The 55278-nt window shown below is 36.7% G+C and carries 77 protein-coding genes and 1 other annotated feature (1 of these 78 only partly in view); of the genes, 67 read left to right on the top strand and 10 right to left on the bottom strand.

Annotated elements, in window-relative coordinates:
* Window positions 1-44, bottom strand: the 5' portion of a protein-coding gene (locus EQ827_RS02965) for a linear amide C-N hydrolase (protein WP_181189501.1). The gene continues 967 nt to the left of window position 1, outside the view; the window shows 44 of its 1011 coding nt (coding positions 1-44); it begins with the start codon at window positions 42-44; its stop codon lies off the left edge, out of view.
* A gap of 136 nt (window positions 45-180) precedes the next feature.
* On the opposite strand from EQ827_RS02965, the gene msrA reads away from it, so the two are divergent.
* Window positions 181-717, top strand: coding sequence for a peptide-methionine (S)-S-oxide reductase MsrA (gene msrA, locus EQ827_RS02960; protein ID WP_181189500.1), 537 nt, complete (start codon window positions 181-183; stop codon window positions 715-717).
* Here the strand turns inward: msrA and EQ827_RS02955 are convergent.
* The gene (locus tag EQ827_RS02955; protein ID WP_181189499.1) at window positions 693-1391 is read right to left on the bottom strand and encodes a prepilin peptidase; all 699 of its coding nucleotides are present in this window, start codon (window positions 1389-1391) and stop codon (window positions 693-695) included. The genes msrA and EQ827_RS02955 overlap by 25 nt on opposite strands.
* Before the next feature lie 227 nt (window positions 1392-1618).
* On the opposite strand from EQ827_RS02955, the gene rpsL reads away from it, so the two are divergent.
* The 33 genes from rpsL (at window position 1619) to rplQ (ending at window position 19638) form a co-directional block, all read left to right on the top strand.
* Window positions 1619-2032 (top strand): 30S ribosomal protein S12, encoded by a 414-nt coding sequence (gene rpsL / locus EQ827_RS02950; RefSeq protein ID WP_181189498.1) that lies wholly within the window; start codon window positions 1619-1621, stop codon window positions 2030-2032.
* Between the two features lie 37 nt (window positions 2033-2069).
* Window positions 2070-2540, top strand: a complete 471-nt coding sequence (gene rpsG, locus EQ827_RS02945; RefSeq protein ID WP_181189497.1) for a 30S ribosomal protein S7 — start codon at window positions 2070-2072, stop codon at window positions 2538-2540.
* A 33-nt stretch (window positions 2541-2573) separates the two neighbouring features.
* The gene (gene fusA, locus EQ827_RS02940; protein WP_181189496.1) at window positions 2574-4667 is read left to right on the top strand and encodes an elongation factor G; all 2094 of its coding nucleotides are present in this window, start codon (window positions 2574-2576) and stop codon (window positions 4665-4667) included.
* 90 nt (window positions 4668-4757) lie between these two features.
* Window positions 4758-5462 (top strand): B3/B4 domain-containing protein, encoded by a 705-nt coding sequence (locus EQ827_RS02935; RefSeq protein WP_181189495.1) that lies wholly within the window; start codon window positions 4758-4760, stop codon window positions 5460-5462.
* A 335-nt stretch (window positions 5463-5797) separates the two neighbouring features.
* A complete protein-coding gene (rpsJ, locus tag EQ827_RS02930; RefSeq protein WP_181189494.1) occupies window positions 5798-6106 on the top strand; it encodes a 30S ribosomal protein S10 in 309 nt (102 codons plus the stop codon).
* A 36-nt stretch (window positions 6107-6142) separates the two neighbouring features.
* Window positions 6143-6838 (top strand): 50S ribosomal protein L3, encoded by a 696-nt coding sequence (gene rplC, locus EQ827_RS02925; protein WP_181189493.1) that lies wholly within the window; start codon window positions 6143-6145, stop codon window positions 6836-6838.
* A gap of 19 nt (window positions 6839-6857) precedes the next feature.
* Entirely contained in the window at window positions 6858-7481 is a 624-nt protein-coding gene (rplD, locus tag EQ827_RS02920; RefSeq protein WP_181189492.1) for a 50S ribosomal protein L4, read from the top strand.
* On the top strand, window positions 7481-7768 hold the full coding sequence (gene rplW / locus EQ827_RS02915) for a 50S ribosomal protein L23 (protein ID WP_181189491.1): 288 nt from the start codon (window positions 7481-7483) through the stop codon (window positions 7766-7768). Before rplD ends, rplW begins: the two co-directional genes overlap by 1 nt.
* Window positions 7769-7785: 17 nt before the next feature.
* Window positions 7786-8625: a 50S ribosomal protein L2 gene (gene rplB, locus EQ827_RS02910; protein WP_181189490.1), complete on the top strand. Its 840-nt coding sequence runs from the start codon at window positions 7786-7788 to the stop codon at window positions 8623-8625.
* A 37-nt stretch (window positions 8626-8662) separates the two neighbouring features.
* Window positions 8663-8941, top strand: coding sequence for a 30S ribosomal protein S19 (gene rpsS, locus EQ827_RS02905; RefSeq protein WP_181189489.1), 279 nt, complete (start codon window positions 8663-8665; stop codon window positions 8939-8941).
* Between the two features lie 17 nt (window positions 8942-8958).
* A complete protein-coding gene (gene rplV, locus EQ827_RS02900; RefSeq protein WP_181189488.1) occupies window positions 8959-9309 on the top strand; it encodes a 50S ribosomal protein L22 in 351 nt (116 codons plus the stop codon).
* 19 nt (window positions 9310-9328) lie between these two features.
* Window positions 9329-10018, top strand: a complete 690-nt coding sequence (gene rpsC / locus EQ827_RS02895; protein ID WP_181189487.1) for a 30S ribosomal protein S3 — start codon at window positions 9329-9331, stop codon at window positions 10016-10018.
* Window positions 10019-10021: 3 nt separating this feature from the next.
* Window positions 10022-10456: a 50S ribosomal protein L16 gene (gene rplP / locus EQ827_RS02890; RefSeq protein WP_181189486.1), complete on the top strand. Its 435-nt coding sequence runs from the start codon at window positions 10022-10024 to the stop codon at window positions 10454-10456.
* The gene (gene rpmC, locus EQ827_RS02885; RefSeq protein ID WP_181189485.1) at window positions 10446-10643 is read left to right on the top strand and encodes a 50S ribosomal protein L29; all 198 of its coding nucleotides are present in this window, start codon (window positions 10446-10448) and stop codon (window positions 10641-10643) included. Before rplP ends, rpmC begins: the two co-directional genes overlap by 11 nt.
* Before the next feature lie 18 nt (window positions 10644-10661).
* Window positions 10662-10937 (top strand): 30S ribosomal protein S17, encoded by a 276-nt coding sequence (gene rpsQ, locus EQ827_RS02880; RefSeq protein WP_181189484.1) that lies wholly within the window; start codon window positions 10662-10664, stop codon window positions 10935-10937.
* Between the two features lie 41 nt (window positions 10938-10978).
* Window positions 10979-11347 (top strand): 50S ribosomal protein L14, encoded by a 369-nt coding sequence (rplN, locus tag EQ827_RS02875; RefSeq protein ID WP_181189483.1) that lies wholly within the window; start codon window positions 10979-10981, stop codon window positions 11345-11347.
* Between the two features lie 32 nt (window positions 11348-11379).
* Window positions 11380-11646, top strand: a complete 267-nt coding sequence (gene rplX / locus EQ827_RS02870) for a 50S ribosomal protein L24 (RefSeq protein WP_181189482.1) — start codon at window positions 11380-11382, stop codon at window positions 11644-11646.
* A gap of 25 nt (window positions 11647-11671) precedes the next feature.
* Window positions 11672-12214, top strand: coding sequence for a 50S ribosomal protein L5 (rplE, locus tag EQ827_RS02865; RefSeq protein WP_181189480.1), 543 nt, complete (start codon window positions 11672-11674; stop codon window positions 12212-12214).
* 17 nt (window positions 12215-12231) lie between these two features.
* On the top strand, window positions 12232-12417 hold the full coding sequence (locus EQ827_RS02860; protein WP_181189478.1) for a type Z 30S ribosomal protein S14: 186 nt from the start codon (window positions 12232-12234) through the stop codon (window positions 12415-12417).
* Window positions 12418-12442: 25 nt separating this feature from the next.
* Window positions 12443-12841, top strand: coding sequence for a 30S ribosomal protein S8 (gene rpsH / locus EQ827_RS02855; RefSeq protein ID WP_181189477.1), 399 nt, complete (start codon window positions 12443-12445; stop codon window positions 12839-12841).
* A 31-nt stretch (window positions 12842-12872) separates the two neighbouring features.
* On the top strand, window positions 12873-13409 hold the full coding sequence (gene rplF, locus EQ827_RS02850) for a 50S ribosomal protein L6 (RefSeq protein ID WP_181189476.1): 537 nt from the start codon (window positions 12873-12875) through the stop codon (window positions 13407-13409).
* A 24-nt stretch (window positions 13410-13433) separates the two neighbouring features.
* Window positions 13434-13799 (top strand): 50S ribosomal protein L18, encoded by a 366-nt coding sequence (rplR, locus tag EQ827_RS02845; protein ID WP_309109327.1) that lies wholly within the window; start codon window positions 13434-13436, stop codon window positions 13797-13799.
* 17 nt (window positions 13800-13816) lie between these two features.
* Window positions 13817-14317 (top strand): 30S ribosomal protein S5, encoded by a 501-nt coding sequence (gene rpsE, locus EQ827_RS02840; RefSeq protein ID WP_181189474.1) that lies wholly within the window; start codon window positions 13817-13819, stop codon window positions 14315-14317.
* 11 nt (window positions 14318-14328) lie between these two features.
* Window positions 14329-14514: a 50S ribosomal protein L30 gene (rpmD, locus tag EQ827_RS02835; protein WP_118899464.1), complete on the top strand. Its 186-nt coding sequence runs from the start codon at window positions 14329-14331 to the stop codon at window positions 14512-14514.
* 24 nt (window positions 14515-14538) lie between these two features.
* Entirely contained in the window at window positions 14539-14979 is a 441-nt protein-coding gene (rplO, locus tag EQ827_RS02830) for a 50S ribosomal protein L15 (RefSeq protein ID WP_181189473.1), read from the top strand.
* Window positions 14979-16274: a preprotein translocase subunit SecY gene (gene secY / locus EQ827_RS02825; RefSeq protein ID WP_181189472.1), complete on the top strand. Its 1296-nt coding sequence runs from the start codon at window positions 14979-14981 to the stop codon at window positions 16272-16274. Before rplO ends, secY begins: the two co-directional genes overlap by 1 nt.
* A 16-nt stretch (window positions 16275-16290) precedes the next feature.
* Window positions 16291-16947 carry an adenylate kinase gene (locus tag EQ827_RS02820; RefSeq protein ID WP_181189471.1) on the top strand — a complete coding sequence of 219 codons (657 nt, stop codon included), beginning with the start codon at window positions 16291-16293 and terminating at the stop codon, window positions 16945-16947.
* 108 nt (window positions 16948-17055) lie between these two features.
* Window positions 17056-17274 (top strand): translation initiation factor IF-1, encoded by a 219-nt coding sequence (gene infA / locus EQ827_RS02815; protein WP_181189470.1) that lies wholly within the window; start codon window positions 17056-17058, stop codon window positions 17272-17274.
* Window positions 17275-17324: 50 nt separating this feature from the next.
* On the top strand, window positions 17325-17441 hold the full coding sequence (gene rpmJ, locus EQ827_RS02810; protein ID WP_045922249.1) for a 50S ribosomal protein L36: 117 nt from the start codon (window positions 17325-17327) through the stop codon (window positions 17439-17441).
* Window positions 17442-17462: 21 nt separating this feature from the next.
* Window positions 17463-17828 carry a 30S ribosomal protein S13 gene (gene rpsM / locus EQ827_RS02805; RefSeq protein ID WP_181189469.1) on the top strand — a complete coding sequence of 122 codons (366 nt, stop codon included), beginning with the start codon at window positions 17463-17465 and terminating at the stop codon, window positions 17826-17828.
* Between the two features lie 16 nt (window positions 17829-17844).
* The gene (rpsK, locus tag EQ827_RS02800) at window positions 17845-18234 is read left to right on the top strand and encodes a 30S ribosomal protein S11 (RefSeq protein WP_181189468.1); all 390 of its coding nucleotides are present in this window, start codon (window positions 17845-17847) and stop codon (window positions 18232-18234) included.
* Window positions 18235-18301: 67 nt separating this feature from the next.
* Complete coding sequence (locus EQ827_RS02795) at window positions 18302-19237, top strand: DNA-directed RNA polymerase subunit alpha (protein ID WP_181189467.1); 936 nt, start codon at window positions 18302-18304, stop codon at window positions 19235-19237.
* 20 nt (window positions 19238-19257) lie between these two features.
* Entirely contained in the window at window positions 19258-19638 is a 381-nt protein-coding gene (rplQ, locus tag EQ827_RS02790) for a 50S ribosomal protein L17 (RefSeq protein ID WP_181189466.1), read from the top strand.
* 105 nt (window positions 19639-19743) lie between these two features.
* On the opposite strand, the gene EQ827_RS02785 is transcribed toward rplQ, so the two are convergent.
* Window positions 19744-20400, bottom strand: coding sequence for an endonuclease III domain-containing protein (locus EQ827_RS02785; RefSeq protein ID WP_181189465.1), 657 nt, complete (start codon window positions 20398-20400; stop codon window positions 19744-19746).
* A 67-nt stretch (window positions 20401-20467) separates the two neighbouring features.
* On the opposite strand from EQ827_RS02785, the gene EQ827_RS02780 reads away from it, so the two are divergent.
* The 9 genes from EQ827_RS02780 (at window position 20468) to EQ827_RS02740 (ending at window position 29212) form a co-directional block, all read left to right on the top strand.
* Complete coding sequence (locus EQ827_RS02780; RefSeq protein WP_181189464.1) at window positions 20468-21304, top strand: energy-coupling factor transporter ATPase; 837 nt, start codon at window positions 20468-20470, stop codon at window positions 21302-21304.
* Complete coding sequence (locus EQ827_RS02775; RefSeq protein WP_181189463.1) at window positions 21280-22140, top strand: energy-coupling factor transporter ATPase; 861 nt, start codon at window positions 21280-21282, stop codon at window positions 22138-22140. The genes EQ827_RS02780 and EQ827_RS02775 overlap by 25 nt, the downstream gene beginning before the upstream one ends.
* Window positions 22133-22927: an energy-coupling factor transporter transmembrane component T family protein gene (locus tag EQ827_RS02770; protein WP_181189462.1), complete on the top strand. Its 795-nt coding sequence runs from the start codon at window positions 22133-22135 to the stop codon at window positions 22925-22927. Before EQ827_RS02775 ends, EQ827_RS02770 begins: the two co-directional genes overlap by 8 nt.
* 5 nt (window positions 22928-22932) lie before the next feature.
* Window positions 22933-23685, top strand: a complete 753-nt coding sequence (gene truA / locus EQ827_RS02765; RefSeq protein ID WP_181189461.1) for a tRNA pseudouridine(38-40) synthase TruA — start codon at window positions 22933-22935, stop codon at window positions 23683-23685.
* Between the two features lie 114 nt (window positions 23686-23799).
* Complete coding sequence (gene rplM, locus EQ827_RS02760) at window positions 23800-24243, top strand: 50S ribosomal protein L13 (RefSeq protein WP_181189460.1); 444 nt, start codon at window positions 23800-23802, stop codon at window positions 24241-24243.
* 13 nt (window positions 24244-24256) lie between these two features.
* Entirely contained in the window at window positions 24257-24649 is a 393-nt protein-coding gene (gene rpsI, locus EQ827_RS02755) for a 30S ribosomal protein S9 (protein WP_181189459.1), read from the top strand.
* Window positions 24650-24810: 161 nt separating this feature from the next.
* The gene (locus EQ827_RS02750) at window positions 24811-27333 is read left to right on the top strand and encodes an ABC transporter permease (RefSeq protein ID WP_181189458.1); all 2523 of its coding nucleotides are present in this window, start codon (window positions 24811-24813) and stop codon (window positions 27331-27333) included.
* Window positions 27334-27568: 235 nt separating this feature from the next.
* Complete coding sequence (locus EQ827_RS02745; RefSeq protein WP_181189457.1) at window positions 27569-28387, top strand: aldo/keto reductase; 819 nt, start codon at window positions 27569-27571, stop codon at window positions 28385-28387.
* A 183-nt stretch (window positions 28388-28570) separates the two neighbouring features.
* Window positions 28571-29212: an HAD family hydrolase gene (locus EQ827_RS02740; protein WP_181189456.1), complete on the top strand. Its 642-nt coding sequence runs from the start codon at window positions 28571-28573 to the stop codon at window positions 29210-29212.
* Window positions 29213-29284: 72 nt separating this feature from the next.
* Here EQ827_RS02740 and EQ827_RS02735 read toward each other — a convergent pair whose 3' ends face one another.
* A complete protein-coding gene (locus EQ827_RS02735; protein WP_181189455.1) occupies window positions 29285-30421 on the bottom strand; it encodes a DUF5067 domain-containing protein in 1137 nt (378 codons plus the stop codon).
* A 177-nt stretch (window positions 30422-30598) separates the two neighbouring features.
* Here EQ827_RS02735 and EQ827_RS02730 point away from each other — a divergent pair, with 177 nt between their 5' ends.
* Entirely contained in the window at window positions 30599-30808 is a 210-nt protein-coding gene (locus EQ827_RS02730; protein ID WP_181189454.1) for a hypothetical protein, read from the top strand.
* Between the two features lie 278 nt (window positions 30809-31086).
* Window positions 31087-31998, top strand: coding sequence for a cation diffusion facilitator family transporter (locus tag EQ827_RS02725; protein ID WP_181189453.1), 912 nt, complete (start codon window positions 31087-31089; stop codon window positions 31996-31998).
* Here EQ827_RS02725 and lepB read toward each other — a convergent pair.
* Window positions 31985-32575, bottom strand: coding sequence for a signal peptidase I (gene lepB, locus EQ827_RS02720; RefSeq protein ID WP_181189452.1), 591 nt, complete (start codon window positions 32573-32575; stop codon window positions 31985-31987). The genes EQ827_RS02725 and lepB overlap by 14 nt on opposite strands.
* 103 nt (window positions 32576-32678) lie before the next feature.
* Here lepB and EQ827_RS02715 point away from each other — a divergent pair, with 103 nt between their 5' ends.
* On the top strand, window positions 32679-33620 hold the full coding sequence (locus EQ827_RS02715; RefSeq protein ID WP_181189451.1) for an AEC family transporter: 942 nt from the start codon (window positions 32679-32681) through the stop codon (window positions 33618-33620).
* A 16-nt stretch (window positions 33621-33636) separates the two neighbouring features.
* A complete protein-coding gene (locus tag EQ827_RS02710; RefSeq protein WP_181189450.1) occupies window positions 33637-34317 on the top strand; it encodes a 2,3-bisphosphoglycerate-dependent phosphoglycerate mutase in 681 nt (226 codons plus the stop codon).
* Window positions 34318-34397: 80 nt separating this feature from the next.
* Here the strand turns inward: EQ827_RS02710 and EQ827_RS02705 are convergent, their stop codons facing one another.
* The gene (locus EQ827_RS02705) at window positions 34398-36473 is read right to left on the bottom strand and encodes a KUP/HAK/KT family potassium transporter (RefSeq protein ID WP_181189449.1); all 2076 of its coding nucleotides are present in this window, start codon (window positions 36471-36473) and stop codon (window positions 34398-34400) included.
* Between the two features lie 178 nt (window positions 36474-36651).
* Here EQ827_RS02705 and EQ827_RS02700 point away from each other — a divergent pair, with 178 nt between their 5' ends.
* Entirely contained in the window at window positions 36652-37707 is a 1056-nt protein-coding gene (locus EQ827_RS02700) for a serine hydrolase domain-containing protein (RefSeq protein WP_181189448.1), read from the top strand.
* A gap of 114 nt (window positions 37708-37821) precedes the next feature.
* Here the strand turns inward: EQ827_RS02700 and EQ827_RS02695 are convergent, their stop codons facing one another.
* The 3 genes from EQ827_RS02695 to EQ827_RS02685 all read right to left on the bottom strand — a co-directional run bounded on the left by EQ827_RS02695 (window position 37822) and on the right by EQ827_RS02685 (window position 40225).
* Window positions 37822-39165: a C1 family peptidase gene (locus EQ827_RS02695; protein ID WP_181189447.1), complete on the bottom strand. Its 1344-nt coding sequence runs from the start codon at window positions 39163-39165 to the stop codon at window positions 37822-37824.
* Window positions 39166-39238: 73 nt separating this feature from the next.
* Entirely contained in the window at window positions 39239-39925 is a 687-nt protein-coding gene (gene rpiA, locus EQ827_RS02690; protein ID WP_181189446.1) for a ribose-5-phosphate isomerase RpiA, read from the bottom strand.
* 3 nt (window positions 39926-39928) lie between these two features.
* Window positions 39929-40225: a GNAT family N-acetyltransferase gene (locus EQ827_RS02685; RefSeq protein ID WP_181189445.1), complete on the bottom strand. Its 297-nt coding sequence runs from the start codon at window positions 40223-40225 to the stop codon at window positions 39929-39931.
* Between the two features lie 81 nt (window positions 40226-40306).
* On the opposite strand from EQ827_RS02685, the gene EQ827_RS02680 reads away from it, so the two are divergent.
* The 16 genes from EQ827_RS02680 to rplL all read left to right on the top strand — a co-directional run bounded on the left by EQ827_RS02680 (window position 40307) and on the right by rplL (window position 52335).
* Window positions 40307-40792 (top strand): dUTP diphosphatase, encoded by a 486-nt coding sequence (locus EQ827_RS02680; RefSeq protein ID WP_181189444.1) that lies wholly within the window; start codon window positions 40307-40309, stop codon window positions 40790-40792.
* Window positions 40793-40801: 9 nt separating this feature from the next.
* Window positions 40802-42178 (top strand): DNA repair protein RadA, encoded by a 1377-nt coding sequence (gene radA / locus EQ827_RS02675; RefSeq protein WP_181189443.1) that lies wholly within the window; start codon window positions 40802-40804, stop codon window positions 42176-42178.
* A 71-nt stretch (window positions 42179-42249) separates the two neighbouring features.
* A complete protein-coding gene (gene gltX, locus EQ827_RS02670; protein ID WP_181189442.1) occupies window positions 42250-43740 on the top strand; it encodes a glutamate--tRNA ligase in 1491 nt (496 codons plus the stop codon).
* Between the two features lie 69 nt (window positions 43741-43809).
* Window positions 43810-45219, top strand: a complete 1410-nt coding sequence (cysS, locus tag EQ827_RS02665) for a cysteine--tRNA ligase (RefSeq protein WP_181189441.1) — start codon at window positions 43810-43812, stop codon at window positions 45217-45219.
* Window positions 45216-45629 carry a Mini-ribonuclease 3 gene (locus EQ827_RS02660; protein ID WP_181189440.1) on the top strand — a complete coding sequence of 138 codons (414 nt, stop codon included), beginning with the start codon at window positions 45216-45218 and terminating at the stop codon, window positions 45627-45629. Before cysS ends, EQ827_RS02660 begins: the two co-directional genes overlap by 4 nt.
* Window positions 45610-46374 carry a 23S rRNA (guanosine(2251)-2'-O)-methyltransferase RlmB gene (rlmB, locus tag EQ827_RS02655; protein WP_181189439.1) on the top strand — a complete coding sequence of 255 codons (765 nt, stop codon included), beginning with the start codon at window positions 45610-45612 and terminating at the stop codon, window positions 46372-46374. The genes EQ827_RS02660 and rlmB overlap by 20 nt, the downstream gene beginning before the upstream one ends.
* Before the next feature lie 5 nt (window positions 46375-46379).
* Window positions 46380-46901, top strand: coding sequence for an NYN domain-containing protein (locus tag EQ827_RS02650; RefSeq protein WP_181189438.1), 522 nt, complete (start codon window positions 46380-46382; stop codon window positions 46899-46901).
* A 41-nt stretch (window positions 46902-46942) separates the two neighbouring features.
* Entirely contained in the window at window positions 46943-48262 is a 1320-nt protein-coding gene (locus EQ827_RS02645; RefSeq protein WP_181189437.1) for a D-alanyl-D-alanine carboxypeptidase family protein, read from the top strand.
* An 81-nt stretch (window positions 48263-48343) separates the two neighbouring features.
* Complete coding sequence (locus tag EQ827_RS02640; protein ID WP_181189436.1) at window positions 48344-48916, top strand: sigma-70 family RNA polymerase sigma factor; 573 nt, start codon at window positions 48344-48346, stop codon at window positions 48914-48916.
* Between the two features lie 58 nt (window positions 48917-48974).
* Window positions 48975-49124 carry a 50S ribosomal protein L33 gene (rpmG, locus tag EQ827_RS02635; protein WP_181189435.1) on the top strand — a complete coding sequence of 50 codons (150 nt, stop codon included), beginning with the start codon at window positions 48975-48977 and terminating at the stop codon, window positions 49122-49124.
* 12 nt (window positions 49125-49136) lie between these two features.
* A complete protein-coding gene (secE, locus tag EQ827_RS02630) occupies window positions 49137-49313 on the top strand; it encodes a preprotein translocase subunit SecE (protein ID WP_181189434.1) in 177 nt (58 codons plus the stop codon).
* A gap of 95 nt (window positions 49314-49408) precedes the next feature.
* Window positions 49409-49954, top strand: coding sequence for a transcription termination/antitermination protein NusG (gene nusG / locus EQ827_RS02625; protein WP_181189433.1), 546 nt, complete (start codon window positions 49409-49411; stop codon window positions 49952-49954).
* A gap of 122 nt (window positions 49955-50076) precedes the next feature.
* A complete protein-coding gene (rplK, locus tag EQ827_RS02620; RefSeq protein ID WP_181189432.1) occupies window positions 50077-50502 on the top strand; it encodes a 50S ribosomal protein L11 in 426 nt (141 codons plus the stop codon).
* Between the two features lie 77 nt (window positions 50503-50579).
* A complete protein-coding gene (gene rplA, locus EQ827_RS02615; protein WP_181189431.1) occupies window positions 50580-51263 on the top strand; it encodes a 50S ribosomal protein L1 in 684 nt (227 codons plus the stop codon).
* Window positions 51264-51280: 17 nt separating this feature from the next.
* Window positions 51281-51398, top strand: a sequence feature (ribosomal protein L10 leader region).
* A 28-nt stretch (window positions 51399-51426) separates the two neighbouring features.
* A complete protein-coding gene (rplJ, locus tag EQ827_RS02610) occupies window positions 51427-51936 on the top strand; it encodes a 50S ribosomal protein L10 (RefSeq protein ID WP_181189430.1) in 510 nt (169 codons plus the stop codon).
* Window positions 51937-51966: 30 nt separating this feature from the next.
* Entirely contained in the window at window positions 51967-52335 is a 369-nt protein-coding gene (rplL, locus tag EQ827_RS02605) for a 50S ribosomal protein L7/L12 (protein ID WP_181189429.1), read from the top strand.
* 68 nt (window positions 52336-52403) lie between these two features.
* Here rplL and EQ827_RS02600 read toward each other — a convergent pair whose 3' ends face one another.
* Complete coding sequence (locus EQ827_RS02600) at window positions 52404-53132, bottom strand: GntR family transcriptional regulator (protein ID WP_219912618.1); 729 nt, start codon at window positions 53130-53132, stop codon at window positions 52404-52406.
* A 201-nt stretch (window positions 53133-53333) separates the two neighbouring features.
* Between EQ827_RS02600 and EQ827_RS02595 the strand changes: the two genes are divergently transcribed.
* From EQ827_RS02595 to EQ827_RS02585, 3 genes are all read left to right on the top strand, one after another.
* Window positions 53334-54326: an SIS domain-containing protein gene (locus tag EQ827_RS02595; protein ID WP_181189427.1), complete on the top strand. Its 993-nt coding sequence runs from the start codon at window positions 53334-53336 to the stop codon at window positions 54324-54326.
* A gap of 76 nt (window positions 54327-54402) precedes the next feature.
* Complete coding sequence (locus tag EQ827_RS02590) at window positions 54403-54837, top strand: PTS sugar transporter subunit IIA (RefSeq protein ID WP_181189426.1); 435 nt, start codon at window positions 54403-54405, stop codon at window positions 54835-54837.
* A gap of 235 nt (window positions 54838-55072) precedes the next feature.
* A partial coding sequence (locus tag EQ827_RS02585) for a PTS sugar transporter subunit IIB (protein ID WP_181189425.1) occupies window positions 55073-55278 on the top strand: 206 nt, incomplete at its 3' end.

Raw genomic sequence — 55278 nt, 5'->3', positions numbered from 1 at the left:
AAGGTATCTTGATTGGTGGCTTGTATTGAAATACTTGTACACATAATAATTCCTCCTAACTTTTGCAAGTATTTTAACATATTTAGGCAAGAGTAAAATTTTAGAGCGTGAGCAGGTTGGTTTATTTTGTGATAAATAAGATTATAATGAAGTGAAATTCAAGTAATTTAGGAGGATATTATGAGTGAACATGAAGATACAGCAATTTTTGCTGGAGGATGCTTTTGGTGTATGGTTGAACCCTTTGAAACTCGTCCAGGTATTAAAAAAGTGATTTCTGGATATACTGGCGGTTTTGTGCCTAACCCTACTTACGAACAGGTATCTCGTCACGAAACAGGCCATACTGAAGCAGTTCAAATAATTTTTGATCCGACGATTATTTCATATAAAGAATTAGTAGAAATTTATTGGCAGCAAACTGATCCGACAGACGCCATGGGGCAATTTCAAGATCGTGGCGATAATTATCGACCTGTAATTTTTGTAAAAGATGATAATCAACGTCAAATTGCTGAGGTCTCGAAAAAGCGTTTGGAAGAAAGCGGCAAGTTTTTAGAGCCAATTGTGACCACGATTGAGCCTGCTAAACCATTTTATCCCGCGGAAGAAGAGCATCAGCAGTTTTATCGTAAGAATCCCCGCCGCTACAAAATGGAAGAAGCTGGTGGCCGGAAGGAATTTATTGTTAATCATTGGCAAAAGCCCCAGCAATAAAATGCCATTCTCAACAGGAAAGCAATTAATAAAAATGGTATAAAAGCAATCGGAAGATTACTATTAAGTTTTTGCGGCTGACCGATTAAATAAATGATGATAATCAATGTCGTTAACAAAATAATTTCTAAAGTGAGTTTAATTCCTAATAAAAGTGCAATTAAAAGGATGATTTCAATATCACCAAATCCAAATTTATTTTTACAAAGAAAATAAAAGATACTGAAGATGACTGCTAAAGCAATCCAATGTAGCCAAAAGTTAGAATTAGGAAATTGCAAGATTAAAGTAGCCACAATTGACGGCACCAAAGTTATGGGCCAAATAGATAAAAAGAAGATGTCTGTAATTGCATTCATTGCCACCGTAATCAGCAGCAGAATAAGTGCATAAGAGTTATAGGTGCTTTGAAAACTGGCTTCTAATGCAACAATCAGTCCGATAATTTCGATAATAAAGATATCTGGATGTATTTGGTGGCCGCAATAAGCACAATGTCCACGTAGGCATAAATAACTGATTAAAGGGATTAAGTGATACCAAGCTAATTGGTGGCCACAATAATCGCAGCAAGAACGTGAATTTAAAAATGTTTGGCCTAAGGGCAAACGTAAAGCAACGACGCCGCTAAAAGATGCTAAACAAAGACTAAATAAAATATTAAACAATAGCATATTGTCACCTCTATATTTAAATACCGAAAAAGGAATTTTTTAACTTAAAAATTCCTTTTTTAGTAATTATTATTGACAATAGACGTTAGTGATGCTAATCTGATAGTTGTGCTTTTTAGAGGTAAATGTCTGCCGTAATGAGCGAAGAACCACATCAGTGGTATTTTTATTTCTCAAAAAAAGAACCACCTGGATGTGTGTACTTAAAAATCAAGGAGGAAATTTGAATGCCAACAATTAATCAATTGGTACGTAAAGGTCGTAAGACTAGAACTACAAAGTCGGATTCACCAGCTTTAAATTTTGGTTACAACAGTATGAAAAAAATTACTACTGATAATCCAGCACCACAAAAACGTGGAGTTGCTACTCGTGTCGGTACAATGACACCAAAGAAGCCAAACTCTGCGTTACGGAAATATGCGCGTGTGCGTTTATCTAACTTAATTGAAGTTACTGCTTATATTCCTGGTATTGGTCATAACTTGCAGGAACATAGTGTTGTCTTAATTCGTGGTGGTCGTGTAAAAGATTTACCTGGTGTACGTTACCATATTATTCGTGGTGCATTGGATACTGCGGGTGTTGATGGCCGGATGCAAGGTCGTTCTAAGTATGGTGCAAAAAGACCTAAAAAATAAAACAATTAAAACAAAGCAATTCTAGAGGAGGATATTCATGCCAAGAAAGGGAACCGTTACAAAGCGTGATGTATTACCAGATCCAATTTATAATTCCAAACTTGTTACTCGTTTGATTAACCATTTAATGGTTGATGGCAAGCGGGGCAAAGCTTCAACTATTTTATACAATGCTTTTGATATTATCAAAGACAAGACTGGCAATGATCCAGTGGAAGTATTTGATGAAGCTATGAAGAATGTTATGCCAGTTTTGGAAGTTAAAGCTCGTCGAATCGGTGGTTCTAACTACCAAGTTCCGATTGAAGTCCGTCCAGAACGTCGTACTACATTAGGACTACGCTGGATTGTTAGTTATGCGCGTTTACGTGGTGAACATACTATGGACCAACGTTTAGCAGCTGAGATTATGGATGCTGCTAACAATACTGGTGCTGCCGTTAAAAAACGTGAAGACACTCATAAGATGGCAGACGCTAACCGGGCATTTGCTCACTATCGCTGGTAATTGAGGGTTTATTGAGAGGAGTACTAATATCTAATGGCTAATAAACGTGAATTTCCCTTAGAAAAAACACGTAATATCGGAATCATGGCCCATATTGATGCCGGTAAAACAACAACAACAGAGCGAATTCTTTACTATACAGGTAAAATTCATAAAATTGGTGAAACTCATGATGGAGCTTCCCAAATGGACTGGATGGCTCAAGAGCAAGAGCGTGGTATTACTATTACATCAGCAGCTACCACAGCTCAATGGAAAGATCATCGGATTAATATCATCGATACCCCAGGACACGTTGACTTTACGATTGAAGTTGAACGTTCCTTGCGGGTTTTGGATGGAGCAATTACGGTTTTGGATGGGCAATCAGGTGTTGAACCGCAAACTGAAAATGTTTGGCGTCAGGCAACAACTTATAATGTACCACGGATTGTGTTTGTCAATAAAATGGATAAAATTGGTGCTGACTTTGATTATTCTGTTCAAACTATCAAAGATCGCTTAGATGCTCTGCCATTACCAATTCAAATGCCAATTGGTGCTGAAGATGCTTTTGAAGGTGTTATTGACTTAATCGAAATGAAGGCTGATCTTTATGATGAAGATGAGTTAGGTTCAAAATGGGATACAGTTGATGTGCCTGATGACTATAAAGAAGAAGCTGAAAAGCGTCGGGGTCAAATGATTGAGACTTTGGCTGATATTGATGATGACATTATGAACAAGTATTTGGAAGGCGAAGAAATTTCTAATGATGAAATTCGCCAAGCAATCCGGAAAGCAACTATTGATCTTAAGTTGTTCCCAGTATTAGCTGGTTCAGCTTTTAAGAACAAGGGTGTACAGATGTTGATGGATGCCGTTGTGGATTATTTACCTTCACCTTTAGATGTTCGTCCATATAACGCAACTGATCCTCAATCTGGTGAAGAAGTAGAATTAATGGCGGATGATAATAAGCCATTTGCTGGTTTAGCTTTTAAAATTGCAACCGATCCTTTTGTTGGACGTTTAACTTATTTACGTGTCTATACTGGAACTTTGGAATCAGGATCTTATGTTTTGAATGCAACCAAAGATAAGCGTGAACGTGTTGGTCGTTTATTACAAATGCATTCTAACCACCGTAAGGAAATACCTGAAGTATTTTCCGGAGATATTGCAGCAGCTATCGGTTTAAAGAATACTACTACTGGTGATTCTTTAACTGATCCTGATCATCCATTAATTTTGGAATCGATGGAAATTCCTGATCCTGTTATCCAGGTATCCATTGAACCTAAGTCCAAAGAAGACCGGGATAAGTTGGATGTTGCTTTGCAAAAATTAGCTGAAGAAGATCCAACATTCCAAGCTGAAACTAATCCAGAAACTGGTGAAACTTTAATTGCTGGTATGGGTGAATTACACTTGGACATCATGGTTGACCGGATGCGCCGCGAATTTAAAGTTGATGCACGTGTCGGCAATCCTCAAGTTGCTTACCGGGAAACATTTACTAAGAAAGCCTCAGCTGAAGGTAAATTTGTTCGTCAGTCTGGTGGTAAAGGTCAATATGGTGATGTATGGGTTGAATTTGAGCCTAATGAAGAAGGTAAGGGCTTTGAATTCGAAGATGCAATTGTTGGTGGGGTTGTGCCTCGTGAATATATTCCATCTGTTGAAGCTGGTCTGAAAGATGCAATGGCTAACGGAGTCTTGGCTGGTTATCCATTAATCGATATTAAAGCTAAGCTTTATGATGGTTCTTATCATGAAGTTGACTCTTCAGAAGCTGCCTTTAAAGTTGCTGCTTCAATGGCTTTGCATAATGCGGTTAAGGACGCTGGCGCAGTAATCTTGGAACCAATTATGAAAGTTGAAATTGTCACTCCAGAAGACTACTTGGGTGATGTTATGGGTCAAGTAACAGCACGCCGTGGTCGGATTGAAGGTATGGAAGAGCGGGGTAATGCTCAGTTAATCAATGCCTTTGTTCCATTAGCAGAAATGTTTGGTTATGCAACTACTTTACGTTCTGCTACTCAAGGACGTGGTACTTTTACTATGACTTTTGATCATTATGAGAAAACTCCAAAGAGTATTCAAGAAGAAATTATTAAGAAAAATGGCGGTAACGCAAAATAGAAAAAAGCCGGGTTTTTAAAACCTGGCTTTTTTTGTAATTGAATTTTAATAGTATCCAATATAAAATAGTATTTAACTGGAGGGATAGTTATGGAACATGGATTTCAAGTAGATCAATCATTTTGGGATATATTTCCAGAAACTGAAATAGCAGTTTTAACAGCTAATAATATTAATAATCAAGATGATAGTAAAGTGCCTTCTGACTTATTAAGTAAAGCCAATGAAAAAGCTCTTAAATGGGTTGAAAATGATCCCATAAGTGAAAATGATGTTATCAAAGATTGGCGGCAGGCTTTTAGAAAATTTAAAACTAAAAAAGGCGCTCGTTGTGCTGTAGAAAATCTTTTAAAGCGAGCAAAACAAGGCAAGGGTGTAGGAAGTATCAACCCAGTTGTTGATATTTATAATTCAGTTTCACTAGAATGGGCTTTTCCTATCGGCGGAGAAGACATGGATAAGATTCAAGGAATAGTAGAATTGACAGTTTCTCCTGGGGATGAAAAGTTCTTCCCGATTGGAGAAGATGATGTAGAGTACACTCTACCTGGCGAGGTCATCTATCGGGATGATCAAGCGGTATTGAGCAGATGTATGGCTTGGAGAGATAGTGCAAGAGTAGAAGTGACGCCAGAAACAAATAACTTGATTTTCTACATGGAAAATATTAATCCTGAGCGTCAAAAAGATCATCGCCAAGCTATTAAACTTTTACAAGAGCGGCTGCTTAATTATTTAGATATTAATACTACTCTTGATATTTTATCTAAAGATAATCCAAATATTAGATTTTAGAATTTTAATGTAAAAGAACAAGGTAACTTATTACTTTGCTCTTTTTATTTTGCTCTTTTTGAAAACTAATAAGAATGTCTGCTTATTTAGATTGATATGGACAAGCAGATTGAAATTAAATTATTAAAATAATTACTAAAACCCTTGAAATTCGGTGCTTTGCCGTGTATTATTGTAAGAGTGCTGAATTCGAAGGGCGTATTTTGCCTTGATTTACAGCAATAAACGGCGTGGAGACGAGAGGTTGCGACACGCCCGGGCGCTTTGCCACGGCAGGGTGGTCGGTAATTTTCGTTGAGCCGGTATCTTAAAAGATGCAAGAAGGAGGGAATTCCATGGCAAGTCAAAAAATTCGTATTCGTCTTAAAGCTTACGAACACCGGATTATTGATCAATCAGCTGACAAAATTGTGGAAACTGCAAAGAGAACTGGGGCAGAAATTTCTGGACCAATTCCTTTGCCAACAGAACGGGCACTGTACACAGTGATTAGTTCACCACATAAATATAAAGATGCTCGTGAACAATTCGAAATCCGTACTCATAAACGTTTAATCGACATTGTTAATCCATCACCTAAAACAGTTGATTCATTAATGAAACTTGATCTTCCAAGTGGTGTCGATATTGAAATCAAATTATAATTTTAGAAATTAAAATCAATTAATGGAGGTGTACTCATGACCAGAAAAGGAATTCTTGGTAAAAAAGTAGGAATGACACAGCTTTTTACAGATAAAGGCGAATTGATTCCTGTAACTGTTATTCAAGCAACACCTAATGTTGTTATGCAGCTTAAAACCAAAGAAAACGATGGTTACGAAGCTGTTCAATTAGGCTTTGAAGATCGTCGTGAAATCTTAACTAACAAACCTCAACAAGGTCATGCTAAAAAAGCTAACACAACACCCAAACACTATTTACGCGAATTTCGCGATATGAATTTGGATGATTATAAAGTTGGCGATGAAGTAAAAGTTGATACATTTACAAGTGGCGATGTTGTTGACGTCACTGGAATTACTAAAGGACATGGTTTCCAAGGTAACATCAAGCGTTTTGGTCAATCACGTGGTCCTGAAACTCACGGTTCGCGTTATCACCGGATCCCTGGATCAATGGGTTCAATTATTAACCGTGTATTTAAGGGTAAAATGTTACCTGGACGTATGGGTGGCGATCAAGTCACTACTCAAAATTTAGTAATCGTAAAAGTAGATACCGAAAATGATTTATTGATGATTCGTGGTAATGTCCCTGGAGCTAATAAATCATTGGTTAAAATTCAAACTACAATCAAAGGGATTAAGGGCAAAAAGAACATTGGTGCTTTAATTTCTGAAGATAAAGCTGAAACTGAAACAGCGGAAAATTAAGAAGGGAGGTAAATAATTAATGGCACAATTAGATGTATATCAACAAACTGGTACAAAAAATGGCTCAACTGATGTTAAGGATGAAATATTTGGAATTGAACCTAACAATCATGTGATTACTGATGCAGTGATTATGCAGCAAGCATCTTTGCGTCGTGGTACCCATGCAGTGAAGAACCGCTCTGCTGTCCGTGGTGGTGGTCGTAAACCATGGCGGCAAAAGGGAACTGGTCGTGCACGTCAAGGTTCAATCCGTTCTCCACAATGGCGTGGTGGTGGTATTGTTTTTGGACCAACACCAAGATCTTATGCTTATAAATTGCCTCGTAAAGTTGCTCGTTTGGCATTGAAGTCAGTCCTTTCGCAAAAGGTTATTGACAATGAATTAATGGTTGTTGATGATTTGAACTTTGAAAAGCCAAATACTAAAGCTTTCAAACAGTTATTAAATAGCTTAAATGCTCAAGGTCGGACTTTAGTTGTTGTTGAAGCTGGTAATGATAATGCAGTTTTATCTGCTCGCAATATTGACAAAGTTAAAGCTATTACTGCAGAAAATATTAACGTATTAGATGTGATTAATAATCAACAAATGATTGTTACTCAAAAAGCATTAGCTAAAATTGAGGAGGCGCTTGGATAATGGCAGCACAAGATATCATTTTACGTCCTGTAATCACTGAAGCTTCCATGGCTGATATGGATGACAAGAAGTATGTTTTTGATGTTGCAGTTGACGCTAACAAGATTCAAGTTCGCCAAGCAATCGAAGAATTATTTGAAGTTAAGGTTGCAAAAGTCAACATCATGAACGTTAAGCCAAAGAAAAAGCGGGTTGGACGTTATGTTGGTAAAACCAACAAAAGACGCAAAGCCATCGTTAAATTGACTGAAGATTCTAAAGAAATTAAAATCTTCGAAAACGAATAATATAGGAGGTAAAAAGCGTGGGTATTATTAAATATAAACCGATTACTAATGGTCGTCGGAATATGACCGCTTCTGATTTTGCAGAAATCACTAAAACAAAACCAGAAAAAACTCTACTTGAGTCACAAAAGCATATTGCTGGACGTAACTCATATGGTCATATTACAGTGCGTCATCGTGGCGGTGGTCACAAACAAAAATATCGTGTGATTGATTTTAAGCGTAATAAAGACGATGTTGTCGCAACTGTTAAAGCTATTGAATACGATCCTAATCGTTCTGCTAATATTGCCTTGTTACATTATGATGACGGAGTTAAAACATACATTTTAGCACCTAAGGGCTTAGAAGTAGGACAAAAAGTTAAATCTGGTGTTGATGCTGACATTAAAGTTGGTAATGCATTGCCACTTGAAAATATTCCCGTTGGTACAGTGATTCATAATATTGAAATGAAACCTGGTAAGGGTGGACAATTAGTTCGTTCTGCTGGCACTTCTGCTCAAGTTTTAGGCCGCGATGGTAAATATACTTTAATTCGTTTAGCTTCTGGTGAAGTGAGAATGATTTTATCAGCAGCACGCGCAACTATTGGTGCTGTCGGCAATGAACAACATGAACTAATCAATATTGGTAAAGCTGGTCGCAAACGTTGGATGGGCATTCGGCCTACTGTTCGTGGTTCGGTAATGAACCCTAACGATCACCCACATGGTGGTGGTGAAGGTAAAGCACCAGTCGGACATCCATCTCCACTTTCACCTTGGGGTAAGAAAACTCTTGGTAAAAAGACACGTTCCAAGCGTGCTAAATCTGAGAAGTTTATCGTACGTCATCGTAAGAATAAGAGAAAATAATCTTTTTTAAAAGATAACAAAAAAGGGAGGTTGTCTGATGAGTCGTAGTTTGAAAAAGGGACCATTTGCTGATGCTCATTTGATTAAAAAAATTGAAGCACAAGCTGACCAAGAGAAAAAATCTGTAATTAAGACTTGGTCACGGCGTTCTACTATTTTTCCAAGCTTTGTTGGTTATACAATTGCTGTTTACAATGGAAGAAAGCACGTCCCAGTTTATATTCAAGAAGACATGGTCGGCCATAAATTAGGTGAATTTGTACCTACACGGACATTTCACGGCCATGGTAAAGATGACAAGAAAACTGGAGCATAGAAAGGAGAGATTACACGATGGCAGAACAAATAACCAGTGCATCAGCTACTGCTAGAACAGTTCGGATTGCGCCACGTAAGGCTCGCCTTGCATTAGAGCTTATTAAGGGCAAGAGTGCTGCAGAAGCAATGGCAATTTTGCAATTCACACCACGAGCTGCTTCACCAATCATTGCTAAAGTGTTAAAATCAGCAATTGCAAATGCTGAGCATAATTATGATTTGGATTCTCAAAGTTTAGTAGTTAGTGAAGCTTACGTTAACGAAGGACCAACTTTGAAACGTTTCCGTCCTCGCGCTAAGGGTTCCGCATCACCGATTAATAAACGTACTAGTCATATCACTGTTGTGGTATCAGAAGAAGAATAACTTATAAGGAGGGAAAAACGTGGGTCAAAAAATTAATCCTATCGGATTTCGACTTGGTATCGTTCGTGATTGGGATTCCAAGTGGTATGCTAATAAAAAAGATTTTTCTAAGTTTTTATTAGAAGATATCAAAATCCGTCGTTTTATTGAAAAGAAATTAGCTAATGCGTCTGTTTCACGTATTGAAATTGAACGTGCTGCTAAAAAAATTAACGTTTCGATTCATACAGCAAAGCCAGGAATGGTTATTGGTAAAGGCGGATCGGAAGTTGAAAAATTACGCAAAGAAATTAATGCTTTAACAGGCAAAAATATTCGTATCAACATTGTTGAAATTAAAAAGCCTGATTTAGATGCAAAATTAGTTGGTGAAAGCATGGCTCGCCAATTGGAAGCTCGTATTGCTTTCCGTCGTGTACAACGTCAAGCAACACAACGTTCTTTACGCGCAGGTGCAAAGGGAATTAAGACTCAAGTTTCTGGTCGTTTAAATGGTGCTGATATGGCGCGTGTTGAATGGCATACAGAAGGTACAGTTCCTTTGCATACTTTGCGGGCAGATATTGATTATGCTTGGGTTGAAGCAGCTACTACTTACGGTAATTTAGGTGTCAAAACTTGGATTTATCGTGGTGAAGTTTTGCCTGATAAGCCTAAAGCTAATACAAATAATCATCATAACAATAATGGAGCGAAAGGAGGAAATTAATCGATGTTAATACCTAAGCGTGTAAAACACCGTCGTGAATTTCGGGGTAAGATGCGTGGTGCTGCTAAGGGTGGACGTGAAGTTACCTTTGGTGAATATGGTTTACAAGCATTAGAATCCCATTGGATTTCTAACCGCCAAATTGAAGCTGCTCGTGTTGCAATGACTCGTTATATGAAACGTGGCGGTAAAGTTTGGATCAAGATTTTTCCTCATAAATCCTATACTGCTAAGGGTGTCGGTGTCCGGATGGGTTCCGGTAAAGGTGCTCCAGCTGGTTGGGTAGCTGCTGTTAAACGTGAGAAAGTTATGTTTGAAATCGGCGGTGTTTCTGAAGAAGTTGCACGTGAGGCTCTAAGACTTGCATCCAACAAACTACCAATTAAGACCAAGTTTGTTAAGCGTGAGGAAGTAGGTGGCGAATCTGATGAAAACTAGTGAAATTAGACAATTAACCACTGCTCAAATGCATGATAAAGAAAAGCAATATAAAGAAGAACTCTTTAATCTTCATTTCCAGCAGGCTACTGGCCAATTGGAAAACACAGCAAGAATCAAAAAAGTTCGGAAAAATATTGCCCGCATTAAGACTATATTGCATCAGCAGGAATTAGAGAGTAAATAACGAAAGGAGCGAAATTAAGTGAGCGAAACTGAAAATACTCGCAATCATCGTAAAGTATATCAAGGACGTGTAGTTTCTGATAAAATGGATAAGACAATTACTGTTGTCGTAGAAACTTACAAGACACACCCTGTTTATGGCAAACGCTTCAGATACTCTAAAAAATATTATGCTCAAGATGACAACAATGAAGCTAATGTTGGCGATATTGTGCGGATTATGGAAACTCGGCCATTGTCCCGTATGAAACGATTCCGTCTACTAGAAATTGTCAAAAAGGGTGTTAGAGTTTAATTTTAATATCCGTATCGAAACTATGAGAGGAGGATCCCATCTTGATTCAACAAGAAAGTCGTCTTCGTGTTGCTGATAATTCTGGCGCACGAGAAATTTTAACTATTAAAGTCCTTGGTGGTTCAGGCCGGAAGGTTGCTAGTGTTGGTGATATAATTGTTGCCACAGTTAAACAGGCAACACCAGGTGGCGTTGTCAAAAAAGGTGACGTGGTTAAAGCTGTAATTGTTCGCACAGTTGCGCGTTCACATCGTCCAGATGGTTCATATATTAGATTTGATGATAATGCTGCTGTGATTATTAATGCAGACAAGACTCCTAAGGGCACACGTATTTTTGGACCAGTAGCTCGGGAATTACGTGAAAATAACTTTATGAAGATTGTTTCATTAGCACCAGAAGTATTGTAAAATTTAGAAATCCCAAAGGAGGTGCTCGAACAGTGTTTGTCAAAACCGGCGATAATGTTCAAGTCATTGCAGGAAAAGATAAGGGTAAAACTGGTACAGTTATCCAAGCTTTTCCAAGAACCAATAAGGTAACTGTTAAGGGCGTTAACATGATTAAAAAGCACCAAAAGCCTTCACAAACAGAACCTAACGGTGGAATTAAAGATGTTGAAGCTCCGCTCGATGCATCGAATGTTAAAGTAGTTAAAGCAGCTAAAGATGCTGCAACTAAAAAGTCTACCGAAAAGAATGAAAAATAATTAAGAGAGGAGGCACATAGGGAAAATGGAAAATGCTTTACACAAAAAATATATTGATGAAATTGTTCCAAGCTTAGTTAAAAAATTCAATTATTCTTCAGTAATGCAAGTACCTCATATTGAAAAAGTTGTTTTAAATATGGGTGTTGGTGATGCTGTTTCAAATTCCAAAAATCTGGATAATGCCGTTGAAGAATTGACACTTATTTCTGGTCAAAAGCCATTGATTACTAAAGCTAAGAAATCTATTGCGGGTTTTCGTTTGCGTGAAGGAATGGCCATAGGTGCTAAAGTTACTTTGCGTGGCGAACGGATGTATGACTTCTTGGATAAGTTGATTAACGTTTCCTTACCGCGGGTTCGTGATTTTCATGGCGTAAGTAATCGTGCTTTTGATGGCCGGGGTAATTACACTCTTGGTATCAAAGAACAATTAATTTTTCCAGAAATTGATTATGATAAGGTGTCTAAAGTTCGTGGCTTAGATGTTGTTATTGTTACAACAGCAGAAACTGATGAAGAGTCTAAAGAATTGTTAACTCAAATTGGAATGCCATTTGCTAAATAAAATAGGAGGTCAAGCTATTGGCTAAGAAATCACAAATTGCTCGCAATCATCGTCCAGCAAAGTTTTCATCACAAGCTTATACACGCTGTGAACGCTGTGGACGTCCACGTTCGGTTTATCGCGAATTTAAACTTTGCCGTATTTGCCTTCGTGAATTAGCACATAAGGGTCAAATTCCTGGTATGAGAAAAGCTAGCTGGTAAAAAATTAAAAATAGGAGGTCAGCAAATGTCTATGACAGATCCAATTGCGGATTACTTAACCCGAATTCGCAATGCGAATATGGTACGTCATGCTTCTGTAGAAGTTCCCGCTTCTAATATGAAGAAGAGTATCTCGGAAATCCTCAAACGTGAGGGCTTTATTCGTGATTATGAAGTTATTGATGATCATAAACAAGGCATGATCAAGATTTACTTGAAGTATAGCAAGAATAATGAACGGGTAATCTCAGGCCTAAAGAAAATCTCGAAGCCGGGTTTACGCAGCTATGTTAAAGCTGATGCAGTGCCTAAAGTATTAAATGGTTTAGGTATCGCAATTTTGTCTACATCTGAAGGGGTTATTACTGATAAAGAAGCCCGTGCTAAAGATGTTGGCGGCGAAGTTATTGCATACGTTTGGTAATCAAAATTATAAATAAGGAGGTGCGCCAAGCGTGAGTCGTATTGGAAATAAACTTATTGATATACCTGAAGGTGTAACAGTTACGGTTGATGACAATGCTCATACTGTTACTGTTAAGGGCCCAAAGGGTGAATTATCCCGACAAGTTAGCCCTAAAATCAAGATTACTCAAGAAGGTAATCAGCTTAAATTTGAGCGTAGTAATGAAAATGACAAGGCTATTCATGGTACTACAAGAGCTAATGTCAATAACATGGTAGTCGGTGTTAATGAAGGCTTTAAAAAGAGTTTGGAATTAGTCGGTGTTGGTTATCGGGCACAAAAGAAGGGTACAACATTAATCTTGAATGTTGGCTATTCCAATCCTGTTGAAATGACGACACCTAGTGATTTAACAGTTGATGTTCCTTCAAACACAGAGATAAATATTAGCGGTATTAGTAAACAAGAAGTTGGCCAATTTGCTGCTGAAATTCGTGATGTTCGTCCACCAGAACCTTATAAGGGCAAGGGTATTAAATATGTTGGCGAACATATTCGTCGCAAAGAAGGTAAGACTGGTAAATAGACCAGCAATGAATAAATTTATGAGGTGAAAATTGTGATTACAAAACCAGATAAAAATAAGACACGCTTAAAGCGCCATGCACGTGTCCGTTCTAAAATCTCTGGTACTGCTGAGCGCCCACGCTTAAATGTATTTCGCTCTAATAAAAACATCTACGCTCAAGTGATTGATGACGTAGCGGGTGTCACGCTAGCAAGTGCCTCAACATTAGATAAAGAAGTAACAGCTGGAAGTAAATCAGAGCAAGCAGCTCAAGTTGGTAAGTTAGTTGCTCAAAGAGCAGTGGCTGCCGGAAAAGAAAATGTTATTTTTGATCGTGGTGGTTATATTTATCATGGTCGTGTACAAGCTTTAGCAGATGCTGCTCGTGAAAACGGACTTAAATTTTAGAAAGGAGGAATAAACTTATGGCTTTTGTTGATCCATCTCAATTAGAATTAGAAGATCGCTTAGTAGCTATTAACCGGATTACTAAGGTTGTCAAGGGTGGTCGTCGGATGCGTTTTGCCGCAATTGTTGTTGTAGGCGATAAGAATGGCCACGTTGGTTTAGGTACTGGTAAAGCTCAAGAAGTTCCTGAAGCTATTCGTAAAGGCGTTGATAATGCCCAAAAGAACTTGATTGAAGTACCTAAAGTTGGTACAACTATTCCTCATGAAATCATTGGTGAATTTGGTGCTGGTCGTGTACTCTTGAAGCCTGCTGTTGCTGGTTCAGGTATTGCTGCTGGTGACTCTGTACGTGCTGTAATGGAATTAGCAGGTATTGATGATATTACTACCAAATCATTAGGACGTAATACTCCTATTAATATGATTCGTGCTACAATTGACGGTTTATCTAAATTGAAAACTGCCCAAGAAATTGCTGAATTACGTGGTATTTCAGTTGAAGAATTACAAGGTTAGGAGAGCGCACAATGGCTAATAAAATAAAAATTACTTTAAAGCGTAGTGTTGCACACCGAATTCCCGCTCAACGTAAAGTTGCTAAAGAATTAGGTCTTGGCCGAGTTAATAGTTCAGTTGTTAAGCCTGATAATGCGGCAATTCGTGGTGCAGTTTTGAAAATTGCACATCTAGTTGATGTAGAAGAAGTTAAATAATTTAAAAAAGGAGGTGCCATTAAAGTGAAATTACATGAATTACAAACTAGTCCTGGTTCTCGTCATTCGCGTAAGCGTGTTGGCCGTGGTACTTCATCTGGCTTTGGTAAAACTGCCGGCCGTGGACAAAAAGGTCAATTAGCACGTAGTGGTGGTAAAACTCGTATTGGTTTTGAAGGTGGTCAAATGCCTTTATTCCGGCGGATGCCAAAACGGGGATTCAATAACATTAACCGCAAAGAATATGCAATCATTAATCTGGATGATTTGAATCAATTTCAAGCTGGTACAGAAGTTAATGCGCGTGTTCTAATTGAAGCTGGTATTATTAAGAAAGAATTATCTGGCATTAAGCTTTTAGCAAATGGTGAATTAGATAAAAAGTTAACCATTAAAGTAAATAAGGTATCAAAGGCTGCTAAAGAAGCTGTCGAAGCTGCAGGTGGAACAATCGAGGTGATTTAATGCTAGGAACACTAAAGAATGCTCTCAAGGTTAAAGAGATCCGAAAGAAAATCTTTTTCACCTTGTTTATCTTAGCAATTTATCGTTTGGGAGCACAAATTGCCGTTCCAGGTATTAATATTTCGGCTATGGAAAAACTTAGTTCCACGGGACTAATTCCATTACTAGATACTGTCAGCGGTGGTGGTTTATCGAACTATTCAATCTTTTCGATGGGTGTTTCCCCTTATATCACTGCCCAAATTGTCATTCAACTTTTACAAACAGATATTGTTCCTAAGTTCGTAGAGTGGAGCAAGCAAGGTGAAGTTGGACGACGTAAGCTGAATCAAGTAACTCGTTATTTAACAATTGTTTTGGCATTCGTACAATCAATCGGTATTACCGCTGGTTTTAATGCGTTAAGCGGGATGGGATTGGTGTCTAAGCCCAGTATCCAAACCTTTATCACTTTAGGTATAATTATGACCGGTGGTTCCATGTTATTAACTTGGATGGGTGAACAAATTACTGATAAGGGTATCGGTAATGGTGTTTCTATGATTATTTTTGCTGGTATTGTGGCTCGTTTACCGCATGGATTGTACCAATTAATTAAAGAACAAGTAGTTAGTGCCAAGGGCAGCGACTTATGGATTAATGTTCTTTTTATTGCCATTATCCTAGTGTTAATTATTTTGGTAACTCAATTTACAACTTATGTACAGCAAGCTAATCGTAAAGTGCCAATCCAATATACTCGTCGTGCTACTAGTGGGGGTTCAGAAAGTTATCTGCCCTTGAAAGTCAATGTTGCTGGTGTTATTCCGGTTATCTTTGCCAGTTCATTGGTGGTTACACCATCAACTATTTTAATGGCTTTTCAAAAATCACATGGTGGAGATACGTGGTATCAGGTTATGCAGAATATTTTTAGTTTGCAGACAACAACCGGAGCAATCGTTTATACTGTTTTAATTGTTTTGTTCACATTTTTCTATGCTTTTGTGCAAGTTAATCCAGAAAAGCTGGCTGAAAATTTGCAAAAGCAGGGAGCTTATATTCCAGGAATCTGGCCTGGAAATGAAACAATTAAATATATTTCTGGCTTATTGTTGCGGCTTTCGACTGTTGGTTCTGTCTTCTTAGGTTTAATTGCTTTGTTACCACAGCTAGCAACTAATATTTTTGGCTTACCGCAGTCTATCGGTTTAGGTGGTACCAGTTTATTGATTGTTGTTGGTGTAGCAATTGAAGCTAATCGACAATTAGAAGGTTTGTTAATGAAGCGAGAATATGTTGGGTTTATTCGTTGATTGAGAGGTCAAGATGATGAATTTAATGCTTATGGGTCTGCCTGGTGCTGGTAAGGGTACTCAAGCGGAAAAGATTGTTGATAAGTATCATATTATTCATGTATCAACTGGTGATATGTTTCGTGAAGCTATGGCCAATAAAACGGCTGTTGGTCTAAAAGCAAAAGCTTTTATGGACCAAGGCGAATTAGTACCAGATGAAGTTACTAATCAAATTGTTCAAGAGCGTTTAGCTCAAGATGATATCAGTCAATCTGGTTATATGCTTGATGGTTTTCCACGTAATCTTGCACAAGCAAAAGCTTTGGATGAAATCAATGCTCAACTCAATAAAAAGTTGGATGCAGTAATTAATATTGATGTTGATCCTAAATTGTTAGTAGAGCGATTATCTGGACGTTTCATTTGTCGTAACTGTGGTGCTACCTATCATAAACTTTATAATCCTCCTAAAGTGGAAGGTACGTGTGATCGTTGTGGAGGACACGAATTTTATCAGCGAGAAGACGATCAGCCACAAACAGTTAAGAATCGCTTAGATGTTAATATTAAAATGAACACCCCATTAATTGATTATTATCAAAATGCGGGAATTTTAAAGCAAGTTGATGGGGCACAAGAAATTGATCAAGTCTTTGCTCAGATTGATTTGTTTTTAAGAAAAATTAACTAATGTTTGGTATTATTGTAAATAATATGGTATACTCAGCTGGTGTATCGACTAGTGAGTGCCACGCTCTCACTATTTTTGTGTTCAAAGGGAAACGAGGAGGATACTTTTTTGGCTAAAGAGGATGTAATCGAAGTTGAGGGAACTGTTTCTGATACTTTGCCAAATGCAATGTTCAAAGTTAAATTAGAAAATGGCGCGACTGTTTTGGCTCATGTGTCAGGTAAGATTAGAATGCACTATATTCGGATTCTACCGGGCGATAAAGTTACAGTGGAGTTGTCACCTTATGATTTAACTAAGGGACGTATCACTTACCGTTTCAGATAATAGTGTTAGTACAAAGAAGATCCGTCATTTTAGATGGGAGGATTTAGACTATGAAAGTAAGACCATCAGTTAAACCAATGTGTGAACATTGTAAAGTTATTAAGCGTAAGGGTCGCGTAATGATTATTTGTTCTGCTGATCCTAAACATAAACAAAGACAAGGTTAGTATAAAAGGAGGTCGTAATTTATGGCACGTATTGCAGGTGTAGATTTACCTCGTGATAAGCGAATCGTGATTGCACTTACCTACATTTTTGGCATTGGTAATACTACTGCACAAAAGATTTTGCAAAAAGCCGGTGTTTCAGAAGATGTACGGACACGTGATTTAACACCAGATCAAGAAGAAAAGATTCGTGCAGAAGTAGACAACGTTAAAGTTGAAGGTGACTTGCGTCGTGAAATCAGCATGAATATTAAACGTCTTCAAGAAATTGGTTCTTATCGAGGAATGCGTCATCGCCGCGGTTTACCAGTTCGGGGACAAAACACTAAAAATAATGCTCGGACACGTAAGGGCAAAAAAACTAGCATTGCTGGTAAAAAGAAATAGATAAGGAGGTAAGCATATGCCAAATAAAAAGACAACACGTAAACGCCGTGTGAAGAAACATGTTGAAGCTGGAATTGCTCATATTCATTCTACTTTCAATAACACAATCGTAATGATTACCGATGTTCATGGAAATGCAATTTCCTGGTCTTCTGCTGGTGCCTTAGGATTCAAGGGTAGCCGTAAGTCTACACCTTTTGCCGCTCAAATGGCCGGTGAGGCAGCTGCAAAAGAATCTATGGAGCAAGGTATGAAAACAGTTGAAGTTGCTGTTAAAGGTCCTGGTTCTGGACGTGAAGCAGCAATTCGTTCTTTGCAGACAACCGGTTTAGAAGTAACTGCTATTAGAGATGTGACACCAGTTCCTCATAATGGTTCCCGTCCTCCAAAACGTCGTAGAGTATAGTTTTGACCTTAGGCATAAAAAGTTTTTGTTGCTAAAAATCGTTGTTGAAAGGGGCAAAACATAAATAATGATTGAATTCGAAAAACCGGTTATCACAAAAATTGATGAAACAGATAATTATGGCAAGTATGTCATTGAGCCATTGGAACGCGGCTATGGAACAACTCTTGGCAATTCGTTGCGGCGCGTTTTGTTGTCATCTCTTCCGGGTACAGCTGTAGCCGATATTCAAATTGATGGGGTTTTGCATGAATTTTCTACGATTGATGGTGTTTTAGAAGATGTTACAGACGTCGTTTTAAATATTAAAAAACTATCTCTAAAATTGCACACTGATGAAAAAAAGGTAGAAATTAATGTAGATGGTCCTAAGCAAGTAACAGCGGCTGATATTGAAACTGATGATGACTTAGAAATCTTAGATCCTGATCAGTATATTTGTTCAGTTGCTGAGGGTGGCCATTTTCATATGCAAATGACTGTTAAAACTGGCCGTGGTTATACTCCAGCTGACCAAAATAAGACTGATGATACACCAATTGGTGTTTTACCTGTGGATTCAATTTTTACCCCTGTTTCTCGTGTCAACTATCAGGTTGAACATACTCGAGTAGGGAAACGTAACGACTTCGATAAATTAACTCTCGATGTTTGGACCAATGGTTCTATTGATCCACGTGAGGCAATTAGTTTAGCTGCTAAGGTTTTAACTGAGCATTTGACAATTTTTGTTGAGTTGACTGATGAAGCTAAGAATGCGGACATGATGATCGAAAAAGAAGAAACTCGTAAAGAGAAAAAACTTGAAATGACCATCGAAGAATTAGATTTATCTGTGCGTTCGTATAATTGTTTAAAACGAGCTGGTATTAATACTGTACAAGAATTAACTGATAAAACTGAGTCAGATATGATGAAAGTGAGAAACTTGGGACGCAAGTCTTTGGAAGAAGTCAAAGAAAAATTGGCTAATTTAGGTTTATCACTCCGTCAAGATGATTAGTGTATAAGGGAGGCAAAAATATGAGTTATCGCAAGCTTGGACGTGCTTCTGATGTTCGTAAGGCAATGTTGCGTGATTTAACAACAGATCTATTCATTCATGAACGGATTGTTACTACCGAAACTCGAGCTAAAGAAGTAAGAAAAACTGCTGAAAAGATGATTACCTTAGCAAAACGCGGTGATTTACATTCTCGTCGTTTAGCTGCCCGTTATGTGCGCAATGAAGTTGCTAGCATTAACGAAGAAGAGGATGCAGTGGTTATTCAATCTGCATTACAGAAATTGTTTAGTGATATTGCACCACGCTACAAGGAACGTCAGGGTGGATACACCAGAATTTTAAAGACAGCTCCTCGTCGCGGCGATTCTGCACCAATGGCCATTATTGAATTGGTCTAATATTTCCTGATTATTTTAAATAGCTATTTAAATATCATTCTTTCGATTAGTAGTGAGCGTAACGATGTTGGTTAAAAAACTAAGTCTAGCTCTAATGCTTTTGCGCTACTTTTCGGGAATGATTTTTTTGTATGGAGAATTTTGTAGTTTTTGGGGGTTTTTACCATATTCATCAATTGCTGCATGCCAATGCTGAGCCATATGATAGTCAGTGGTCATTGCAGGGTTGTTTTCAAATATTTTTTGTGCTTGGCGATACGTGATTTGTTTAGGAAGTAGGCCTATTTGTTGATAAAGACGCAAACAATAGTTGTCAGGGATGAAGACTGCATGTTTAAAGGTATATAAAATCATGACGTCTGCTGTTTCTGGGCCAACGCCATTAATACCATTTAATTCTTGACGTAATTTTGATAAAGTAAAGTTACTGATGATCTGTAAATTATCCCGATATTTAGCCAGCCAATCCGCAAAATTAAGTAATCTTTTTGTTTTAAGCCGATAAAATCCACTAGGATAAATTGCCTGTTCGAGTTCTTGTGGTGGCATTTGGCGCAATCGCTCCCAAGTTTGAGAATATGGTTCATCAAAGATTTTCTGCGTTTTTAAATTGGCAATAGCTTGCATAACGTTTTTACTATTAGTTTGTTGAATGAGAATGGCTTCCACCAGCATGCGATTAGGATTGGGATATTGCCACCAATGAGCGATTTCTGTTTGATAAACTTTCATAAGCGCATTTAGAGGGTCAAAAATAGACATATCAATACTCCTTCTTTGTAGACTATGCTATTATACACTAGAAAACTATTTTAATCGTGGTGAGATAATGAACCCAATAATATCATTAAAAGATGTAACTTTTACATACGACAATGCCAATAAGTCTGCGTTAAATAAAATAAATTTGACAGTAAAGCCACAACAGTGGGTTGCCATAGTCGGTTTAAATGGCAGTGGTAAAAGCACTTTAGCAAAGTTGATTAATGGGATTTTACCAGCTGATTCAGGGACGATTACTGTGGCTGGTGAAAAACTAACCGAACAATCTTTGTGGAATATCCGGCGCAAAATTGGTATTATTTTTCAAAACCCTGATCATCAATTTGTCGGAGCAACAGTAGAAGATGATGTTGCCTTTGGCTTAGAAAATCAAAATATGCCTCGAAAACAGATGGTTCAACGTGTGGCTTGGGCGTTGGATCAAGTCCAGATGAGTGCTTTTAAAAATAAAGCTCCCCAAACTTTATCTGGTGGTCAAAAGCAGCGCGTAGCAATTGCCGGTGTTATTGCATTACAGCCCCAAATTATTATTATGGATGAGTCAACTAGTATGTTAGATCCTAACGGGCGACGAGATATTTTAAAAATTATACGAAAATTACAGCAACAGTTAGGTATTACCATTCTATCCATTACTCATGATTTATCAGAGATTGTCGAAGCTGACCAAGTAGTGATATTAAAAAGAGGAATAATCGAAAAAACCGCAACCGTAGCTGAAATTTTTGCCGATCCAACCCGTTTGACTGCTTGGGGCTTGCGGCCGCCCTTTACTCAAAGACTGCAATTGAGCTTATTGCAAGCGGGGGTTTTGCTGACTAAAAAATATCAAACTAAACAAGGATTGGCAGATGAATTATGGCAATTACGTTCAAAGATGTAACACATGTCTATCAAGCTGATGGACCTCTAGCTTTTGAAGGCTTATCACATGTTAGTTTTGAAATTCCGACCGGCAGTTTTTCTGCAATTATTGGCCAAACTGGCAGTGGTAAATCAACTTTAGTTCAACATATGAATGCATTATTGAAACCTACAAGTGGAACTATTCAAATCGGTAAAAGGCTAATAACTCCAGAAACTAAAAATAAACATTTAAAACCGTTGCGTCAAGAGGTGGGTATGGTCTTTCAATTTCCTGAACAGCAATTATTTGCGGAAACAGTTTTAGAAGATATAAGCTTTGGTCCGCAGAATTTTGGCGTAGATGCAGCAACAGCCAAGAAAATAGCCTTGCAGATGCTTGAATTAGTTAAATTGCCTGCTAGTGTGGCAGATAAATCACCATTTGATTTATCCGGAGGACAAATGCGACGAGTAGCAATTGCTGGAGTATTGGCCTCAAAGCCGCAAGTTTTAATTTTAGATGAGCCCACTGCCGGTCTAGATCCACAAGGACACGAAGAACTGATGGAATTATTTGCGCAATTACATCAACAAGGAAAGACTATTATTTTAATTTCACATCAAATGGAAGATGTGGCTCAATATGCTCAACAAGTTTTGGTCATGGATCAAGCTCATTTAGTTCGAACAGCTTCTCCACAATCTATTTTTAATGATATTGAGTTTTTAAATCAGCATCATTTGATGCAGCCTGAAAGTACACAATTTGCCCAAGAATTAGTACAAAAGGGATTTGAATTTGCGCAACTGCCGATTACGGAGACGCAGATAATTCGGGAATTATTAAAGCAATTGGGAGGTTTACATGGGTAAAATGATTATCGGGCGCTATCTGCCTGGGAAATCGCTCATCCATCAACTAGATCCGCGTTGTAAATTTATTGCAACTTTTATTTTTGTGGCAATTGTTTTTTTGGCTAATAATTGGCAAACTTATTTAGCTTTGACAATCTTTGTTTTAAGTGCAGTTTTGCTGTCACAAGTTTCATTGAGTTTTTTTATTAAGGGTGTTCGGCCTATGATTTTTTTGATTATATTTACTGTGGCCTTGCAGATGCTTTTCACTCCTGGTGGTCATCCCTTTTGGCAGTGGGGAATTTTTTCTTTATCAGCCTTAAGTATAAGAAATGGCTTATTTATTTTTATGAGGTTTTTATTAATTATTTTTATTTCGACGCTCTTAACTATCACGACCACGCCTTTACAAATGGCTGACGCGGTTGGTGCAATTTTAAAACCTTTAAAAATTGTCCATTTTCCTGTTGAAGAAGTAGCTTTAATGCTATCCATTGCCTTACAATTCATTCCATTGCTTTCTGATGAGACTACTAAAATTATGAATGCTCAACGGGCGCGGGGAGTTGATTTTGGTGATGGTAGTATTTTGCGGCAGATTAAAGCAATTATTCCTATCTTAATTCCTTTATTTGTTAGTAGTTTTAATATTGCTTATGATCTTTCGATTGCTATGGAATCACGAGGGTACCAGGGCAGTGAGAATCGCAGTAAATATCGCCAATTAAAATGGCATTTTCAGGATTCTTTAGTGATGTTACTATTTATAGTATTAACAATTATTTTAATCATCTTGCGGAGTTAGACTTAATGACAGTATATAAAATGACGGTACAATATGATGGCACACGCTATCATGGTTTTCAACACCAGCCTAATTTACAGACGATTCAAGGAACGATTGAACATGCCTTGGTAAAGATGACCAAGGGAAAAAAAGTTAACGTAGTGGGTTCAGGACGTACTGATGCTGGCGTTCATGCTTTAGGCCAAGTGATTTCTTTTGCTTATCCGGGTTCTCTTGCAGCAACAAGTATGTTGAAAGCTTTAAATAGTTTGATGCCCCGGGATATTTTATTTATTGAAAGCAACATTGCAGCTCCTGATTTTAATGCTCGTTTTGATGCACTAAGTAAAATCTATGAATATCGTGTGGCTTTGGGAAGATATACGAATCCTTTTTTAAGGTTATATACGGGGCATCATCCATATGCTATTGACATAAAGAAAATGCAAATGGCCTTACAAGATGTTCAAGGTACGCATAATTTTGCAAGTTTTGAAGCTAGTGGCGGAGTAATACGCAATAAGGTCAGGACGATTTATCAGGCCCAATTAGACACTAGCAATTATCCCCAGGAAATTAAATTTATTTTTCATGGTGATGGTTTTTTGTATAATATGGTACGTATTATGGTTGCAACACTTTTAGAAATTGGTAGCAATCGGCGGCCTGTTCATGATTTTTTGCGATTATATGAGGTGCAGGATCGCCAACAAGCTCGTTTAACTGCACCTGCGAGTGGCTTATATTTGAAAAAAGTTTTTTATCCACAGAAATAATATTGACTATTATTAGAATTGGGAGTATATTGAGAAATGGTATTGTTTACCCCACGATAGGCCCCGGAAAACTTATTGAGTGTGTAAACAGACACAGATATTGGAGGAAATTAAATGCGTACAACACCATTAGCTAAACCAAGTGAAGTTGAACGTAAATGGTATCTTATTGACGCAACTGATGTCGTTTTAGGACGTCTATCAACCGCTGTAGCTACAATCTTACGTGGTAAAAATAAACCAACATTCACCCCGAACATTGATACAGGTGATTATGTAATTGTTATCAATGCTGACAAAATCAAATTAACTGGGAAAAAGGCTGCCAAGAAGCTTTATTATCACCACAGTAATCATCCTGGTGGGTTAAAAGTTAAGTCTGCTGGCCAAATTTTGGCTAATAATCCAGAGAAATTGGTTGAAATGTCTATTCGGGGAATGTTGCCAAAGAATTCCCTTGGTCGTCAACAATTTAAGAAGCTCCATGTTTACGCTGGTGCAGACCATAATCATGCTGCCCAACAGCCTGAAGTTTTAGATGTTAATAAGTTGATTTAAGGAGGAGAAAAATTTGGCACAAGTATCATATGCTGGAACTGGCCGTCGTAAAGATTCAGTGGCTCGTGTCCGTTTAGTACCTGGTAAAGGTAACGTTACAATTAACAAGCGGGATGCAAAAGATTATATCCCTTATGCAAGTTTAATTAAGGATTTGAAGCAGCCTTTAGATATTACTGAAACTACTGATAGTTATGATGTTTTGGTTAATGTTCATGGTGGTGGTTTTTCTGGACAAGCTGGAGCAATCCGTCATGGTATTGCCCGTGCTTTGCTAGAAGTAGATCCTGATTTTCGTGGTCCTTTAAAACGTGCAGGAATGCTGACACGTGATCCACGGATGAAGGAACGGAAGAAGCCTGGCTTGAAGAAGGCTCGTAAGGCATCACAATTTTCCAAGCGTTAATATTTTGATATTAATATATAAAAAGTACTTTCTTAACGGAAAGTACTTTTTATTTTGGATAATTTACCATAGTAATAAGCAACACTACACGTTATAACATTTGAAAGTATTATAATAGATTTAATAAGTAAGATTTATAGTTAATTAGCAGGTGTTAAGTTATGCATACAAGATTGTATATTAAAACCACTTTTAAAGATATTTATCATAGTTGGGGTCGTTTTTTGGCGATTACTATAATTATATTCTTAGGGGTTTTATTGTTTGTCGGAATTAAATCCATTGGTCCTAATTTAGAACTGACGATTAATGAGTATGTTCGTTCGCATCAGCTTTCTGATTTACAAGTAGTATCGTCTGCAGGTTTAACAACTGCTGATCAAAAATTAGCTCAAAAAATTATTGGAGCTCAGGTAGAATTAGGCCATAGTTGGGCCTATCACGATACAAAACACGATCAAAATTTGCAGGTATACTCTTACCAGGCTCAAAATCAGCAAAATCAGTTAACTTTGAGGCAAGGTCGTTATCCAAAAAAATCTAGTGAAGCATTAATTAATGTGAAATTGAAAAAGTTTTACCCGCTAAATAAAACCTTACAAATTAATAATCGACAGTTAAGACGTCAACGCTATCGGATAGTTGGTTATATTAATTCACCCTTATATGTGGATCAGCAAGACTATGATTCTGCTCAGGGGCAACTAGATGGATATGTCTATTTGCCAGCGACAAATTTTTTAAGTCAGACTTATTCGATTATGTATTTGCGCTTTAAGGATTTGAATGACCTTAGCGTTAATGGTAAACGCTATCAACAAACAATATCAAAGAAAGAAAAGCTTTTGCAAAGACTATTGCAGTCACGCCGCTATTCAAGATTACAAGAGTTACAGTTACAACTTGATGAGCAACAACAACAATTAGTGCTATTACAACAACAGGCTAAAACCCAATCACAATTACAAAAGCGACTTTCACAATTACAATATCAATTACAACAACAATCCATTGTAGCTGCTAAACTGCCGCAATATTGGATCACTGAAAGAGTAAATAACCCTGGATTTCGGGGGTTTACCACCTTATCAAGTCGAATTGATGCTATTGGTAATGTTTTTCCGGTATTTTTCTTTTTGTTGGGTATTTTGATAACTTTTACTACAATTACACGGATGGTTGAAGAAAATCGTCAAGAAATAGGGACCCTAAAGGCCCTAGGTTACCGTAATTGGGAGATTGCTCAAAAATATTTATTGTATGCTCTGATTATTACAGCCATTGCTTTGGTTTTGGGAATTGAAGTTGGAACAAAGGCACTGCCTCCAATTGTTTATCGGATTTTAAAGAGTAATTATGTTTTTAATAATTATCCTTGCTATTATTGGTTGGAGCCCATTATTACTGCTTCATTATTGGCATTAGGAGCAACTTTTGGGGCGACTATTTATATTTTGTTGACGGATTTGCATCAAAAACCGATTGCTTTACTCTTGCCGAAAGCTCCTAAAGTTGGCCGGCGAATTATATTAGAACATTTTCCTAAGTTGTGGAAAAGGTTAACCTTTGATCAAAAAATGACTTATCGTAATTTATTACGTTATAAGTCTCGAATGTTACTGACAATTCTAGGGATTGCAGGTTGTGCAGGTTTGATGATCGCAGGATTTGGCCTCCGGAATTCTGTCAGTTCTGCTGTCCCTATCCAGTTTCGACAGCTAACTCATTATCAAGCTGTGGTGAATTTAAAAGCAAATAATTCTGCAAATCAGCTTCAAAAAAAATTTAAGAACTCACCATATATTAAAACTTCTTTACCAATCTATATGGCGGCAATTCAAGTGAAACAACAGCCTGTAACCTTATATGGTCTCAAAAATAAATATATTATTACCCATTATTTTACCTTTAGAGATGCCCAAACTAATCAATTGCAATCATTACCACAAAAGAAAGTGCTTATTACGCAAGGTTTAGCCCAAAATAAAAATATTCGCCGAGGGCAAACAATTTCTGTTCAAACTAGGCAAACAAAACCGATCAAATTGTGCGTTGGCGGAATTGTGAAAAATTATGTGGGAAATAGTATTTTTATTAACCAGGATGCCTGGCAAAACTTAAATAAGCGGTCTGTGTCAAATAATGCTTTATTGCTTAAGACTTCTACTTTAAATCCTAAACAACAAAAAAACCTGGGTCATAAGTTAGAAAAAACCAATTTAGTGGCTAATACCACTTTCATTAATAAACGAATCCAGCAACAAGCTGCAATGAGTGCCAATTTACAGCCAATTGTGCTTATCTTCGTGGTTTTATCGGGAATTTTGGCTTTCGTAGTTCTCTACAATTTGACCAATATTAATATTTCTGAACGCACACGTGAACTAGCAACAATGAAGGTTTTAGGCTTTTCTACTAATGAAGTAACACTCACGATTGTTAGAGAAAATATTATTTTTACAATTTTAGGAATTATCTTGGGAGTGCCAACTGGTAAAATTTTAACTAATTTTATTATTACTCAAGCTGCTTCCAGTGAACTAAGCTTTCCTTTAGTAATTCCATTGTCAGGTTATTTATTTGCAGTGGTGATGACTGTTGTTTTTCTACTTATTGTTTCAATTATTACACAAAAAATCCTGCAATCCTTGGATATGATTTCAGCTTTAAAAGCTAGCGAATAATTAGAAATTTGCCTGCAAAAGGACGATAATAAAATAAGATGGATCAAATTTATTAATAGGAGGTTAATGGTTTCAAAATACGATGGTATCAGAATTAAGCGACAAATCACGATTAGAGCTTTCAAGCAGTAGTTCACATAGCTATACTGTACAAAGTCATTGTGGTTGTCAAATTGCTACAATAATTTAATTAAGCAGCTGTACGGTTAAAAATAACGAATTAGGAGAGATTCTCATGACCAAGTTAAACGATAAGTATACCTTAAAAAATGGTGTTGAAATACCTAAGATTGGCTTTGGTACTTGGCAGATTGCCCCGCAAGATGCTCAACAAGCGGTAAATAACGCTTTAGAGTTGGGATATCGTCATATTGATACTGCCTTAGTTTATCACAATGAAAAAGAAGTTGGACTAGGTTTTAAACAGTCAAAATTAAAACGAGAAGATGTTTTCATAACTTCAAAGCTTCCCGCCGAAACCAAATCTTATAAACAAGCATTAGTTGACTTTCAAACAACTTTGGACAATTTACAAGTTGATTATGTTGATTTGTATTTAATACATGCACCTTGGCCTTGGTCACAAAAGGGCGCCAATTATGATCGGCAAAATCAAGAGGTTTGGCGTGCAATGGAGGAAATCTATACCTCAGGAAAAGCCAAAGCCATTGGAGTTTCAAATTTTAATGTTCATGATTTACAAAATGTTTTAGCAGTTGCTAAAATTCCACCAATGGTTAATCAAATCCGTTATTTTATCGGACATACTCAACAAGAAGTGACAACTTTTGCACAAGAACATGATATTTTAATTGAAGCCTATTCACCCCTAGCAACTGGTTCTTTATTAACTAATACGCAACTGCAGGAATTAGCAGCAAAATATCAAGTTAGTTTGGCACAATTAGCAATTCAATTTTGCATTCAAAATAATGTTTTGCCACTACCTAAAGCTGTTCAGCGCGCACATGCACAAGCTAATGCCCAGTTGAATTTTAAAATTAGTTCAGCTGATATGCAATGGTTAAACGATTTTATCGCTTCTGAGGATTAATTTTGGTAATATTAGTGACTCGTGATTAAAAATTTGGTATTATTACATCGAATATCTTGAAGGTTTCCAATTAAGATATTCAAAAGTACCAGATGGAGGTAGCTTTATCTACTGAAATCTGGTACTTTTGTTTTAATAAGTTTTTGGGTACACTAAAAGTATAATGGGTGAATGGAGATAATGATGATTCAAGCAGTATTATTTGATATTGACGGTACATTATTAGATACGGAAAAACAAGTAATAGCCGGCTTACAACAGGCTTTAAAAGCTAAAAAGAATCTTACAGTAACACCAGAACAGCTATTTTATACATTGGGAATTCCCGGTTTACAGGTAGCTGCTGATTTTGCTGATAATCCCCAAGAAGCTGAGCAAATTTTACAATGTTGGGAACAAAATATGCGGACTAACTTTCAAAGTGTTACTATTTTCTCTGGCATTATGGACTTATTAAAACAATTACAGCAACGCCAACTATCATTGGCGATTGTTACCTCCAAAACTCGGGCAGAATTTGATGATGAAGTAAAGAATTTTGGCTTTGAACAATATTTTCAGACCGTCATAACAGCTTCAGATACCAAAGAACACAAACCTCATCCTGCCCCCATTTTAAAGGGGTTAGAAAGGTTACAAAATCCCGCCTCTGATGCTCTTTACGTTGGTGATGCAATTTATGATCAGCAATGTGCACATGCAGCTCATGTCCGGTTTGCTCGGGCAGTATGGGGATCAAAAGACAATCCTGAGTTTAAGCAGGCAGATTATCAATTGCAACATCCGCAAGATTTGATAAAGATTGTTGATGATGAAAATAACTAGCTAATGTATGAGATTATTCAATAATAAAAAATCCAGACAATTTTTGTCTGGATTTTTTATTAGAATTTAAGCTTACAGCTTAAAAGGTTGATTGGTATTGAGTAATTGATGGTTCTTTAAATCCATAAAGTACATCGAAATTGTGCTCTTAGTGTCATTAATAGAAGACATCATGGCCGTATCAACCTTTTGCCCCGGAGCGACTTCTTGTTGAGCCATATTCAACTTATCTTGTGCATCATGGTTGTCAGCGGCAGGAGTAGTTGCTGATAAGAGTTGATCGTTTTGTTTCAACTGCAAATCTTCACTCACAATCGTAGCCGGTTTTTGGGGCTCCTTACTTTTGTTGATAAAGGTATATTCAATGAATAATGCTGGTTTATTATTAGTATCAGGGATTAATTTAACTCCATCAGAAGAATTATTCAACTGAATAGTAAAATCATCAGTATCATACTTCATATCATCATAAGATCCAGAGTTTTTCCAATCTCGTGCTGGTGGCTGAGCAGCTTTTTTATTAGCTTGCAAACTCTTTTGCTGTTTGTGAATATCTTTAATGGGTTTAACTTTTTTATGTTTTAATGCTTTTTTAGGCGATGTAAGAGTTTGTTCAGTTTTAGGAGGAGTTGCAGTAGTAGGTGCTGTTGTTTTTTTAGTAGGTTGAAGCCATACATATAACCCTAGGCTAACTCCAACTATGATGATAATAGCACTTAGGATCCAAACCACAGGCCGTTTCCAAAAACTGGTATTTTTATCTTGCGCATTACGCTGTAGATTTTGCTGTTTAACAACTGGAGGATTAGGCTGGTAATGTGGCTGTTTATTAGATGGATAGGGCGGTTTAGTTGCAGTTTCAGTCAAGTTCTGTTGATTGTTATAGTTAATGGGTTGTTGGGGAGGCTGTGTGGGCTGAGTAGGCCGCTGGTTTTGTTGATGGGTAGTAAAACGGGATTTGTTAGTTGTTGGGGCAAGGCTTTTAATTGGAGTTGGCTCTGAGCGTGGTGGTACAAAAGTCGGCTGTTGCTTGTTACTATTAGGCGTTGCTTCAGCTGAATTGAAAGAATTCAATGGTTGTTGCAGATTATTGTTAGCTGACCAAGGCTGTCCTGAAAAATTATTGGGTGTTGCTGTGGAATTTTGTGATGGTTGATTATTTTTTCTAGTTTTAAAATGATGTTGATTTTGGGAATTTCGATTAGGCATGCTGAAACCTCCTCACCTTATATTTAATATATACAATTTTGACACGTAATTAAAGGGCTCAGAACAAAACAAAGCAAAATTTTAACAATTAAAATGAAATTAATATTGAATTTAGATAATAAAAGTGATATAACTGTTTGGTTGTAAGAAATTGATGTAATAATGGAGGAATAAGCTATGTTGTTTACTGGTCGTCGAGTATGTGATTACGAAGTAGTAGGGATGTTTAGCAGCATTTCTGGTGAACAAGTAGTAACTAAGCGTGTATGTCATAATGTGTCCAAACGTGAAGCCGCTGCCCATATGAAACAATTAGTACAAACTAATTATCGTGATACGCTAGACCTACAGCAGCCAATCAAAGTAGCAGTCAAATCAATTCGTTAATTTAAATAAGTGTATGTAATTTAAATAGCTAGTCAATTAAGATGATTCTAATATAGATCAAGGCCGAGGGATTTTTGCCTTGGTCTTTTATTTTGGCTTCACAATTCTCCCCAACATAAAATTGATTCTTCGCTTTAATAAAAAGTTGAAACTTGACTAATGTACAATGGATACTCAACTTTTAATTGTCTAGGATAATCTTTTTAAGATGATGATATTGCATTAAAAGTTAAGTTAGCCTAAAATCAAGCTAGAAAATGAATGAAGAGGTGATTATCATGAAGGACCAACATTCCACAACCAATTTATCTGATAGTAAATTTGCCTTAGTGACTGCTTTAAATGCCGCTATTACCATAGTGGAGTTTGTAGGGGGAATTATTTCGGGCAGCCTTGGCTTAATTTCAGATGGCTTTCATAATATGGAAGACACTTTATCTGTGGTTTTATCGTTTATAGCACACATAATTAGTAAAAAAAATAGTAATGAACGCCAAACATTTGGCTATCAGCGTGCAGAAATCTTAGCGGCTTTTGTGAATTCGGCTATTTTAATTGCGATTACGCTAATCTTGATTTTTGAAGGCATTAAACGTTTGGGACATCCACAATTAGTTAACGGCGGCATTATGCTTTTGGTTTCTATAGTCGGTGTCGCAGCCAATTTGTTGTCGATGCTGGTGATGCAAAATGCTGCTCACCATAATCTTAATATCAAAGCCACTTTTTTACATATGGCAGCAGACACTTTGTCTTCACTAGGTGTATTAGTGGCCGCTGTACTAATTAATATGTTCAATTGGACATGGGTAGATCCTTTACTGACGTTAATAACTGCGGCTTGGATTATGAAGGAATCATTTGAAGTAATTAAACAAACAGTCTCAATCTTAATGGAAGCTAGCCCTGATATTGAATTAGAACAAGTTCAAAAAACGCTGTTGCAATTACCTGAAATAGTAAATGTTCATCATGTGCACTTATGGCGAATTGACGAAAATTTAATTGCTTTTGATGCTCATATTAATGTGCGCTCTACTGAAACCATGGCGCAATTAGAAAGCCTCTATCAAAAGATAGAAAAACTGTTAAGTCAGCAATTTGGCATTAATCATGTCACAATTCAAGCAGAATGTCAGCGCGGCATTCATGAACATCTTGTTTATCAGCATCAAGCTAATAAAAAGTAACCCGATTTAAAGGCCAAAAACGCATTTTTACCACACCAATAACGCGATCGTGTGTAACAAAGCCAAAAACTCGGCTATCTACAGACTGGCGGCGGTTGTCCCCTAAAACAAAGTAAGAGTTAGCGGGGACTTTTTTAGTACCAAAAGAAGTTTGTAACGAAAAATTAGGTGTTAATAATTGTCCTGGCTGTAAACGGGCTTTATAAGGATCTAAATAAGGTTCATTAATTGCTTTGCCATTAATATAAGTGACGTCATTTTTAAAAGTTATCTGATCACCGGGTAAACCAATTACACGTTTAATAAAGGGTTTATCTTGTACTGAACCGGGAGGATCAATCACCAAGATATCACCTCGATGAATAGCGGCATTCGGCGCAGCAAAGAAACGGTCACCATTGTAAAAATTAGGCTGCATAGATTTACCTCGAACCTCACCGTTGATCCAAACGACGTTGGCAATTATGTACGTCAGTATAATCACGGTAAGGAATAATCCGCCCAAAATTGACAAGGGATAAGCATTTTTTTTAAGTTTATTTTTAAATTTTGTGCGCAACTTTTTCCAAGTTTGCATTAAATATTCACCAACTTATTATTGTAAGAGAATAAAATTTCTGAAAATTCACTAGATTAATGGTAACATAAAAGCAAAGATTGTGTTAACAGAGGTTGAAGATATGTTATTTCATAGTATTAGCGGTGTCCTGATTATTTTAGTTATGATTCTTGTAGGGTATGCTCTCACCCAAGTAGGATGGTTTGATGAGCGCTATAGCCAGATTACTTCTAAATTAGTTACTCAAGTAGCTTTACCTTGTTATATGATTAATACTATCACTTCGAAATTTTCCCGGGGAGAACTTTTTCAAATTTTTCCAGATCTGAAATTTCCAATTTTATCAATGACTTTATTATTTTTGGTCTCTTATGGGGTTCAGTTTATTTTACACATTGACCCCAATCATCGGGGCTTATTTAAATCGATGTTTTCCAATTCCAATACAGTTTTTGTCGGTTTACCTGTAAATATGGCCTTATTTGGGAAGGCCAGTGTGCCTTATGTTTTAATATATTATATGGCTAATACGACTTTTTTTTGGACCTTAGGAGTGTATTTAATCCGCCGCGATGGTGATGCCAAACAAAAAATGAGTATTTTAGCAATCCTTAAAAAAATCTTTTCCCCGCCACTATTAGGTTTTATGTTTGGGGTGCTGTTGGTAATTTTAAATTGGAAATTACCCGATTTTTTAATGTCTGATACTAAGTACATCGGCAGCTTAACCATTCCTTTATCTATGTTTTTCATTGGTATGAAATTAGCTCAAGTAGGTATTAGTAATATTCATGTTTCTTGGGATATGTTTGGTATTTGTTTTGGCCGCTTTATATTGGCGCCATTTTTAACTTTTATTTTGGTATTTGCTGCTCCTGTACCTAATATTATGAAACAAGTATTTGTTTTGCAAGCAGCAATGCCAGTCATGACTAATGCTCCTGTAGTAGCCAAACTTTACCACGCTGATTCGGATTACGCTGCAGTCATGGTTACTGCAACCACGGCTTTAAGTCTAGTAGTGGTTCCTATTTTGATGAACATTGTAATGAGATTATTTTAAGCAGGTAAATAAGATAATGGTTAAGTTGATTTTAGTTAGACATGGACAAAGTATTGCGAATGCTAAAAATGAATATACTGGATGGTCAGATGTAGACTTAACTGCCCAAGGACGCCAACAGGCAGTAGCTGCTGGAAAGATTTTAAAAAAACATCAAATTTTCTTTGCGGGAGTGCATACTTCCGTTTTACGGCGCGCAATTATTACAGCTTACTTGATTCAAGAGCAGTGTCATGCCCTTGATATTCCTATTTATAAGTCGTGGCGGCTAAATGAGCGTCATTATGGAGCTTTGCGGGGATTAAATAAAGATTATACACGACAAAAATTTGGTGCTGATCAAGTTGCTTTGTGGCGACGTAGTTATAACAGCGTCCCCCCTCAATTAAGGCAGGTAGATACACATCTTCGTGCTTATCAGCAATGGCCTCAAAGTATTTTACCACGTTCTGAAAGTTTGGCGATGGCCTTAAAGCGTACTGTTCCTTACTTTCAAGATCATATTGTACCGCAGCTTCTGGAAGGAAAAAATCAATTAATTGTCGCTCATGGCAGTACTTTACGCGCTTTAATTAAATATTTAGAAGATATCAGTGATGAAGATATTGATGGAGTAGAAGTAGGCAATGCACAGCCTATTATTTATCAACTCGACCAGCACTTACAAATTTTAAATAAACAAATCTTGGACGAGTAGTTTCTATACTAAAAAAGCCGAACTCAATTAAGAGCTGCGGCTTTTTTAGTGTGGAAAGTAACTTAAGTTAATATTTTAATTTAGTCGTCATCCTCATCGCTGTTGTCAACATCATCATATTTAATCAAGGGCTCACGCTGAACTAAGCGTAACTTATCAGAACGCAACTGCCCTAAGGTTAGCGGTACGCGTTCGACAACGACATCGCTGTAAGATAAGCCAAACCAAATAGCAGGAGTAACGGTATATCGCTGCAGCCATAAGCGAGCTTGAATAATATTTTTCTTCAGATTATCCAGCTGAGTATCGGGTGATAAAACTTCTTGAATAATTACAAAGGAAAAATCTCCAACGCTTCGATCAGGAATAGTGGTATAAGTTTGTGGTTGGCGCGGCAGCTCGCCTTTAATCATCATTTCGTTAACAATTTGGCGTAGGAAGAAGTTAACTTTTTGTTCCATTCTAAAGCCTAAATATAATTGTACATTAACCATGTAGTCAGTGCCAAAGGTATCTACACTATATGCCGTAGTATAGGGTTTATCAGTAACATTGACAGTAACAAACCAATAAACTTTAGCTCGTTTAGGCCTTTTATCTAAAATAGAATATAAGATGTCCTTTTTAATTTTAAAGCCATCATGAATTTTGGTTAAATAAACTAAATTAGTAGTATAAAGAGGTAATGATTCATCTTCACTTAACTCTTTCAACTGTTTTTTATAAGCCAATAAAGAAACGTATTCCCGATGAAAAGTATTATCATTTTTGAGTAATTCGCCGTATTGCCAAATAATCATAATCATGATTAAAACACAGGCAATCGTGAAAGTAACATATCCACCTTCAAAGAACTTCACACTATTTGAGATTAAGAAAATAGATTCAATTGCTAAGAAAAAGATAATGATAATTTTGGAAAGCACAGGATTACGCTTAGTCGTTGACAGCCACGCATTCAACAAAACTGTAGTCATTAACATGGTAATTGTAATAACTAGGCCATAAGCTCCAGCCATTTTTTCCGAGGTTTTAAAGTACAAAACAATTGAGATACACAATATCCAAATAATATTATTGACCGCGGGAATGTAAAGTTGACCCTTAAAATTAGTAGGATAAATCATTCGCAAACGTGGTAATAATTTTAATTTAGTAGCTTCTGATACTAGTGTATAAGAACCTGAAATTAGTGATTGGGAAGCAATAATAGCTGCTAAAGTGGCAATAATTGTCATTGCTAAGCGAAATTGTGCAGGGACCATTTCAAAAAAGGGATTTAAGGAATTGATTTTTTGATATGAGCTTAATCCCTTAATTTGATTTAACCACACGCCTTGACCCAAATAATTAATCAACAAACAAATTTTAACATAAGGCCAACTACCATAAATATTACTTCGTCCTACATGGCCCATATCAGAATATAAGGCCTCTGCACCAGTAGTTGCCAAGAAAATACTGCCTAAAATAAAAATTCCGTTTTTATTTTCTGAGCTGAGCAAAGTTTTTATAGCATAATAGGGATTTAAAGCGCGTAAAAAGCTCCAATCGCCTGCTAAACGATATAAACCTGCAATTGCTAAGCTGGTAAACCAAAGCATCATAATCGGACCAAAAGCTCGTCCTAAGGCTTCAGTACCAAAGCGTTGAATAAAAAATAAACATGATAAAATAACAATAGCAACTATAACTACTGTATGCTGGTTACTAATTAAAACATGATTACCGATATTAATGCCTTTAAGACCTTCTACAGCTGTCGTCACAGTTACAGCCGGCGTCATCATTCCATCGGATAAGAATGTGGCTCCTCCGATCATTGCTGGAATAATCAGCCATTTTGCTTTTTTACGTACTAAAGTATATAAAGCAAAAATACCACCTTCACCATTGTTATCGGCTCTTAAGGCGATTAGGACGTATTTTGTCGTAGTGATAATTGTTAATGTCCAAAAAATTAAAGATACACTGCCCAAAATAAAGTCTGTAGAAATATGGCCTAGGCCGCCATTTCCAGCAACCAAAGAGGACATCGTATACATAGGGGAAGTTCCAATATCACCATAAACCACCCCTAAAGCGACTAAAATGCCACCAAGGGTCAGTTTACTATTGAGGCTTTTTTTGGAACCTAAAGAATTTTGCCTTTTCATTTTATCCGTACTCTTCTCCAATTATTATAATGTTGATATATTTAACATATTAATGCGAGAAATGCAACCACACTCTTTAACTTCATCTTGCATTATAGCAGAAAAACCTCGCAGTAGCTGCTGTTATTCAAGTAAAAACATGCTATCATGAAATGCAGAAAATTTGGAGATAATAAAGTTGAAAACACTTCGAACAATATGTAGCATTTTATTCTTATTACTTTTTATAGGTACTAGTTCCCATGTGGCTACTGCCAGTACGCAAAAGACAATTGTTAAATTGCTCAAGCACAATCAGTATAGTGGGAGTTTATTAATTATCAAGCATGGGAAAATCTGGCAAAAAAATAATTTTGGTTACGCAGACTATGAGCAAAGACGCCTTAATACTAGTAAATCAGTCTATCAGCTAGCTTCTTTGGAAAAGTCCATAACTGCTACTCTCTTAATAAAAGCACAAACGCAACATAAGCTCAAATTAAGTGACTCTTTACACAGTTATTTTCCTAACATTCCTTATAGTGCCAATTTGACTTTAAAACACTTAATGCAAATGCAATCTGGTTTGGTATTATCTAATAAAACGTCCACCAATTTGTCTACCAAACGATTAGATTATTATCTTAATCACGCTACAAGATTTGATAAAAATTATGTTAATCGTTGGCATTACAGTGATGTTAACTATATTTTATTAGCACGGATTTTGGCAAAAGTTAACCATTGTTCTTATCAAGAATTATTTAATCGCTATTTTAAACAGCCCTTACATTTAAAAAATACTAATGTAGATGATAATTATGAACTTAATCCCTATCATACTACGGGTTATGATGTCCAAGAACAACCAGCTAATTATACTAATCCTTTGACATTAGATACTCAACGCTTAGATTTTGAATTAGGAGCGGGACAATTATATGCCAATGTGCAGGAATTTTACCATTTACAAGCAGCTATTGTACAAGGAAAAATTGTTCCGCAAAAAGTTTTACAGATTTATCGCCAGGTGCCGCCCACTAATCAAGGCAACGGTTATAATGGTGGCGTTTATAATGATGCCCAAAACCATTATTTTTATGCCCATGGAGTAGAACAGGGTTTTGACACGGTTTTTGTAATGGCGAATAATGGCAAAAATGCCGTCATATTGTTTAGTAATCGACATAATCCTGCAATGACTAATACAATTGATTTGGCTAAAGATATTTATCAAATGGTAATTACTAAGTAATTAGATTATCTATCTCAATCATTATGGAGTTTTTCTAACAATAAAACTTTAAGAAAAAAGGGGTCTAGAACTGGGATTTTGTTCTAGACCACTTTTTTAGATAATATTAATAAGCTAAGCTAAAGCACCCATAGGATCCCAAGGCGCTAGAACTTTTGGTGTATCTTTTTCTTGTTCATAAGCTTGGCGTAATTGTTCTGGTAAATATTTTTTGTTGATAACTAATTGGTAAACAAATTGGTCAAACCATGCATCACTCATGACAAAATAACCTTCAGTACCAACTTTTTCACCCCAAGAGTTTTCTACTTTCCATTTTGTTGGCTGCCCCTCATTATCAAGATCAACGCCAGTTAAAACCATAGCGTGATCCATCATGCTTTCGCCATAGTCTAAGCGCTGAGCTTTTGTCATATTAAAGTCAATGTTAAAAAGTCCATCTAAATCATAAATTTCGGTGTCCATAATTCCGGCTTTACGATCAGATCTTTGAACAACATCGCTGCCAAACCAAACAGCTTCACCTGCTTGTAGTTGGGCAACTGCGGCTTGTTTGAAGTCTTTTAATTCTAAATTTAAATGGCGTACTGGACGGCCTCCAACAACATTACCTAACATCTCTACAGTATAGACATGATTATAAGGCTTATCATGTGTAGGAGCATTAATTGTCGAAATATAGTCCGGTAAATTCAAATCAATATACTTTTTATAAAATTCCTTCGGTGTAATATTTTGTTCGCGATGAAAGTTGTGGTCATCGTCACGATAAGACCAATCAAATTTGGTTGGTGGCTCACCAATGGTATACACAAGCATGCGATATACTTCACTCAGCATTTGTTCTTTTTGCATAGCTATTTCTTGCTGAGAGACTTGATTGTTAACTAATTGCCGGAGTTTAACTGCATCTTTGCGTAATTTAAGATTGAGTACTTGATTGAGTTCGGATGAATTAGTACGGCTGGCCGTATCAGGCATTACACTTTTAGGTACGACTCCATATTTTTCAAAAAGTCCACAAACTAAATCCCATTGGCCGCCGTCTTGTTGCGGGGTAGCCATGAGAAAGTCAACCTTACGATCACCAATTGGTAAATCAGCAGTGTTGAGAACATTTTCGTAAAAGTAGTTAGATTTCTCTAATTTATCCCAAAAGAAAATATAACCTTGAGAAAGCTCAAAATCTTTAATTTTGAATTGAGTTTGCATTGGATGACGCAGGGTGTTAAGAGCGGCAAAGACCCAGCAGAGTCCGGATCGCTTTTGATCTGCCACTTTACCAGTTTCCAATTCAATAGAAAAAGTGGGATCCATTGCAATTTGAGATTTTAAAGTCTTACTAGATTGATAAATACCGTTTTGGGCCACACTATTTTTAATAACATTGGCTGCTGGCACTTGGTTAAATTCGGTGGCAAATTTCTGTAATGCTGCCTTATCAATTGCTTGTACCATATATTTGAATCCTCCTCTAAATTAAGGAAATTTAATAATAACTTTAGTCTAAAATAACTAAATAGTCCAGTATTTAACGAATTTGATCGATAATTTGTGGACCATGATCGGTTCCAACAACTACTGTATTAACCAAGTCGAGGAATAAACCATGTTCAATAATACCAGTTTGGTGATCTAACCAGTCAGCTAGTAAATGGGGATGTTTGATTTGCCCTAAATGTAAATCAATAATATAATTTTTCATGTCTGTTAAATAGGGTTGACCATTGTCTGTTAAACGAAATTGTGGATGTAAGTCTTCACTCTGAAGACGTTTAAATAATTGTTCACAGCCAAAAGGATTTACTTCAATAGGTAATGGGAATTTACCCAAGGTAGGAACCATTTTTGATTGATCAACAATCCAAAGATTACGTTTGGAATTTAAAGCCACTGTTTTTTCATAAGTATGGGCGCCACCGCCACCCTTAATACCTTGGAAATTTTGGTCAATTTCATCAGCACCATCAATAGTTATGTCAATTTGTTGAATTTCATTGAGCTTTTTTAGTGGAATGCCCAATTTTTCGGCTTGCTGCCAAGTTCTGGTGGAAGTAGTAACACATTGAACTGTTAAATTTTCAGTTTGAACACGGCGTCCTAATTCTTCTACCATATAGTAAACTGTTGATCCAGTGCCTAAGCCCACTGTCATATTGGGTTTAATAAAATCAACGGATTTAATACCGACTGCTTTTTTTAATTCATCTTGATTCATGACTTAGTCCTCCTGTTTTGGGGTCGGATTTTTTAATAAATATTGAATGTCACTTTCTTGTTGAAAAACTTTTTTGGCGTATGGACAAACTGGAATAATCAGCCAATGATTTTTAATTGCTAAATCTAAAACTGCTTGCAATAATTGACGGGCCAATCCATGATGCCGATAAGTGGGCGCCACTAAAGTGTGATCAATGCTGATAGTAGAATCGTCTAACTGGGTATAAGTGATTTCACCCAGCAATTGTCCATCAGGGTCGTCTTTATAGAAGCGTCCCGGTTCAAAATCTAGTTGCATTGTAATTCCTCCTTTAATAGTATTTGCTATAATAATCATACCTCAATATAATATGGCTGACATGGAATAGGAGTTAAATAATTGAAAAAACGTAAATTTGAGATTGTCTCACGTTATCAAAAACAAAATGTATCTTTACCGCTTCGTCAGACTCAATCAGCTGCAGGTTATGATCTGGCCGCTGCTGAAGATTTTGTAGTTCCTTCAATTTGGAAGGAAGGACCTCAGCCTTCGCAAGTAGCTTTAACGCCAGTTTTAGTACCCACTGGATTAAAAGTTTGTTTACCTGCTGATGAGGTTTTACTATTAGTTAATCGTTCTAGCGGTCCTTTAAAGCGCGGGTTGGTTTTACCAAATTCAATCGGTGTTATTGATGCTGACTATTATAATAACGATAATAATGAAGGCGAAATCTTTGTACAAATGCTTAATTTTTTCCCACAGGACTACCATATCAAAAAAGGGGAGCGGATTTGTCAAGGAATTTTTATGAAGTATTTAACAACTACTGATGACCTTCCCTCTACTGTACAGCGAGTAGGTGGATTTGGGTCATCTGATAAGTAAGGAGAGCATGTGGCTAAAGTAAAATCAAGATATGTTTGTCAAAATTGTGGCTATATTTCACCGCGAATGCTGGGACGCTGTCCAAATTGTGGCGCGTGGAATCAGCTCGTAGAGGAATTAGAACCAGTTAAAACCAAGCTGCCAACTTCAACTACCACAAACAAACCGATAAAGCGACCGCAAAAACTAGCCAATATTACCTTTAATGAAGAAAAACGGGTTCAAACTGGTCTTCAAGAATTAGATCGTGTTTTGGGCGGGGGTGTTGTCCCAGGATCATTGGTCTTGATTGGCGGGGATCCTGGAATTGGTAAATCGACGCTTTTGTTGCAGGTATCGGGGCAATTAGAAAAAACCGGCGGTAAAGTTCTTTATGTTTCTGGAGAAGAAAGTGCTTCCCAAATTAAATTGCGGGCTAATCGTTTACATGTTGGTGGTGATAACCTTTATATTTATCCTGAAACTGATATGCAGGCTATTACCCAAACAGTTGCGGACCAAGAACCTGATTATTTAATAATTGATTCAGTACAAACCATGAACGTTCCAGATTTATCTTCGGCCATTGGCAGTGTTGCCCAAATTCGCGCAGTAACTACTCAGTTAATGACAATTGCTAAACAGCAAGGTGTTAGTGTTTTTGTAGTGGGTCATGTTACTAAAGGAGGTGCGATTGCGGGACCGAAAATTTTAGAGCACATGGTTGATACGGTGCTTTATTTTGAAGGGGATCTACACCACAATTATCGCATTTTACGTTCTGTAAAAAATCGTTTTGGTTCAACCAATGAAATTGGGATGTTTGCCATGCACAATGAGGGGCTTACGCAAGTTAGCAATCCTTCGGAAATTTTTTTAGAAGAGCGTTTGGCCAATGCGACCGGCTCCGCAGTAGTGGTTTCAATGGAAGGAACACGGCCAATTTTAGTAGAATTGCAATCTTTAATTACGCCAACACTTTATGGAACAGCTAAGCGCACTACTACGGGACTAGATCATAATCGAGTATCGGTCATCATGGCTGTTTTAGAAAAGCGTGCTAATATTTTACTCCAAAATCAAGATGCTTATTTAAAAGCAACTGGTGGAGTGCGTTTGGATGAACCAGCCATTGATTTGGCTATGGCCATGGCAATTGTTTCTAGTTATAAAAATTTAGGCTTGGCTTCTGATGAATGTTTTGTAGGAGAAATGGGCTTAACCGGTGAAATTCGTCGTGTTAATTTAATTGATCAACGAATTAAAGAGGCTGCTAAATTGGGCTTTAAGAAAATCTATGTACCTGCTAATAATGAAATTAGTCATGACGAAGTTCAGGATATAAAAATTGTGGGAGTACGCACCATCAATGAAGCTATCAAAAAAGTTTTCAAAAACCAGCATTAACGCGTTGATTTTTTAGCAGAAGCGGGTAAGCTATTATAGTAGAAAGTTATTGGAAGAAAGAGGAGTTTATTGTGGCTGATAATAAAATTAGAGTACGTTATGCACCAAGTCCTACAGGACATTTACACATTGGTAATGCACGGACGGCATTATTTAATTACTTATTTGCACGTCATAATCATGGTACCTTTGTTATTAGAATTGAAGATACTGATACTAAGCGGAATGTAGCGGGTGGTGAGCAAAGCCAACTAGAAAATCTTCAATGGCTAGGAATAGACTGGGATGAAGGTCCTGATGTCGGCGGTGAATTTGGACCTTATCGCCAATCAGAACGCCGAGAGATTTACCAAAAATATATTCAACAGCTTTTGGATGCGGGCGTAGCCTACGAATCCTACAAGACTGAAGAACAGCTGCAAGCTGATCGCGAAGCCCAAAAGGCTCGTGGAGAAATGCCGCATTATGAATATGAATATGCGGGCATGACTGAAGAACAAAAGCAAGCAGCTATTAAAGCTGCGCAACAACAAGGTTTAAAGCCAGTTATCCGGATTAAAGTTCCTCAAAATAAAGTCTTTGAGTGGGATGATATTGTTAAGGGAACAGTAAAGTTTGAATCGCAGACCATTGGCGGTGACTGGGTTATTCAAAAGCGTGACGGGATGCCGACTTATAATTTTGCGGTAGTTATTGATGATCACTTAATGCAAATAACGCATGTTTTGCGGGGCGATGATCATGTGGCTAACACGCCTAAACAATTAATGATTTACGATTATTTAGGTTGGCAGCCGCCTAAATTTGGCCATATGACATTAATTATTAATAGTGAAACTGGTAAAAAGTTAAGTAAACGTGATGAGTCTGTTTTACAGTTTATTGAACAATATCGTGAACGTGGTTACTTACCAGAAGCCATGTTTAATTTCATCACTCTTTTAGGGTGGTCACCAGTGGGTGAAGATGAAATTTTTACCCGCAAACAGTTCATTAAACAGTTTGATCCTAAGCGCTTAAGTAAATCACCGGCAGCTTTTGATCAAAAGAAACTTGAATGGGTAAACAACCAATACGTGAAAGCTGCTGATTTAAGTAAGATTACAGATTTATCTTTGGCTAATTTAATTCAAGCAGATTTACTGCCGCAAAATCCGGATTTAAAAACAATTGAATGGACCCGAGCTTTAGTTTCTTTATTTAAAGATCAGATGAGCTATACTAGTCAAATTGTCGAATTATCCCAAATTTTCTTTAGTGATCCTAAACAACTAGATGAAACAACGATGGCAGAATTGCGTAAGGATGATGCTGTACCAACCTTAAAAGCCTTTCAAGCAAAAATCCAAGATTTGCCGCGCTTTACAGCTACGCAAATCATGCAGGCAATTCAAGCTACACGCCAAGAAGTAGGCGCGAAAGGCCGCAAGCTTTATATGCCAATTCGGATTGCCACTACGCGGTCGATGCACGGGCCTGGAATTGGTGAGGCAATTGAATTATTGGGCTATGATAAGACCCAACAACATTTAGCTGAAACTCTCAAACAGTTAGAAAATTAATTTTCAAAACACAGCGTGTAGAGTCATTAGTTCAACATAGCTGTGTTTTTTCAGCATAAAGGAGTTAAGATGATAAAAATTTTTAATACATTATCAAAACAGAAAGAAGAATTTAAACCGCTAAATCCTCCGCTAGTAACGATGTATGTCTGTGGACCCACAGTTTATAACTATATTCATCTCGGTAATGCCCGCTCGGCAGTAGCTTTTGACACTATTAGACGCTATTTGCAATATCGAGGATATCAGGTACGTTATGTTTCCAATTTTACCGATGTTGATGATAAAATCATTAAGGCTGCGCGTGAGCAAGAATTACCACCGCAAAAAATTGTTGCTAAATATATTGCTGCTTATCAAGAAGACGTGGCGGCTTTGAATATCTTACCTGCCACCTTGAATCCGCGGGCCACGGAAAACATGTCTGATATTATTAGCTTTATTCAGGATCTAGTAAACAAAGACTATGCTTATGAGAGCCAAGGCGACGTGTATTTTCGGGCGCGTAAATTCGCAGCATATGGACAATTATCTGGACAAAATTTGGACGATTTAGAACAAGGAGCTAGCCAACGGGTTAATGACTTTGATACTTTTAAAAAGGAAGATCCAATCGATTTTGCCTTGTGGAAAAAAGCTCCTGCCAATGAATTATCTTGGTCTTCTCCTTGGGGAAACGGACGTCCTGGATGGCATATTGAGTGTTCAGTAATGTCAACCAAGTATTTAGGTAAGACTGTGGATATTCATGGAGGTGGCGAAGATTTAATCTTTCCGCATCATGAAAATGAAATTGCCCAAAGTCAAGTTCATACAGGGAAGACATTTGTTAAATATTGGTTGCATAATGGCTTTGTAACCATTGGCAGCGACAACGAAAAAATGAGTAAATCTCTGGGTAATTTTGTCACCATGCATGAATTATTACAACAAGTGGATCCACAAGTTTTGCGGCTCTTTATGTCAGCTACTCAATATCGTCGGCCCATCCAATATTCGAAAGCCAGCTTAACTGAAGCTCAAAATAATTTACAGCATTTGCAAACAGCAGCACAAAATTTAAGTTTTCGGTTGCATGATGATGTTTTTAATGATTTTGATGATACAATTCAACTTCAGCAGGACAATATTGAAAAGCAGTTTATTCAACATATGGATGATGACTTTAATGTGCAAAATGGGTTAAGTGATATTTATGATCTTATGCGCTTAATTAATCAATATTCTGCTCAAACTCAAGTTAATACTCAAAATATCAATAACTTATTAGATACTTTCACTACTTTGCTGAGTATTTTTGGGATTGAATTTGTTACTAATCCTCAATTAGATCAGCAAATAGAGCGATTAATAGCACAACGAGATACAGCGCGCGGGCAAAAAGACTTTGCTAAAAGTGACGCTTTGCGTGATCAATTATTAGAAATGGGAATTATCTTAGAAGATACACCCCAAGGAACGCGGTGGCATAAAAAATGATAGATTATCACCAATTAAATGGTTTAACCTTAGCTTATTTAGGTGATGCCGTCTGGGAAGTATTTGTGCGCGATCATTTAATTAATTGTGGTCTGACTAAGGTTAATCGGCTGCAAAAACGGGCCACGCATTTTGTATCAGCTAAGGCACAAGCAGCTTTAATTGCCTTAATGCAAAAAGATGATTTTTGGACTGCAACCGAAAAAGAAGTTTTTTTGCGCGGTCGTAATGCCAAAGCAAAGACTCATGCTAAAAATACTTCAGTGCAAACCTACAATATTTCTACAGGTTTTGAGGCTATTTTTGGTTATTTACAAGTTAGCCAGCAAATGCAGCGGTTACAAGAATTAGCTGACTGGTGTATTCAACAAGTAGAGGTAGGAAGAACTGATGAATTCAACTTTCAATAATCAGCAATCAGAAATAGTATTTGGCTATCATGCCAGTATGGCAATTTTACAGGCGGACAATGCGCCACAAAAAGTTAATAAAATTTTTTTGCAAAAGGGGCTTCATAGTGAAAAAATTGCGCAAGTAGTGGAATTGGCTCGAGCTCAGCATTTAGTAATTCAAGACACGCCTAAAACTAAATTAGATGAACTTTCACAACATGGCAATCATCAAGGTATTGTTTTAACAGTTACACCTTATGAATATGTGGAATTAGATCACATCTTAAGCGATTTACAAAAAAAACAACAAGATCCTTTTTTCTTAATATTGGATAATATTAATGATCCGCATAATTTTGGCTCTATTTTGCGGACAGCAGATGCTGTCGGTGTTAACGGAATAATTATACCTAAACGGCGGGCTGTCGGTGTTACTTCGGTTGTAGCCAAAGCTTCAACCGGAGCAATTGAGCATTTACCAATTGCGCGTGTTACTAATTTGGTGCAAACAATTGAATGGCTCAAGCAAAAGAACATCTGGATTTTTGGGACAGATATGAATGGCACGGATTATCGTCAATGGAATGCCCAAGGGGCAATTGCTTTAGTAATTGGTAATGAAGGTAAGGGGATGTCGCCTTTAGTCAAGCGTCAAGTTGACCAAATTTTAACAATTCCGATGGTTGGTCATGTGCAAAGTTTAAATGCCAGCGTGGCCACAGGTGTGTTATTATATCAAGCCTTTACTAGCCGGGAAAGCTGATAATTATGAAAAAACAAATTTTAATTGTTGACGGTTATAATGTGATTGGTACCTGGCCACAGTTAGATCGCCTCAAAAAACAAGATCGCTTAGAAGAAGCCCGCGATCGTTTATTAGATATTTTGGCTAATTACCGTAAATTTTTTGAAGGACAAATTATTGTGGTCTTTGATGCAATGTATGTACCTGGTGTTAAAGAGCAATTTTCTAAATGGGATTTAGATATTGTGTTTACTCCTGAAGATGTTACTGCCGATACTTATATACAGGACTTAAGCGAACAATTAAATGTAATCTCTAACCAAGTAACGGTAGTTACTTCTGATCAAGCGGTACAATGGACAATATTTTCACGGGGAGCTAGCCGCCTACCATCTTATGAACTTTATCGGCGCATTAAAGAAATGAAACGCCAACTTACTCAAGAAAGCCGCCAACATCATGACCGCAGTATCCAACGCAATAATCCATGGAGGGAAGACCAATTAGAACTTCTAACAAAGTTACGCGATCAATTGTCTTCATAATCTTATTCGTTATCATCTTTACATTGAGTGGCTGTCGCTTTTTGGTTAATAATGATGCTGATTTGCAAAAGGGCGAATACTGGGTACGACAGGGACAATTGCAACGTGCCCAACCTTATTTGAACAATTCCCGCCAACCTCGAGCTCATAAATATGCTCAGCAAATAATGAATTTAAAGCTGGCTCAACAGTATTTTAATCAAGGCCAATTTCAAAAAAGCCAGCATCAAGCCCAACACGTAAGGAGTCAATTGCCTACTTTAATTCAAATTCATAAAACGGCACGTCAGTTAGTAAAAATTAGTCAACAAGCTCAACAGCAGCATTTTGTAGGTCCTACCATTCCGAATACTTTAGCACAGATGGATGCTAAAGTAATTTGCCGGCAAGTCACTGCTGGAATTTTAATCGATCAGGCTAGTGGTCAAGTACTGTGGCAAAAACAATCTCAACAAGTATTGCCGGTTGCTTCTCTATCCAAATTATTAGCAGTTTATACCATTTATCGAACTTTAGAAATTAAGCATATTTCTCTGCAAACGCCTATTCCGGCTACAGCGGTAATTACAGGTATTGAAAAAAAGCCTGGTCTTTCCACAGCAAAGTTAGAAGTGGGGCAATATTATTCCATTCAGCAACTTTTGCAGGCCACCATGGTAGCTAGTGCCAATGATGCAATTATGGTTTTAGGACAGTATTTATATGGTAGTCAAGAACGCTTTGTAGAGATGATGCAGCAAAATGCTCGCAATTTAAAGCTTCATAGTGTCCAACTGGTTAACGCAAATGGACTGCCAGCCACTTTAGATCCAAGTGTGGCAAATAATGCGCATGCTAAAGTGTTGGAAAACCATTTTAATGCTCAAGACTTGGCTAAAATCACTCAAAATCTGTTGCAACAATTTCCTCAGGTTCTACAATTGACCAAACAGCAGCATATAAGAATAGGAGCGCATAATTTCGTTAACACTAATGAAATGTTGGCGCAGGGAAAATATTCTGCTGTAAAATATCAAGTCGATGGTTTGAAAACTGGAACTGGAGAAGCAGCAGGGTACGGTACAGTTATTACGACGACGATTGCTAAAAGACGAGTAATTCTTGTGGTTTTAAAGGCCCCTTCGGATGCAGCGCGATTTTTGCAGGCTCGAGAACTACTAGATTACCTAGCTGATAATTGGCAGGTGCAGACTAAAACTTTAGCCACTTTTCCAAAGCCTACTAAAGTTACCTTGTGGCAAGCTCAAAATGCTAAGACTAAGTTGCGGCTTCAGTATCAAATTAATTTACTCAAAACCCCCCCTCAATTAGATTATTCTATTTGGAGTAATCAAAGCCAAATTCCATGGCTGTTCAATTAAATGAACAAATGTTCTCTTTAAGTGATTAATTTTTTATGATATTTTTAAAATATCGTTTGTTGGTCTGGCGGGAGTAAACCCATGAAGACACAACAGTTATTGAACCAGGATCTGAATTGGATTACACAAGTAAAAGAATTAAATTCTTCACAGGCGTTAGAACAGTTATTCACTAAATATCTGCCTTTAGTTGAAAAATATGGGCAGATATATCATATTCCCCTGTTTGATCGGGCGGATTGGTATCAAGAAGCACGGTTAGTTTGTTATCAAACTTGTTTAATTTTTAACGGAAACCATGGCTCAAAATTTGGGAGTTTTTTTAAATTAAGGTTGCAAAATCGGGCAGCTAATTTATTGCGGGAACAATTAGCCTTGAAAAGGCAAACTAATATAAAATCTGTATCTATGGAGCATTTAAGCGAGGTAGATCCAGAACTAAAAAGTTTATTATGTCTGAGAAGTGACTTAAATAATAATTCTGAATTTATTTCTTTTGATTATGGGAGTTATTTACAAACATTATCAGAATTAGAATTGTTAGCTTTGAAAGTTTGTTTGGGGCTGCATCCTCAAGCGGTTAATAATTATTCTAAATCTAGTCTTATGCGGGCTGCGCAAAGGGCACGATTAAAGTTACGTCAATTGTGTTGATTTGTTATCTTGACATATTTAAAAAGGTTGAGTATAGTTTTAGTGATTAGGTGAAGCGATGAAGACTAAGAAAAAAATTTTAGAATGCAGTATTTGTGGTACCCATAACTATAAAACTACGGTTTCTCAGCAACATACTGCTCGGTTAACATTAAAAAAATACTGTCCAAAGTGTCAAAAGCATACTTTGCATCAAGAAACTAGATAGAGGGATGAACAAATGAAATTTTTAAAGAGCGTTGTTGAAGAGATGAAGTTGGTTGAATGGCCTACTGCTAAGGAAAATCGTCATGATACACTAACAGTAGTTATGACATCTGTTGGTTATGCTTTGTTTTTAGGAGCTTGTGATTGGGTCTTTCAAAAGTTAATTACTCTATTTGTCACTCATAAATAATTTGTAGTCCTAAAAAAAATTTGTTATATTGTAAGTAAGTGCTAAGACTTCGTGTAAGCGAGGTTTTTTTTATTGTGAAAAATAAGGAGATTATAATGGCAGAACAAGGACAAAAAATGTGGTATGTATTGCATACTTACTCCGGTTATGAAAATCGCGTCAAAGAAAATTTAAAGTCACGGGCTCATTCAATGGGTATGGAAGATTACATCTTTGATGCGGTAGTTCCTCAAGAAGAAGAGACCGAAGTTAAAAACGGTAAGACTAAGACCGAAATGAAAAAAACCTTTCCGGGTTACGTTCTAGTTGAAATGATTATGAGTGATGAATCTTGGTTTGTCGTGCGGAATACTCCTGGAGTAACAGGATTTGTTGGTAGCCATGGGGCTGGTAGTAAGCCAGCACCATTATTGCCTGAAGAAGTTGAACATATTTTGCATGATATGGATAATGATCAACAAAACCATGAAATTGATCTACAAATTGGCGAAACCGTCAAAATTGTTGATGGAGCTTTTGCTGGTCTAGAAGGAAAAGTCACAGCAACCGATGATGAACATGGAAAAGTTAAGGTTGAAGTAGATATGTTTGGCCGGTTGACGGAAACCGAATTAGATTATAATTTAGTTCAAAAGTTCTAATAAGGGTTGTTTATTAGTTTTAATAATGCTAAAATATAAAAGTGTGCCATTTGGCATGTCTGTGGGAGGGAAAATTATGATTCCCATCTTGACCACATCACGGACTTAAGGAGGTATGTACCGTGGCTAAAAAAGTTGCAAATGTTGTTAAATTGCAAATTCCTGCTGGAGCAGCAACTCCAGCACCTCCAGTTGGTCCTGCTTTAGGACAAGCTGGTATTAATATTGTGGAATTCACAAAGGATTTCAATGCTCGCACTGCTGAGCAAAAGGGCACTATTATTCCTGTAGTGATTACAGTTTATGAAGATCGTTCCTTTGATTTCGTAACTAAAACACCGCCTGCTGCAATGATGTTAATGCAGGCAGCTGGAATTAAAAAGGGTTCCGGTAATCCCCGCGATGAAAAAGTTGGTAAGGTTACTCAGGATCAAGTACGTGAAATCGCTGAAACTAAGTTGAAAGATCTCAATGCTAATGATGTTGAAGCTGCTATGAAGATGGTTGCTGGAACAGCTCGCAGTATGGGTCTGACAGTTGAAGAATAGTTCATTCAACTTACGTTTTAAACAAGTGGGAGGGGTTAACCCCCATTATGACCACAATCGCAAGGAGGAACTTAAACGTGGCTAAACATGGAAAAAAGTATTTAGAAGCTGCTAAGCAAGTAGAAGCAAACAAGCTTTACGATCCCCAAGCAGCAATCGAATTATTGAAGAAGATTAATTACGCTAATTTTGATGCAACTATCGAAGTAGCTTACAATTTAAATATTGATACTAAACAAGCTGATCAACAAATTCGGGGCGCAATGGTCTTGCCTAATGGTACTGGTAAAACCCAGCGTGTTGTAGTTTTTGCCGATGGCGAACAAGCTAAACAAGCCGAAGCTGCCGGTGCTGACTTTGTTGGTGCTGACGATTTAGTCGACAAAGTATCTGATGGCTGGTTAGATTTTGATGTTGTTGTAGCAACACCAAAAATGATGGCTAAAGTAGGTCGTTTGGGACGGATTTTAGGACCGAAAGGTTTGATGCCTAACCCTAAAACAGGTACAGTAACAATGGATGTTGAAAAGGCTGTTAAGGATATCAAGGCTGGACAAGTAACTTATCGGGCCGACTCTCAAGGCTTAATCCATGCTCCTTTAGGCAAGATGTCCTTTGATACAGACAAATTAGTTGAAAACTTCAATGCTTTCAATAGTGTCGTAGTTAAAGCACGTCCTGCAACAGCTAAGGGACAATATATTAAGTCAGTTAACTTAACTTCAACTTTTGGTCCTGGAATTAAAATTGCAGTTGACTAATAAGTCAATCAATGGTAACTTATCATAAGAAACTACCTAAGACTCAGGTGGCGCAAGCCTTAATATCCTGCCGAGGCTACATGCTGAACAAGTAGGGCATTGTGTCTTGAGGCACGGTGCCCTTTAATTTTTAGGTGGAAAAAATTTATGGAGGTGAAACTGAATGAAAGAAGCTGTTTTGAACGCTAAACAGGCTCAAGTTGACGAAATTGTTGATAAAATGACTCGTGCTGAATCAATAATTGTTGTTGATTATTTGGGTTTAAATGTTGCTCAAGTTACTGAATTACGGCGGCAATTAAGTGAGGCTGATGTCGAGATGAAAGTTGTTAAGAATTCTATCTTACAACGGGCTGCTAAAGAGTCTGGATACGAAGATTTGAATACAACTTTTGCTGGACCAACTGCTGTAGCTTTTTCTTATGAAGACCCGATCATCGCTGCTAAAATTATTGCCAAATTTGCTGAAACTACAGATGTTTTGCAGATTAAGGGTGGTATGGTTGAAGGTAAAGTCCAAACTTTGGACAAGATCAACGAATATGCTCATATGCCAAGTCACGACGAATTGTTGGCTACTTTGGCATCAATGTTGCAATCACCTGTTCGCAAATTTGCTTATGCTGTTAAAGCAATTGCTGAAAAACAAGAAGCAGATGACTCTGCTGCTTAATTAATAAAAAGAATAAATGGAGGAATTAAAATGGCTTTCGATAAAGATGCTATTATTGAATCATTAAAAGAAGCAAGCATTTCCGATTTAAACGACTTAGTTAAGGCTATCGAAGAAGAATTTGATGTTTCTGCAGCTGCTCCTGTTGCTGTAGCAGGTGGCGCTGGTGACGGCGGTGCTGAAGCAAAAGATTCCTTTGATGTTGAATTGACAGAAATTGGTCAAGAAAAAGTTAAAGTTATCAAGGCAGTTAAGGATATTACAGGTTTAGGCTTGAAAGATTCTAAGGCTTTGGTTGATGGTGCTCCTTCAGTTGTTAAAGAAGGCGTATCTCAAGCAGACGCTGACGACATGAAAGCTAAACTTGAAGAAGTTGGCGCAACAGTTACATTGAAATAATTGTTAGCGGTAAAAAAGCCATCGGAATTTATTCCGGTGGCTTTTTTAGTTCAGAAATGTAAAATTACTCATTCAGTAACAGCGTATTTAAATTTATCTCCTCGAATAACTTGATAGGTAATATGAAGTGGACGATTATTAGAATCATTTACATAATTCTCTATTAACATCAATGCACTGCCACTTGGAACGTTTAGAAATGATGCTTCATTTTGATCAGCATAACTCATCCCAAAAACCTTTTTTCCAATAGTTGGTAAAACATTATATTTATTTTTAAGTAATGAATAAAGTGAGCCATTTAAATTTTCATGTAATAAAGATTTATATAATTGTGTAAACCAAATAGTTTCCACACAAATAGGATTTAAATCAATATAACGAATTCTTGTTATTTTAATTAATTTTTGTTGATGCGGTAAATTAAAGAAATTTTCTTGCTCTTTATTTGAAGTAGTTATTTGCGCATTAACCATTTTTGTGGTCATAGTTTTTCCCATACGTTCGACATTGTCAGTAAAACTTAAAAATGATGATTTGTTTTGTTCAATACGTTGAGTTTTAGAAACAAAAGTTCCTTTTCCATGTACTTTAGTTAACAATCCTTCTTCTGTCAATATATTAAGTGCTTTGCGAATTGTGCTACGGCTCAAACCAGTAGTTTTGTGAAATTCCATTTCTGATGGTATCTGTTCTCCGCGTTTATAGATGTTATCTTGAATATTTTTCCTTATTGTATTAGCTAATTGTTCATATAAAGTATTTTTGGTATGATGTTTTAGTTTTTGTGTTTTCAAAATATCAACTCCAGTAAACATTATCCTGTACATTGTAGCATAAACTTTTTTAATATCTATTCATACTTTAACTATATAAATAGTTTTTTTCTTGATAAAGACTTTTAATTTCGATTATTTGTGTTAATATAAAGATACAAGCAAGCATACAAGTATGCATACTTGTACTGAATGGATATTAAAATTAGGAGGTAATATATTTTGGATATTGTTGAGAATGTTTCAAAAGTTGTAGATCATGTCTTGGCGGACAAAGAAAAAGTTGGTGGAATTAAAAGAGTCATTTGGATCGCAGCTGGAGGATCTAACGGAGGATTTTTTCCTGCACAATATTTTATGGAAAGAGAATCATTAAATATTCCTTCATCATCATTTACAAGTAACGAGTTTGTATTAGCAACACCAAAATACGTTAATAAAAACACATTAGCTGTTGTTTGTTCAATGCGAGGAACAAAAGAAACTATTCTGGCAGCGCAAAAAGCTAAAAATTTAGGTGCTTCCACTATCGGTTTATATGTTGATGAATCTGGCTTGACTCAAACTTGCGATTATAATTTAAAATATCAAAGTGTAGCGTTAGATGAAAGTAGTATGGAATCAACAAACTCCGGTTTTGGATTATTAATAGCTATGACTTTGGTTAATAAATTAGAAGGTTATAATAATTTTAATCAGACATGCAAAGCTTTTGAATTAGTAGATCCAATTTATCGTAAGGCTGTTAAATACACAACACCATTAGCGCAAGAATGGGCACATCTGAATAAAGAAGAAGATACAATTTATGTTTTAGGAAGTGGTCCGGCTTGGGGAGCAGCTTATGTCTTTGCTATTTGTAATATTGAAGAAATGTTGCAAAAAAATGCACCTTATATAAATAGTTGTGAATTTTTCCATGGTCCTTTTGAAGTTTTAGATAAGAATACATCCATTTTCCAATTAGTATCAGTTGGTAGAACACGAGCTGCTGATGAGCGGTCAGTGAAATTTCTGAAAAAACATGGTGGTAAAAAAGTCTATATTCTAGATGCTAAAGAAATTGGTATCATGGATTTTAATGACTCAATTTCTGAATATATGAATCATTTAATTTTTTCGCCGATTCTAAATAATGTTTATATGCGCGCACTTTCTCAAGTAACCTCTAAAGATTACATGACAAGACGTTATATGTGGAAGGAAAATTACTAAAATTATTATTGGATTGGGGGATTGGTGGGCAAAGGTTTTAAACCTTTGCCTTTAATCTTATTAAAAGGAGATAAATATGAGACAAATATTGTTAGCTAGCCATTCAAAGCTTGCTGAAGGTATGATGAAGACTATAGAAATGTTTTTCGGAAAACAAAATAATTTATATTATTTATGCGCATACACTCAAGAAGATTATGACTTGAAAGCTGAAATTGAACAATTCTTAAATACTATTAATAAGGATGATGAAATAATAGTTATAACCGATCTATTTGGTGGCAGTGTTAACAACCAATTTTTTCAGATATTACAAAATAAACTAATTAAAAAGTTTTATTTAATTTCAGGAATGAATTTACCATTATTGCTAACATTGCTTACTGATATTGACAATGATAAACCTATAAATTTAATTATTAGAAATGCTGTTAGTAAAGCACAACAATCAATTATTTTTGACAATGACAAATTATCTAATGAAAAAGAGCAAGTTGAGGAAGATTTTTAATAAATAGAAATAATATTGCACAGCTAATTATATCTATTAGAGAACTAGGAATGAATTAAAAACAATTATTTAACTAAAAACTTTTGATATATAAGAATATTCTAGTTATTTAATTAATTGAATAGATAAAAGTTTATTTTTTATATGTTTAAAGCCTTAAGTCTAACTACATTAAATGACTCCTCAATACTAATTATAAAATATAGAGCTATTTATAGTGGAAAGAGGTACGAATATGATACTAAAAACTAGAATTGATTGTCGTTTGCTACATGGCCAAGTTGCTGTATCTTGGACATCTGGTATTGGTGCCAATTGTATTTTGATTGCAAATGATAAAGTGGTTAATGATCATTTGCTTAAAACGACTATGAGAATGGCTAAACCACAAGGATGCAAGCTTGTTATTAAGAATATCAATGATTCAATTAAACCTATTAA

Source organism: Bombilactobacillus bombi (assembly GCF_013607485.1).
In the GTDB taxonomy this organism is placed as follows: Bacteria; Bacillota; Bacilli; order Lactobacillales; family Lactobacillaceae; genus Bombilactobacillus; species Bombilactobacillus bombi_A.
Note: the sequence above shows the minus strand (reverse complement) of the source record. Positions and strands in the feature narration are given on the sequence as shown.

Coding starts and splice junctions, on each gene's coding strand:
- rpmC (WP_181189485.1), top strand. CDS start 10,446: ATGAAAACTAGTGAAATTAGACAATTAACCACTGCTCAAATGCATGAT.
- rplJ (WP_181189430.1), top strand. CDS start 51,427: ATGAAAGAAGCTGTTTTGAACGCTAAACAGGCTCAAGTTGACGAAATT.
- EQ827_RS02640 (WP_181189436.1), top strand. CDS start 48,344: ATGAAGACACAACAGTTATTGAACCAGGATCTGAATTGGATTACACAA.
- EQ827_RS02650 (WP_181189438.1), top strand. CDS start 46,380: ATGAAAAAACAAATTTTAATTGTTGACGGTTATAATGTGATTGGTACC.
- rplV (WP_181189488.1), top strand. CDS start 8,959: ATGGCAGAACAAATAACCAGTGCATCAGCTACTGCTAGAACAGTTCGG.
- EQ827_RS02795 (WP_181189467.1), top strand. CDS start 18,302: ATGATTGAATTCGAAAAACCGGTTATCACAAAAATTGATGAAACAGAT.
- EQ827_RS02715 (WP_181189451.1), top strand. CDS start 32,679: ATGTTATTTCATAGTATTAGCGGTGTCCTGATTATTTTAGTTATGATT.
- secE (WP_181189434.1), top strand. CDS start 49,137: ATGAAATTTTTAAAGAGCGTTGTTGAAGAGATGAAGTTGGTTGAATGG.
- rpiA (WP_181189446.1), bottom strand. CDS start 39,925: ATGAATCAAGATGAATTAAAAAAAGCAGTCGGTATTAAATCCGTTGAT.
- rpsH (WP_181189477.1), top strand. CDS start 12,443: ATGTCTATGACAGATCCAATTGCGGATTACTTAACCCGAATTCGCAAT.
- EQ827_RS02780 (WP_181189464.1), top strand. CDS start 20,468: ATGAACCCAATAATATCATTAAAAGATGTAACTTTTACATACGACAAT.
- rpmJ (WP_045922249.1), top strand. CDS start 17,325: ATGAAAGTAAGACCATCAGTTAAACCAATGTGTGAACATTGTAAAGTT.
- rplW (WP_181189491.1), top strand. CDS start 7,481: ATGGCAGCACAAGATATCATTTTACGTCCTGTAATCACTGAAGCTTCC.
- rpsE (WP_181189474.1), top strand. CDS start 13,817: ATGGCTTTTGTTGATCCATCTCAATTAGAATTAGAAGATCGCTTAGTA.
- rplL (WP_181189429.1), top strand. CDS start 51,967: ATGGCTTTCGATAAAGATGCTATTATTGAATCATTAAAAGAAGCAAGC.
- rpsJ (WP_181189494.1), top strand. CDS start 5,798: ATGGCAAGTCAAAAAATTCGTATTCGTCTTAAAGCTTACGAACACCGG.
- rplP (WP_181189486.1), top strand. CDS start 10,022: ATGTTAATACCTAAGCGTGTAAAACACCGTCGTGAATTTCGGGGTAAG.
- EQ827_RS02660 (WP_181189440.1), top strand. CDS start 45,216: ATGATAGATTATCACCAATTAAATGGTTTAACCTTAGCTTATTTAGGT.
- nusG (WP_181189433.1), top strand. CDS start 49,409: ATGGCAGAACAAGGACAAAAAATGTGGTATGTATTGCATACTTACTCC.
- EQ827_RS02770 (WP_181189462.1), top strand. CDS start 22,133: ATGGGTAAAATGATTATCGGGCGCTATCTGCCTGGGAAATCGCTCATC.
- rpsL (WP_181189498.1), top strand. CDS start 1,619: ATGCCAACAATTAATCAATTGGTACGTAAAGGTCGTAAGACTAGAACT.
- rlmB (WP_181189439.1), top strand. CDS start 45,610: ATGAATTCAACTTTCAATAATCAGCAATCAGAAATAGTATTTGGCTAT.
- EQ827_RS02730 (WP_181189454.1), top strand. CDS start 30,599: ATGTTGTTTACTGGTCGTCGAGTATGTGATTACGAAGTAGTAGGGATG.
- rplC (WP_181189493.1), top strand. CDS start 6,143: ATGACCAGAAAAGGAATTCTTGGTAAAAAAGTAGGAATGACACAGCTT.
- rplM (WP_181189460.1), top strand. CDS start 23,800: ATGCGTACAACACCATTAGCTAAACCAAGTGAAGTTGAACGTAAATGG.
- EQ827_RS02590 (WP_181189426.1), top strand. CDS start 54,403: ATGAGACAAATATTGTTAGCTAGCCATTCAAAGCTTGCTGAAGGTATG.
- rpsS (WP_181189489.1), top strand. CDS start 8,663: ATGAGTCGTAGTTTGAAAAAGGGACCATTTGCTGATGCTCATTTGATT.
- EQ827_RS02735 (WP_181189455.1), bottom strand. CDS start 30,421: ATGCCTAATCGAAATTCCCAAAATCAACATCATTTTAAAACTAGAAAA.
- secY (WP_181189472.1), top strand. CDS start 14,979: ATGCTAGGAACACTAAAGAATGCTCTCAAGGTTAAAGAGATCCGAAAG.
- rpsK (WP_181189468.1), top strand. CDS start 17,845: ATGCCAAATAAAAAGACAACACGTAAACGCCGTGTGAAGAAACATGTT.
- rplQ (WP_181189466.1), top strand. CDS start 19,258: ATGAGTTATCGCAAGCTTGGACGTGCTTCTGATGTTCGTAAGGCAATG.
- truA (WP_181189461.1), top strand. CDS start 22,933: ATGACAGTATATAAAATGACGGTACAATATGATGGCACACGCTATCAT.
- EQ827_RS02785 (WP_181189465.1), bottom strand. CDS start 20,400: ATGTCTATTTTTGACCCTCTAAATGCGCTTATGAAAGTTTATCAAACA.
- EQ827_RS02775 (WP_181189463.1), top strand. CDS start 21,280: ATGGCAATTACGTTCAAAGATGTAACACATGTCTATCAAGCTGATGGA.
- EQ827_RS02740 (WP_181189456.1), top strand. CDS start 28,571: ATGATTCAAGCAGTATTATTTGATATTGACGGTACATTATTAGATACG.
- msrA (WP_181189500.1), top strand. CDS start 181: ATGAGTGAACATGAAGATACAGCAATTTTTGCTGGAGGATGCTTTTGG.
- EQ827_RS02695 (WP_181189447.1), bottom strand. CDS start 39,165: ATGGTACAAGCAATTGATAAGGCAGCATTACAGAAATTTGCCACCGAA.
- fusA (WP_181189496.1), top strand. CDS start 2,574: ATGGCTAATAAACGTGAATTTCCCTTAGAAAAAACACGTAATATCGGA.
- rplD (WP_181189492.1), top strand. CDS start 6,858: ATGGCACAATTAGATGTATATCAACAAACTGGTACAAAAAATGGCTCA.
- EQ827_RS02725 (WP_181189453.1), top strand. CDS start 31,087: ATGAAGGACCAACATTCCACAACCAATTTATCTGATAGTAAATTTGCC.
- EQ827_RS02935 (WP_181189495.1), top strand. CDS start 4,758: ATGGAACATGGATTTCAAGTAGATCAATCATTTTGGGATATATTTCCA.
- EQ827_RS02705 (WP_181189449.1), bottom strand. CDS start 36,473: ATGAAAAGGCAAAATTCTTTAGGTTCCAAAAAAAGCCTCAATAGTAAA.
- EQ827_RS02710 (WP_181189450.1), top strand. CDS start 33,637: ATGGTTAAGTTGATTTTAGTTAGACATGGACAAAGTATTGCGAATGCT.
- rpmD (WP_118899464.1), top strand. CDS start 14,329: ATGGCTAATAAAATAAAAATTACTTTAAAGCGTAGTGTTGCACACCGA.
- EQ827_RS02685 (WP_181189445.1), bottom strand. CDS start 40,225: ATGCAACTAGATTTTGAACCGGGACGCTTCTATAAAGACGACCCTGAT.
- rpsM (WP_181189469.1), top strand. CDS start 17,463: ATGGCACGTATTGCAGGTGTAGATTTACCTCGTGATAAGCGAATCGTG.
- EQ827_RS02820 (WP_181189471.1), top strand. CDS start 16,291: ATGAATTTAATGCTTATGGGTCTGCCTGGTGCTGGTAAGGGTACTCAA.
- rplE (WP_181189480.1), top strand. CDS start 11,672: ATGGAAAATGCTTTACACAAAAAATATATTGATGAAATTGTTCCAAGC.
- lepB (WP_181189452.1), bottom strand. CDS start 32,575: ATGCAAACTTGGAAAAAGTTGCGCACAAAATTTAAAAATAAACTTAAA.
- rpsG (WP_181189497.1), top strand. CDS start 2,070: ATGCCAAGAAAGGGAACCGTTACAAAGCGTGATGTATTACCAGATCCA.
- cysS (WP_181189441.1), top strand. CDS start 43,810: ATGATAAAAATTTTTAATACATTATCAAAACAGAAAGAAGAATTTAAA.
- EQ827_RS02955 (WP_181189499.1), bottom strand. CDS start 1,391: ATGCTATTGTTTAATATTTTATTTAGTCTTTGTTTAGCATCTTTTAGC.
- rpmG (WP_181189435.1), top strand. CDS start 48,975: ATGAAGACTAAGAAAAAAATTTTAGAATGCAGTATTTGTGGTACCCAT.
- EQ827_RS02750 (WP_181189458.1), top strand. CDS start 24,811: ATGCATACAAGATTGTATATTAAAACCACTTTTAAAGATATTTATCAT.
- EQ827_RS02745 (WP_181189457.1), top strand. CDS start 27,569: ATGACCAAGTTAAACGATAAGTATACCTTAAAAAATGGTGTTGAAATA.